At 31.4% G+C, this 50903-nt stretch carries 48 protein-coding genes, 1 tRNA gene and 2 pseudogenes; 26 read left to right on the top strand and 25 right to left on the bottom strand.

The features are described from left to right. Positions 1-59: 59 nt before the first annotated feature. A pseudogene (locus tag B3R94_RS08335) lies at positions 60-968 on the top strand (outer membrane beta-barrel family protein). Between the two features lie 64 nt (positions 969-1032). Here the strand turns inward: B3R94_RS08335 and B3R94_RS08330 are convergent. Beyond that, the gene (locus B3R94_RS08330; RefSeq protein WP_291063355.1) at positions 1033-1914 is read right to left on the bottom strand and encodes a NifU family protein; all 882 of its coding nucleotides are present in this window, start codon (positions 1912-1914) and stop codon (positions 1033-1035) included. A gap of 59 nt (positions 1915-1973) precedes the next feature. Here B3R94_RS08330 and B3R94_RS08325 point away from each other — a divergent pair, with 59 nt between their 5' ends. Continuing rightward, a complete protein-coding gene (locus B3R94_RS08325; RefSeq protein ID WP_291089333.1) occupies positions 1974-2486 on the top strand; it encodes a gamma carbonic anhydrase family protein in 513 nt (170 codons plus the stop codon). A gap of 42 nt (positions 2487-2528) precedes the next feature. Here B3R94_RS08325 and B3R94_RS08320 read toward each other — a convergent pair whose 3' ends face one another. Continuing rightward, positions 2529-2984 (bottom strand): hypothetical protein, encoded by a 456-nt coding sequence (locus tag B3R94_RS08320; protein ID WP_291100054.1) that lies wholly within the window; start codon positions 2982-2984, stop codon positions 2529-2531. 370 nt (positions 2985-3354) lie between these two features. Here B3R94_RS08320 and B3R94_RS08315 point away from each other — a divergent pair, with 370 nt between their 5' ends. Both B3R94_RS08315 and B3R94_RS08310 read left to right on the top strand, forming a co-directional pair. After that, a complete protein-coding gene (locus B3R94_RS08315) occupies positions 3355-3891 on the top strand; it encodes a GNAT family N-acetyltransferase (protein ID WP_313566657.1) in 537 nt (178 codons plus the stop codon). A 123-nt stretch (positions 3892-4014) separates the two neighbouring features. Then, on the top strand, positions 4015-4662 hold the full coding sequence (locus tag B3R94_RS08310) for a 2OG-Fe(II) oxygenase (RefSeq protein ID WP_291100051.1): 648 nt from the start codon (positions 4015-4017) through the stop codon (positions 4660-4662). A 141-nt stretch (positions 4663-4803) separates the two neighbouring features. On the opposite strand, the gene trxB is transcribed toward B3R94_RS08310, so the two are convergent. Together trxB and holA are read right to left on the bottom strand one after the other, a co-directional pair. Next, positions 4804-5748 carry a thioredoxin-disulfide reductase gene (gene trxB / locus B3R94_RS08305; RefSeq protein WP_125350129.1) on the bottom strand — a complete coding sequence of 315 codons (945 nt, stop codon included), beginning with the start codon at positions 5746-5748 and terminating at the stop codon, positions 4804-4806. A 71-nt stretch (positions 5749-5819) separates the two neighbouring features. Further along, a complete protein-coding gene (gene holA, locus B3R94_RS08300) occupies positions 5820-6830 on the bottom strand; it encodes a DNA polymerase III subunit delta (protein WP_291100045.1) in 1011 nt (336 codons plus the stop codon). Between the two features lie 3 nt (positions 6831-6833). Between holA and B3R94_RS08295 the strand changes: the two genes are divergently transcribed. The 3 genes from B3R94_RS08295 (at position 6834) to B3R94_RS08285 (ending at position 8484) form a co-directional block, all read left to right on the top strand. Beyond that, a complete protein-coding gene (locus tag B3R94_RS08295) occupies positions 6834-7286 on the top strand; it encodes a type I restriction enzyme HsdR N-terminal domain-containing protein (RefSeq protein WP_038333621.1) in 453 nt (150 codons plus the stop codon). A gap of 458 nt (positions 7287-7744) precedes the next feature. Beyond that, positions 7745-8005: a DUF3761 domain-containing protein gene (locus B3R94_RS08290; RefSeq protein WP_280051757.1), complete on the top strand. Its 261-nt coding sequence runs from the start codon at positions 7745-7747 to the stop codon at positions 8003-8005. A gap of 17 nt (positions 8006-8022) precedes the next feature. Next, positions 8023-8484: a hypothetical protein gene (locus B3R94_RS08285; RefSeq protein WP_291100042.1), complete on the top strand. Its 462-nt coding sequence runs from the start codon at positions 8023-8025 to the stop codon at positions 8482-8484. Positions 8485-8508: 24 nt separating this feature from the next. Here B3R94_RS08285 and B3R94_RS08280 read toward each other — a convergent pair whose 3' ends face one another. The 3 genes from B3R94_RS08280 to B3R94_RS08270 form a co-directional block, all read right to left on the bottom strand. Further along, positions 8509-9144 (bottom strand): carbonic anhydrase, encoded by a 636-nt coding sequence (locus B3R94_RS08280; protein WP_280037400.1) that lies wholly within the window; start codon positions 9142-9144, stop codon positions 8509-8511. Positions 9145-9194: 50 nt separating this feature from the next. Further along, positions 9195-10739, bottom strand: a complete 1545-nt coding sequence (locus tag B3R94_RS08275; RefSeq protein WP_038333625.1) for a SulP family inorganic anion transporter — start codon at positions 10737-10739, stop codon at positions 9195-9197. 103 nt (positions 10740-10842) lie between these two features. After that, positions 10843-11202 (bottom strand): hypothetical protein, encoded by a 360-nt coding sequence (locus B3R94_RS08270; protein ID WP_291100038.1) that lies wholly within the window; start codon positions 11200-11202, stop codon positions 10843-10845. A gap of 189 nt (positions 11203-11391) precedes the next feature. Between B3R94_RS08270 and B3R94_RS08265 the strand changes: the two genes are divergently transcribed. The 6 genes from B3R94_RS08265 (at position 11392) to B3R94_RS08240 (ending at position 19344) form a co-directional block, all read left to right on the top strand. After that, positions 11392-12231 carry a hypothetical protein gene (locus B3R94_RS08265; protein WP_236688191.1) on the top strand — a complete coding sequence of 280 codons (840 nt, stop codon included), beginning with the start codon at positions 11392-11394 and terminating at the stop codon, positions 12229-12231. A gap of 184 nt (positions 12232-12415) precedes the next feature. After that, positions 12416-14302: a S9 family peptidase gene (locus B3R94_RS08260; RefSeq protein ID WP_038333627.1), complete on the top strand. Its 1887-nt coding sequence runs from the start codon at positions 12416-12418 to the stop codon at positions 14300-14302. A gap of 178 nt (positions 14303-14480) precedes the next feature. Continuing rightward, positions 14481-15182: a hypothetical protein gene (locus tag B3R94_RS08255; RefSeq protein WP_038333628.1), complete on the top strand. Its 702-nt coding sequence runs from the start codon at positions 14481-14483 to the stop codon at positions 15180-15182. 47 nt (positions 15183-15229) lie between these two features. Then, the gene (locus B3R94_RS08250) at positions 15230-17410 is read left to right on the top strand and encodes an ATP-binding protein (RefSeq protein ID WP_125350205.1); all 2181 of its coding nucleotides are present in this window, start codon (positions 15230-15232) and stop codon (positions 17408-17410) included. Positions 17411-17413: 3 nt separating this feature from the next. After that, complete coding sequence (locus tag B3R94_RS08245) at positions 17414-17968, top strand: biliverdin-producing heme oxygenase (RefSeq protein WP_280049762.1); 555 nt, start codon at positions 17414-17416, stop codon at positions 17966-17968. A gap of 107 nt (positions 17969-18075) precedes the next feature. Next, positions 18076-19344, top strand: coding sequence for an ectonucleotide pyrophosphatase/phosphodiesterase (locus tag B3R94_RS08240; RefSeq protein WP_291100033.1), 1269 nt, complete (start codon positions 18076-18078; stop codon positions 19342-19344). A 52-nt stretch (positions 19345-19396) separates the two neighbouring features. Here the strand turns inward: B3R94_RS08240 and B3R94_RS08235 are convergent, their stop codons facing one another. The 14 genes and pseudogenes from B3R94_RS08235 to B3R94_RS08170 form a co-directional block, all read right to left on the bottom strand. Further along, positions 19397-19789 (bottom strand): GIY-YIG nuclease family protein, encoded by a 393-nt coding sequence (locus B3R94_RS08235; protein ID WP_286475512.1) that lies wholly within the window; start codon positions 19787-19789, stop codon positions 19397-19399. Between the two features lie 82 nt (positions 19790-19871). Next, positions 19872-20825, bottom strand: a complete 954-nt coding sequence (locus B3R94_RS08230; protein WP_286475509.1) for an EamA family transporter — start codon at positions 20823-20825, stop codon at positions 19872-19874. Positions 20826-20896: 71 nt separating this feature from the next. After that, positions 20897-21511, bottom strand: a complete 615-nt coding sequence (locus B3R94_RS08225) for a deoxynucleoside kinase (RefSeq protein ID WP_038333632.1) — start codon at positions 21509-21511, stop codon at positions 20897-20899. A 190-nt stretch (positions 21512-21701) separates the two neighbouring features. Then, positions 21702-22493: a hypothetical protein gene (locus B3R94_RS08220; protein WP_291100028.1), complete on the bottom strand. Its 792-nt coding sequence runs from the start codon at positions 22491-22493 to the stop codon at positions 21702-21704. Continuing rightward, the gene (locus tag B3R94_RS08215) at positions 22494-23261 is read right to left on the bottom strand and encodes a sulfite exporter TauE/SafE family protein (RefSeq protein WP_291100025.1); all 768 of its coding nucleotides are present in this window, start codon (positions 23259-23261) and stop codon (positions 22494-22496) included. It abuts the gene before it with no gap. Between the two features lie 83 nt (positions 23262-23344). After that, a complete protein-coding gene (locus B3R94_RS08210) occupies positions 23345-24661 on the bottom strand; it encodes a YCF48-related protein (RefSeq protein ID WP_291100022.1) in 1317 nt (438 codons plus the stop codon). Between the two features lie 71 nt (positions 24662-24732). Beyond that, positions 24733-24804, bottom strand: a tRNA-Arg gene (locus B3R94_RS08205). Positions 24805-24832: 28 nt separating this feature from the next. Next, positions 24833-25858, bottom strand: coding sequence for a hypothetical protein (locus B3R94_RS08200; protein ID WP_291100019.1), 1026 nt, complete (start codon positions 25856-25858; stop codon positions 24833-24835). Next, entirely contained in the window at positions 25842-26429 is a 588-nt protein-coding gene (gene pnuC, locus B3R94_RS08195) for a nicotinamide riboside transporter PnuC (RefSeq protein WP_291091689.1), read from the bottom strand. Before pnuC ends, B3R94_RS08200 begins: the two co-directional genes overlap by 17 nt. Before the next feature lie 182 nt (positions 26430-26611). Continuing rightward, positions 26612-26965 carry an MmcQ/YjbR family DNA-binding protein gene (locus B3R94_RS08190; RefSeq protein WP_291100016.1) on the bottom strand — a complete coding sequence of 118 codons (354 nt, stop codon included), beginning with the start codon at positions 26963-26965 and terminating at the stop codon, positions 26612-26614. Positions 26966-27048: 83 nt separating this feature from the next. After that, positions 27049-28500, bottom strand: a complete 1452-nt coding sequence (locus tag B3R94_RS08185; RefSeq protein WP_291100013.1) for a SusD/RagB family nutrient-binding outer membrane lipoprotein — start codon at positions 28498-28500, stop codon at positions 27049-27051. 23 nt (positions 28501-28523) lie between these two features. Next, a pseudogene (locus B3R94_RS08180) lies at positions 28524-31316 on the bottom strand (SusC/RagA family TonB-linked outer membrane protein); the annotation flags it as partial. Between the two features lie 18 nt (positions 31317-31334). After that, positions 31335-31727, bottom strand: a complete 393-nt coding sequence (locus tag B3R94_RS08175; RefSeq protein WP_280051651.1) for a carboxypeptidase-like regulatory domain-containing protein — start codon at positions 31725-31727, stop codon at positions 31335-31337. Between the two features lie 244 nt (positions 31728-31971). Beyond that, on the bottom strand, positions 31972-33525 hold the full coding sequence (locus tag B3R94_RS08170) for a calcineurin-like phosphoesterase C-terminal domain-containing protein (protein ID WP_291100009.1): 1554 nt from the start codon (positions 33523-33525) through the stop codon (positions 31972-31974). Positions 33526-33727: 202 nt separating this feature from the next. Here B3R94_RS08170 and B3R94_RS08165 point away from each other — a divergent pair, with 202 nt between their 5' ends. Next, positions 33728-34918, top strand: coding sequence for an MFS transporter (locus tag B3R94_RS08165; RefSeq protein ID WP_115002020.1), 1191 nt, complete (start codon positions 33728-33730; stop codon positions 34916-34918). Here the strand turns inward: B3R94_RS08165 and B3R94_RS08160 are convergent. After that, positions 34899-35480 carry a DUF5715 family protein gene (locus tag B3R94_RS08160; RefSeq protein WP_280061989.1) on the bottom strand — a complete coding sequence of 194 codons (582 nt, stop codon included), beginning with the start codon at positions 35478-35480 and terminating at the stop codon, positions 34899-34901. The two genes, B3R94_RS08165 and B3R94_RS08160, sit on opposite strands and share 20 nt — an antisense overlap. Before the next feature lie 43 nt (positions 35481-35523). Further along, positions 35524-36168, bottom strand: a complete 645-nt coding sequence (locus B3R94_RS08155) for a DUF5715 family protein (RefSeq protein WP_125350533.1) — start codon at positions 36166-36168, stop codon at positions 35524-35526. A gap of 260 nt (positions 36169-36428) precedes the next feature. Here B3R94_RS08155 and B3R94_RS08150 point away from each other — a divergent pair, with 260 nt between their 5' ends. From B3R94_RS08150 to B3R94_RS08140, 3 genes are read left to right on the top strand one after another with little or no spacing between them, the layout of a single operon-like run. Further along, positions 36429-37304: a carbon-nitrogen hydrolase gene (locus B3R94_RS08150; RefSeq protein ID WP_038333641.1), complete on the top strand. Its 876-nt coding sequence runs from the start codon at positions 36429-36431 to the stop codon at positions 37302-37304. Continuing rightward, entirely contained in the window at positions 37304-38011 is a 708-nt protein-coding gene (locus B3R94_RS08145; RefSeq protein WP_114999921.1) for a subclass B1 metallo-beta-lactamase EBR-4, read from the top strand. Before B3R94_RS08150 ends, B3R94_RS08145 begins: the two co-directional genes overlap by 1 nt. A 2-nt stretch (positions 38012-38013) precedes the next feature. Further along, a complete protein-coding gene (locus B3R94_RS08140; protein ID WP_291100003.1) occupies positions 38014-39075 on the top strand; it encodes an agmatine deiminase family protein in 1062 nt (353 codons plus the stop codon). A 56-nt stretch (positions 39076-39131) separates the two neighbouring features. Here B3R94_RS08140 and B3R94_RS08135 read toward each other — a convergent pair whose 3' ends face one another. Together B3R94_RS08135 and B3R94_RS08130 are read right to left on the bottom strand one after the other, a co-directional pair. Continuing rightward, positions 39132-40490 (bottom strand): acyl-CoA dehydrogenase family protein, encoded by a 1359-nt coding sequence (locus tag B3R94_RS08135; protein WP_280049777.1) that lies wholly within the window; start codon positions 40488-40490, stop codon positions 39132-39134. Positions 40491-40556: 66 nt separating this feature from the next. Continuing rightward, positions 40557-41513, bottom strand: a complete 957-nt coding sequence (locus B3R94_RS08130; protein ID WP_114999929.1) for an NAD-dependent epimerase/dehydratase family protein — start codon at positions 41511-41513, stop codon at positions 40557-40559. 338 nt (positions 41514-41851) lie between these two features. Between B3R94_RS08130 and B3R94_RS08125 the strand changes: the two genes are divergently transcribed. The 9 genes from B3R94_RS08125 (at position 41852) to B3R94_RS08085 (ending at position 50901) form a co-directional block, all read left to right on the top strand. Next, positions 41852-43873: a M13 family metallopeptidase gene (locus B3R94_RS08125; RefSeq protein WP_114999931.1), complete on the top strand. Its 2022-nt coding sequence runs from the start codon at positions 41852-41854 to the stop codon at positions 43871-43873. A gap of 1 nt (position 43874) precedes the next feature. After that, a complete protein-coding gene (locus B3R94_RS08120; protein WP_291100000.1) occupies positions 43875-44210 on the top strand; it encodes a rhodanese-like domain-containing protein in 336 nt (111 codons plus the stop codon). A 313-nt stretch (positions 44211-44523) separates the two neighbouring features. Then, the gene (locus tag B3R94_RS08115) at positions 44524-44697 is read left to right on the top strand and encodes an RNA polymerase sigma factor (RefSeq protein ID WP_291063405.1); all 174 of its coding nucleotides are present in this window, start codon (positions 44524-44526) and stop codon (positions 44695-44697) included. 1 nt (position 44698) lies between these two features. Next, a complete protein-coding gene (locus B3R94_RS08110; RefSeq protein ID WP_291063407.1) occupies positions 44699-44905 on the top strand; it encodes a hypothetical protein in 207 nt (68 codons plus the stop codon). 111 nt (positions 44906-45016) lie between these two features. Beyond that, positions 45017-45346 carry a hypothetical protein gene (locus B3R94_RS08105; RefSeq protein ID WP_291099997.1) on the top strand — a complete coding sequence of 110 codons (330 nt, stop codon included), beginning with the start codon at positions 45017-45019 and terminating at the stop codon, positions 45344-45346. Positions 45347-45653: 307 nt separating this feature from the next. Beyond that, positions 45654-45923, top strand: a complete 270-nt coding sequence (gene rpsO, locus B3R94_RS08100; RefSeq protein WP_038333654.1) for a 30S ribosomal protein S15 — start codon at positions 45654-45656, stop codon at positions 45921-45923. 140 nt (positions 45924-46063) lie between these two features. Further along, positions 46064-48250 (top strand): polyribonucleotide nucleotidyltransferase, encoded by a 2187-nt coding sequence (locus B3R94_RS08095; RefSeq protein WP_038333655.1) that lies wholly within the window; start codon positions 46064-46066, stop codon positions 48248-48250. Positions 48251-48501: 251 nt separating this feature from the next. Beyond that, a complete protein-coding gene (locus tag B3R94_RS08090; protein ID WP_038333656.1) occupies positions 48502-50664 on the top strand; it encodes a S46 family peptidase in 2163 nt (720 codons plus the stop codon). 96 nt (positions 50665-50760) lie between these two features. After that, complete coding sequence (locus B3R94_RS08085) at positions 50761-50901, top strand: hypothetical protein (RefSeq protein WP_291099995.1); 141 nt, start codon at positions 50761-50763, stop codon at positions 50899-50901. Positions 50902-50903: the final 2 nt, after the last annotated feature.

The following is a 50903-nucleotide window of genomic DNA, read 5'->3' as shown; positions in this document are numbered from 1 at the left end:
TATGAAAAACATAAAAAAAAAGCTGCCTCACTTTTGAGACAGCTTCTTTTTTTCGTTTTATATCGATTGATAATTCTCTAAAAATTGTACAATTTTTTCTGCTAATTGATTTTTATGATAAGCACTTTTCAAAGTTTTATATTCAATATCAGCCAACAGAAGATTATTCGTTCAATTTTAATTTTGGTCGAAGAATTCAACGACCAGCTTTTTGGGAATTAAATCCAGATAAATGGTACAGTAATCCTATTTCTTACACAGAAGGAAATCCTTTTATGCAACCAGCTTTTGTGTATAATTTCGAGTTAAGTTATGGATTCAAAGATTATTTACAAGCAAAATTTTATTATCAAAATATACAAGATGGTTTTGGTCAAAATGTCTTTCATCAAGAATAAGAATTGGATGGAGAATTGATGCAAACACAAATATTTAAGCGATTAAATTATTATAAAATGTCTAATTACTGAATTAGTTTATCATCAACTCTAAAACCTTATAAATGGTGGGAATCTAATCTTGAATTTAATTTTGTATTTAATAAATCAATCAATGAAATTGATGTGTTAGATAAAGAATATACAGGAAATGGAGCTAATTTTTCGGTTTATAATAACCTGAATTTGAATACTAAAAAAACGTTCACGGCCCAAGCTAATTATACGTTTACACCAAAAGGAAAAAACAGAGAATTTAATTATAGTTCAAGTTCTTCGTTAGATATAGGTTTTAAATATTTGGCGATGGATAAGAAATTAACGTTGTCGTTGATGGCTTATGATATTTTCAAAACAGATCTTTCAACATTGTCGACAAATGTGCAAAATATTTCGCAATCGTTTAGACAATATTATGATTCGCAATCGATACGTTTTTCGGTTTCTTATAAATTTGGTAATTCAAAAATCAATGTGAGTAAACGTCAAACTTCTAATGCAGAAGAAGCAAATAGGAGTGGAGGAAAATAGAAAAAAAATAAAAAATCTCAGAGCATTTTGCTCTGAGATTTTTTAAATAAAAATATTTTTAATCTTATCCATTTACAGCTTCAACGTTGTCTACAACATCAGGCATCATTTGTTTTAAAATACCTTCGATACCATTTTTAAGCGTTGCTGTAGAAGACGGACAACCAGAACAAGCACCTTGTAATAACATTTTTGCTGTTCTCGTTTCTTCATCAAATTCAATTAATTCTATGTTTCCACCATCATTTGCAACTGCTGGTTGAACATATTCGTCTAAAATAGCTTTGATTTGTTGCTCAACAGAAGAAAACTCTTCAGCAGGTTTTACCACAACATGTTCAGGAGCTTCTGTTGTGAATTCATAAAATTCATCAAAAACAGGACCTCCAGCTTGTAAATAATTCGTAATAAACGAACGAACATCCATCGCCCAAAGTGACCAATCTTCTGTTTCGTTTTTCGTTAAAGAAACATAATTATCAACAATAAAAACTTCTTCAACAAAAGGATATTCTTTGTAAATCGCAACAGCTAATGGAACTCCAGCAGCTTTTTCTTTCGATTTTATTTCGATGATTTCTGGCGCTAACATAGAATTTGAAACGAATTTCATCGCAGCAGGATTAGGCGTCATTTCTGCATAAATAGAAATAGGAGCCTTTTTCATTGGTGCTAAAATTGCGTTTTCTTCTAAATGTTCATTGATAATTTCTTTCAAATCTTCTGTAACATCAGCCCAATCAACAGCATCTATTTTTTCTATCGCAACAAAATTCGCTGTGATAAATATTTTTTGAATAAATGGTATAGTCAATAAAACTTGCGCTAAAGGAGATTCGGTAGCTGTAGATTCTTTATCGAATTCCACGCCACCTTGTGTTAAAGTCTCGTCACAAACGAACTTCATCACATTATTATTAGGTGTAATTTCTTCGTATACTCTCATAGTTCTACAAAAATACGCTATAAAAATGTATCTTTATCATTAGAATTATAGATTTTGTTATGGCAATAGTTAAAGAATTAAATGGACACACACCAAAGTTCGGTGAAAACTGCTTTTTAGCGGATAATGCTGTGGTTGTAGGAGAGGTAGAAATGGGAGATAATTGCTCAATTTGGTTTTCAGCAGTTGTGCGTGGAGATGTACATTATATCAAAATGGGAAACAAAGTAAATATTCAGGATAACGCAACGATACATGCAACGTATCAAAAATCGCCAACAACAATTGGAAATAATGTTTCGATAGGGCATAATGCAATTGTACATGGTTGTACAATACACAATAATGTATTGGTTGGAATGGGCGCAATTGTGATGGATGACTGCATTATTGAATCTAATTCTTTGATTGCCGCTGGTGCGATTTTAACCAAAGGAACGCATGTAAAAGAAGGAGAATTATGGGCTGGAATTCCAGCGAAAAAAATTAAAGATGTTCCAAAAGAATTGAAAGAAGGTGAAATAGAAAGAATCGCCAATAATTATTTGATGTATAGTAGTTGGTATAAATAAAATAAAAGCTCAGTTTATAACTGAGCTTTTATTTTATCTGAATTACATCAAACCAAACTGTTTGAAATGATGTGTAAAATGTTTTTTATGAAATGTTTTCCAATCTTCGTATCCAATATCATTTAAAACAGGATTGACAATTTTAGCATCAGGATTTTCTGTGAAATATGAATTGAATTTATCAATTTCTTGTTCTAATTTTTCTATTGCAGCTTCTAAAGAATGGTAACGTAAATCTAGTAAACCTTCCATTCCATTTGCTTTTATCCCCTTTTGCATTTCATGATCAGATTCTAATAAAAAGGATTTGTATTGGGGTATTTGCTCTGCAGGAATTCGACAAGGTACTGTTAAACCTCCATTTGAAATTTTAGTGGTTACAATCAAATGTTCAACCATGTGTTGAGGTGTCATAATTCCCCATTCTGGCTGTTGATCTACTTTTAAACTTTTTAGTTTAGAAATAAGACTGGCTTTATCTTCAAAATTTAAAAACATATTTTTTCTGTGAAGTTAGTTAGTCGTATAATAATAATCAATAAAATTCAAGATTTATTTTGTTAATTGTTCAAGCCTTTTTATATAAGCGTCTACAAAATTCTGAATGAAACTTGTTGTGGTTATAGAGTTCTAATTGTCCAATCTTAATAACTTTAAGGGTATATCCTTCGGTTGTCATTTTAATTAAGTTCTTTGAAATCTTTCTAGAATTTGCTTCTTTTCATAGACTTCCCATAAAAGTCCAATTGTTTTTTGAGTTTAGTTATCTGATTTCATTTTAAGAAAGTTTATGTAAAAATTTTCAATGAATTAATTATCATTTTTAATGAATATCGTATAAGAAAAATGTAAATTAGTATTGTATTAAATGAAACAAATGATAAATATTCAGCCCAATTTAGAAAATGATTTGGTAGAACTTCAACCACTCAATGAAAATGATTTTGAAGCGCTTTATTTAGCTGCTTCGGACCCGAAAGTTTGGGAACAGCATCCGAATAAAAATCGTTGGAAAAGAGATGTTTTTATGAATTTTTTCGAAGGAGCAATTCAAAGTAAAGGCGCTTTCAAGATTATTGATAAACAGACAAATCAAGTTGTTGGTAGTTCTCGTTTTTACGATTATAATGAGCAAGATTCGTCTATTTTGGTTGGATATACGTTTTATTCGACGAATTGTTGGGGAAAAGGCTTTAATCCGTCCGTTAAGAAATTGATGTTTGATTATATTTTTCAGTTTGTTGACAAAATTTATTTGCATGTTGGTGCTGATAATGTACGTTCGCAGATTGCTGTAGAGCGCTTGGGTTGCAAAAAAGTGAAAGAAGAGCAAATTGAATATTTTGGAGAAGAGTCAAAATTAAATTTTATTTATCAGTTGAATAAAGTTGACTGGTTTAAGTAATTGATAATTAAAACTATTTTTTGAGGACAGATTTTTTCTGTTCTTTTTTTTGAAAAAAACTCAAAAATATGATTATGTTTTTCGTAATAAAATATATTTTTACTGAAGTTTTCATAATAATGAATGAGTAATATTACATTAAACCCAATTTATGAAAAGATTATTGATGACTTATCAAATCAAAAATACTCTATTTCAGACTTTTTTTTCTCAACAGAGGAAACAAAGCAACTTCGCGAAGCAATAATTCGAAAAGAAAATATAACAGATTTTCATCAAGCAGCCGTCGGAAGTTCGGTTAACGAACAAATTGTTAAATCAATCAGAGGCGATAAAATCAGATGGATTGATGAAGAAAATAAAACAGAAACGGAAGAAATTTTTTTCTCAAAAATCAATGATTTTATTGACTATCTCAATTTAACATGCTACATGGGCATTGAGGAAAGTGAATTTCATTACGCTATTTATCCAGAAGGGACATTTTACCAAAAACATGTTGATGCTTTTAAGAATGATGATAGACGCACACTTTCTATTGTTTTGTATTTGAATGATGAAGAATGGAAAGATGAATTTGGCGGACAATTGACCTTGTATTTGGCAGATGAAAATAAGGTTGAAAAAGAATTAGATATTTTACCTCTTGCTGGTCGTTTGGCTGTTTTTGATAGTAAAACTATTCCGCACGAAGTAAAAACTGTTAATCGACCAAGATATAGTATCACAGGTTGGTTGAAAACCAGAGGAAATATTTTGACATATTTGTAATAAAATCTGTAGTTGCTTCGAGATTTCAATTTCTATTTACATTAGATAAATATTGGCATCAATTTGAACGATTTAGACAATAAGAATCAAAAAAACTCAACCAATTGGTTGAGTTTTTTTGATATGTTATTAAAAATATAATTATGCTTCAAAGAATTCTGCAACATAACGCTCAGCATCCAAAGCAGCAGCACAACCAGAACCAGCAGCAGTAATTGCTTGTCTGTAAACAGAATCTTGTACATCTCCAGCAGCAAAAACACCTGGTACATTTGTTTTATACGAACGATCTTGTGTGATTAAGTATCCTGTTTCGTCCATATCCAATTTCCCTTGGAATAATTCTGTATTTGGTTTATGCCCAATCGCGATAAAAACTCCATCAATGATTAATTCTTTTTCTTCATTTGTAATATTGTTGATGATTTTAGCTTTTTCAACAACATTGTTTCCTTCTAAACCAATTAATTCGTGGTTGTATAAAACCTCTAAATTATGTGTATTTGTAACACGATCTTGCATAGCTTTAGATGCGCGCATTTCTTCTTTACGAACCAATAAATAAACTTTGTTACAAAGTTTTGATAAGTAAGTAGCTTCCTCAGCAGCGGTATCACCACCACCAACTACAGCAACATCTTTACCGCGGTAAAAGAAACCATCGCAAGTTGCACAAGCCGAAACACCGCTACCAGCGTATTTAGTTTCATCGTCTAATCCTAAATATTTCGCTGTTGCACCTGTCGAAATAATGATAGAACGCGCTTGGTAAGTTCCATTGTTTGATTTTACAGTATGTACATCACCTTCTTTTTCTCCAAAAGTTACTTCCGTTACATATTCGTATTTTATTTCAGTTCCAAAGCGCTCAGCTTGTTTTTGTAAATCAGCCATCAATTCTGGTCCTGTAACTGCTTCTGGATAACCTGGGAAATTCTCAACATCCGTTGTTGTTGTTAATTGTCCACCTGGCTCCATACCAGTTAAAATCAAAGGATTCATGTTTGCGCGTGCAGCATAAATTCCCGCTGTATAACCCGCAGGTCCAGATCCTATTATGATAACATCTCTTACGTTATTTTCCATTGTGTTGTTTTATTTTTTTACAAATTTAGTATTTCTTATTTAGTTTTCTCGATTCTATAAATAGATGAAAATTATAGATTCATAATTTTATACACTAATTCAATCAGCAATTGGCTTGGCGTCACATTTCCAGTAGTTCCAACACCTTTTCCTTTCAAATCATATTCGCGAATAAATGAGATAATTCTCGTAGCTTTTTTTAGCGGATAATTACTCGCAGCGGTCATCATTCCTTGTACAAAATACGGATTAATTCCTAATACTTTTGCCAAATTTTGCTTCGATTTATCTGGCGTAACATGTATTTGAATGATGTTTGTAAACAGATTAAAAATTGTTGTGATTGAAACGACGTATGGGTTATCCTTCGGATTTTTTTCGAAATATTTAATGATTTTGAATGCTTTTTCGATGTTCTTCGTTTCGATTGCATTGCGAAGTTCAAAAACATTATAATCTTTACTAATCCCAATATGTTCCTCAATATGATTTGGTGTGATAGTTTTATCTGCACCAACAATTGTAAAGAGTTTTTCTAATTCATTGTTCAAACGAGATAAATCAGCTCCCACATATTCTGTCAACAAAAACTTTGCTTTCTGTTCAATTTTAAATTGATTATTTGCAACTTTTTGTTCTATCCAAGAAGGTAACTCGCTTTCATAAATCTTTTTGAATTCGTGGTAATACCCTTTTTCATTCAGAACTTTATAGATTTTCTTGCGTTTATCAAGTGAATTTCCTTTGTAATTGATGATTAAAACCGTCGAATCTTGTACTTGATTTGCATACATTTCCAACTGATCTATCGAACGGCTAAGATGTTGCGCTTCTTTTACAATCACTACAGATTTTTCTGCACCCATCGGGTATTGACGCGCCATTCCTATTAATTGCCCTATTTCTACATCTTGTCCATAAACTATTGTTTGATTAAAACCTTTTTCTTCTTCTGGTAAAATATTCGCTTCCAACAAATCAGTTACCTGATCGATGAAAAACGGCTCGTCGCCCGCCAAGAAGTAAATCGGTTTATAGTTTTTGTTTTTTATATCTTTGATCAAAGATTCTACAGGACTCATACAATGACTGAATTAGTACAATTAAATTTTTCCGAAAAATACCAAATAAGATTGAAACAAGCCCAAGATAAATTGTATATCTTTTGTTTGATTCGAAAAAAATGGTTGGTCTATACGCCCGAAGAATGGGTTAGGCAACACGTTCTGAATTATTTAATCAACGATTTGGGTTATTCAACTTCGGCGATTGCATTGGAAGTTGCAATTGATATTACAGGAATGCGAAAACGTGCAGATATTGTCGTTTATCAGCAAGAAAAACCATTTATTATGGTTGAATGTAAAGCGCCACATATTGCAATTTCGCAAGCAACTTTTGATCAAATTGCGCGTTACAATATTGTGTTAGGTTCTCAATTGTTGATGGTAACAAATGGTTTGAATCATTTTTATTGTATGATGGATTTTGTCCAAAAACGATATAACTTCTTGAAAGAGTTGCCGAAGAAGGGGTAATTTGAAAATGAGTTAATGTGTTGATGTGAAAATTTGTCAATTCGAGCGATTTTAATGGATCTTGAGTACGTTTCAAACGTAGCTGACTGTGTCCCGAAGTAAGCTAGCTTTGTATTTTAGTAAGCTGATGAGGTTTTATACCTAGTTGATTACGTCCAGAACTTAGCTGACCATGTCAGGAACGTCAAATTTGGGGTTAGATAACCTCGTTTTCTTGGTTCACAACCAAGCCAGCTTGGTAAAAGACACTGTCAGCTTAGTTAATTTGGAGGCTAACGGGGTTTAGAAAGTCGTCAGCTTGGTTGTGGACGTTGTTGAGTAGGTTGTATATTTTAATTTGTTAGATAAATAAATTACTTACTTAAAAAGTTTATTGAATTTGTTTATATTTGAAAAATATGAAAGGTTGTTTTAATTTTTTAATTACTTGTATAATTTTATTGGCCTTTTGCGGCTTGATGTCAGGAATTACATCAATCTTTTTTAAATCAGATGTTAAGAAAGATAAAATAATCAAAAATGATTATTATGATTTACAAAAAAATAATTATAATAATGTAAGTGTTTGTGATACAGTAATTAATTATAAAAATTATAACCAAAATTATAATTATACACCTTCAAGATCTGGAGCGATTTGTAACGATGGTTCTTTTTCACAAGCAACAGGAAGTGGTGCATGTTCACATCATGGAGGGGTGAGTTATTGGGTGAATTAAATTTTAAAAAACTATATATGTCTATACTTGCTTATCAAATAATAATATTCTTCATTATTCAGCTATCATCATTTTTTGGAAAAAAAATAAGAAATATTGTTATTTTTTTGTCAATCATATATACAATTATTGAGGTGTTTACAACTTGGTTAACTTTATTACAATTTGTTACAATTTTTGTGTCGTATCAAGTCTCAAAAATATGGTTTAATGATAAAGTACATATTAAAAAAGAAGAAGATTTAGTAAGATTTGATGATTATGATGAAAAAGGAAGAAGATTTTATAGAGAAGTTGACTTGAATGACAGTAATATAGATGATGAATTAAGAGAGAAAGCTGTAAAAAGCAAAAGAATTGAAGAATTAGCTAGAGAAGGTTTAAAAAATAATCCGAAGCTAAATAAAATGATGAAAAATCATATGGATAATATGATTAATAGAAATAAGCCACTCTGCGAGTGGCTTTTACATTACTAAAAAATATCTAAAGAATTAATTGTTTTATAACCAAGTTACAACGCCTGAATCTACACAGTAGTTTGCACCTATTATCTTGATTTTCCCTTCTTTTTCTAAGGTGTTCAAGGTTGTACTTTGGTTACGAATATCTTCTATGGTTTGTATAACGTTTTGGTGATTTAATCTTTCTAATAAATCTGCATTTTTAGAAGAGCGTTCTTCACCTTCTTGAATGATTTCGTCGATAATTGGATTGAAATGATCAACCAAATGACACAAATTATTCATTCCAGTTTTGTGAATTGCTTCAGCGTCTAATCCGCCTTTCAAAGCGCCACATTTAGAGTGTCCTAAGACAACAATCAATTTAGAGCCAGCCACATTTGTTCCAAATTCCATCGAACCTAAAATATCTTGATTAACGAAATTACCAGCAATTCGTACACTGAAAATATCTCCTAAACCTTGATCGAAAATTAGTTCCGCAGAAGTACGGCTATCAATACAGCTCAAAACAACCGCAAACGGCCATTGTCCCTCTCTTGTATCATTCACTTGCGAAAGTAAATCTCTGTTTGCTTTTAAGTTTTGAACAAATCTTGCATTTCCTTCTTTTAAAAATTCTAACGCTTTCTCTGGAGTTGTTGTCGCTTGAGTTTCTGATGTATGTGCTTTCATTATATTTAATTTTATTGTGTGTGTTTTAATTTTTATATGTTTTTTACAGATTAATGAGCCCCGGCAACCAACACGTAACCAAAAAACTCTCTGAATGATGGGGGATTATCGACTGTTCCACGTTCGGAAATTAGTCGAATATTAATGTTATTATTTTTTGCTTTGACTTTAAATTCATCTAAATATTCAATAATATCATAATCTAAAATTCGTGTTTTACGAACATCTAATTCAAGATTAGAACCAGGTTTCAAACCATCTAATTCTTTTACAATTGCACCGCGGTTTACAAACGTTACCTCCTCAGCAAAATTCATATGGAAAACATTTCCTTCTTTCACCAACATTACGTGCGAGTTGTTGTACGATTTGATTAACGAAACCACTACACCAACAATAAGACCAATGATGATACCTTTTAATAAATCTGTTGCCAAAATTGCAATAACTGTTACTGCGAACGGAATTAACTGATCTTTTCCTAATTTTTTCATATCTAAGAATTGTTTGGGATTACCTAATTTGTATCCAATAACCAATAGGATAGAGGCTAAAACCGCATTTGGAATTAAATTTAAAAACATTGGAATAGAGATTACACTCACTAATAATAAAACACCGTGCGTAATTGTAGAAAGTTTTGTAAGTCCGCCACTCATTGCATTTGCAGATGAACGTACAATAACTTGCGTAACAGGTAAACCTCCAATTAAACCAGCTAAAGAGTTTCCGACACCTTGTGCAATCAATTCTCGATTTGTAGGTGTTTGACGCTTTAAAGGATCTAATTTATCAGTTGCTTCTACAGATAATAAAGTCTCTAATGATGCTACAATTGCGATTGTAAATGCCACTTGCCAAACCATAGGATTTGTTAATCCAGAGGCGAAATCGGGCATAGTAAATTGTCCTAAGAAATCTGAAACACTTTCAGGAACAGGAACTTTTACTAATAAATTGTGATCGATAGAAAATACTTCGTGGTTGGTATCACCAATTGTAACTTGGTACAAAATACCCACTAATACAGCTACTAATGATCCTGGTAATAATTTGAAAAAGTTTGATTTTTTTCCTAAAATATTATCCCAAACAATCAAGATAAATAAAGAGATTGCTGTAATAATAATGGCTCCTGGCGTGATAAAATCTAAACTAAAATTACTAAAACTAAATGTTTCTGTATAGCCTAACGCTAATGGAATTTGTTTCAAGAAAATTGAAATACCAATCGCACATAACATTCCTTTAATCACCGAAGATGGAAAGTAATAACCAATAACTCCGGCTTTTAGAATACCTAGTAATATTTGAAAAATTCCGGCGATAACAACCGCGACTAAAAATAGTTCGTAAGCACCCAAATCTGTAATAGCAGTTAATACAATAACGACCAAACCAGCCGCAGGACCAGAAACACCAATTTGAGATTTAGAAATAAGACCAACAACAATTCCTCCTACAATTCCCGCAATAATTCCGGCAAATAAAGGCGCACCACTGGCCAACGCAACACCTAAACATAAAGGCAATGCAACGAAAAAGACAACAATACTCGCAGGTATGTCCTTTTTCCAATTTTGAAAAAGATTCATAATAGTTTTAAAATGAATTATTTAATAATTTGAAATGATAAAAATAAATTTGCTATCCATTCAATAGATTTGAATAGGATGATGCAAAAAATCAATTAAAAAATTAAACTAATTCTGGAGGTGGAGTTGTCACACCATTATCTAAAGATGCATATGCATTAGAATGATGAAAATCCGAATGTGTAGTTTGTTTCACATTAAAAAATGTAAACAATTTTATTTCGTGGAAATAATGTATTTTTTCTGTAATTTCGCTCGAAGAATTTTTCTGATTATTTTCTTCTTCAGTTGAAGTTTGAGAAAACAAAGCTTTTTGATCATTGTCAGAAGAATCTTTTTCGTCTTGCTGCTCCAATCTCATCTGATAATCCATATAGCCCGCCAACCCTTGCATGTTCGTACTGAACACCAAAAGAAGCGTGAAAAAAATTCCGATGCTATGTTTTATCAGGTAGTCTTTCATTATGTCACAAAAATATATTTTAATTTTTAATTACAAAATAGAGAACATCATTTTTAATAAATATTTATCATTTTATTTTATGACGCTTAACAATGTTTATTGATTTTAAATATTGTCTAGATATAAAATTGATATCATAAATCATTTTTACTCAATTTTTTTAAGAATAAATTTGCAAAAAGTTAAATTTTGAGAAAGTATATAAGTGTAATGTTTTTAGTTGCTTTGGTTGCAACTACTTTCGGGCAAGGAAAAAATAATAAAGGTAAATTTTATGTTTATTGGGGTTGGAATCACGCGCAGTATACAAAATCAGATATTCAGTTCAAAGGAGATGGATACGATTTTACGTTAGATAATGTAGCAGCTCATGACCGTCAAACTTCTTTTGGAATCAAGTATTTCAATCCAAGTTCTATGACGATTCCGCAATATAACTTCCGTTTAGGTTACTTTGTTTCGGATAATTGGAATATCTCTTTCGGGATTGACCACATGAAATATGTGATGGATCAAGACCAAGTTGTAAAAATGAATGGTCACATCAATACAGGTTCAGATTACGATGGAACATATAATAATGTCGATCAAAAATTAACAGAAGATTTCTTAACGTTTGAACATACAGATGGTTTGAACTATGCTAATTTAGAGGTTCGTCGTTTTGATAATATTCAACATTTTCCAATTACAAAAAACGGAAAAGGAATCGATGTTAACGTAACAGCTGGTTTGGGAGCAGGGATTTTATATCCACGTTCTAACGTAAAATTGATGGGTAACGAACGTTATGATGAGTTTCACTTAGCAGGTTTTGCTACAGCTGCAATGGTTGGGATCAACTTTACTTTTTGGGATTATTTCTTTGTACAAGCCGAATTAAAAGGTGGATATGCTAATTTGAGTGATATTCGTACAACTGCAAACAAAGCGGATAAAGCAAAACAGGATATTGTATTCTCTCAACAAAATTTAGTTTTTGGAGCAATTATTCCAGTTTTTACTCATAAAAATAAGTTAAACTTTTAATTAAGTGGTTTAATATAAAATATATAGCCTAAATTTAAGAATCGATTAGACGATTTGAAAAAATTATTAGCGGAGACATCATTTAAGTACAATTTGTACTGGATGATGTCTTTTTTTATTTATAAATTTTACCTTTCTCCATAAAGAATTGTTACTTTTACAATTATTTAGATTTGAAATTAACATGAATAGATTTTCTGTATTAGTCGCAAGTATCTTGATATCGACAACAGCAATGGGACAAAAAGTAATGACGCCAGAACTTCTTTGGCAAGTAAAAAAAGTAGCTCCAGTTGGAGTAACAAAAGATCAAAAAAATCTGATTTATAAAGTAACTTCTACTAACGTAAAAACACAAGAAGACACATCGAAAACATATATGATTTCGTTGGCAGGAGGAAAAGCTTCGGAAATCGAAGATTATAAAACGCTTTTGGCTGATGAATCGTTGAATAAATCTCAACAATATAAAGCAGAAACTGATAAAGTTAAATTACAAAAGGTTTTTGGTTCTGATTATTATCCAGAAATGGACAAATCGAATGTGCAGATTTATAACGAATTAAATTACAGACATTGGGATACTTGGAATGATGGTAATTACGATCATTTATTTGTATCAGAAAATAAAGAAGGTTCGACTAAAATTGATGTTTTAAAAGACGAACCATATTCTGTATCAGAATTTGTTTGGACGCCAGATGGAACAAAAGTTTTGTATGTTTCTAAGAAGAAATTCGGAACAGATTACGCATTAAGCACAAATACAGATATTTATCAATACGATTTAGCAACGAAAACGACGAAAAATATCACAGAAGGAAAAATGGGTTATGACAATACACCAAGTTTTTCTTCTCAAGGAGATTTTGCATTTTTGAGCATGGAGCGCGATGGTTACGAGGCAGATAAAAATGACTTAATCGTTCGTCGTGGTGATATCGAAATGAATATTACAAAACATTGGGACGGAACCGTACAAGGTTATAAATGGAGCAATGATGGTAACAAAATTTATTTCAATGCGCCAGTAGGAGGAACAATTCAATTATTTGAGGTTGATGTAAACTTCAAAATGAGAAAAATGCCTTTCATCAAACAAATTACAAAAGGTGATTTTGACATTGCAGACATCAAAGAAATTGTTGGTAATAAAGCAATTGTTACAAAAACAGATATCAATCACGCAGCAGAAATTTATGTAGTTGATTTAAAATCTGGAGCATTAACACAATTAACAAACGAAAACAAAGACATCTTTGATAATATTGCGTTGAGTGATGTAAAAGCACGTAAAATTAAAACAACAGACGGAAAAGAAATGTTCGCATGGGTAATTTATCCGCCAAATTTCGATCCGAATAAAAAATATCCAACTTTATTATATTGTCAAGGTGGACCACAATCAGCTTTAACTCAATTTTATTCTCCTCGTTGGAATTTCCAATTAATGGCAGCACAAGGGTATATTGTAATTGCGCCAAACCGTCGTGGAATGCCAGGTCATGGAGTAGAGTGGAATGAGCAAATCTCTAAAGATTGGGGAGGACAAGTAATGCAAGATTATTTGGCTGCGATTGATGATATCTCGAAAGAATCTTATGTAGATAAAGATCGTCTTGGTGCTGTTGGTGCATCTTACGGAGGATATTCTGTTTATTATTTAGCAGGTATTCACGAAGGTCGTTTCAAGTCTTTTATTGCACATAATGGTGTTTTCGATTTGAAATCGATGTACGGAACTACAGAAGAAATTTTCTTTACAAACTGGGATGCTGGTGGTGCTTGGTGGGAAACAAATAACAAAGCTGCGCAAAAAACGTACTCTAAATTTGATCCAAGTAGTACAGAATTAGTAAATAAATGGAATACGCCAATGTTAATTTATGTTGGAGGTCATGATTATCGCGTGCCAATGGGACAAGGACAAGAGGCTTATCAAATTTTACAATTGAAAGGAATCAAATCTCGTTTTATTTATTTCCCTGAAGAAAATCACTGGGTGTTAAAACCACAAAATTCTGTGATTTGGCATACAGAATTTTTCAAGTGGTTAAAAGAAACATTGTAATTCATTTGATTTATAAATCATAACTATAATTTAAAAGTGCAATTTCTATAGAAATTGCACTTTTTTTATTTCTTTGAAAATCAATGACAATATCTAATAAACGAACCAATTATTTTTTTAAATTTTGTAGAGTAGAATAATCGTTGTAAATTCAAAAACATAAGTCAAAACCCAATTTATGAGTAAGGATAATAACAAAATATATTTTTCGAATAGCCCATTTACAAACGGACACAAAGTAATAGATTTTGTTTGGAGTGCTCGCCTTGATGAAAATTTTGACCTTTGGATGGATCTTCATTTAGAGTCAGATAATTATGACGAAGAAGAAGAATATAAAGATGATTTGGATGAAATAGATGACATTTCTGAAGAGAATGCCGAAAAGCAACTTTGGATTAATTATGATCACGCAATCATCTCGAGTACATATTGGAACAACAAAGGGATAAAGATAGACAATGATGCGCAATTAGATTTTAATCAACTCAATAAAAAAACATTCGAAATTGATCCTCTTCCAGTAAATCTTGACGAGTCAGAAAATCTTGCTTTTGGTATTTCAATGTTAGGTAATGACACGGTTGCTCAGCACGAAATTACGTTTTTAGATACAGAAGAATTTGGTGTTTTTGACATCAAATGGAAAGGAAAAATAGCCAATACTTATTTAGGAGAAACCGATTTTGATTATGATTTTTATGTCTATATGAAGAACATAAAATTTAACGGAATTAAAGTTCATCCATCGTTAGAAAAAGAAAAAGTTACAGCATTTTTTGAGAAAAGTTTAACTCATTTTAATGATTTCGAATTAGTAGATACCGATGAATTAGAGTTAGAAAACTATATTCTGAAAATTAAAAGACAAGAAGATTAAAAAATAAATTTACCTTAGATTCATAATTACACTCCTAAACCATTTATATGATCAACCAAATCATCAAAAATTGTGAAGACGAAGAAATTCAGTTTCTCAACGAAATTCAACCTTTTGGATATTTGATAGGAATTCATAAAAATTCGCATCAAATTGAATTTTTTTCTCAAAATATTGATGAATTATTTAAAATTTCTACTGAAAAGATATTAAGCCAACATATTAATCAACTTCATGATTTTGAGCTTGATTTTGATGAGGTTTTGAATTTAGAACAAGGTGAATTTTACCGAACTAATACAAAAGTTAATTCAAAAACCTACCATTTAACAGTTTATCATTTTGATGAATTGATTTATTTGGAGTTAGAAGAATTAATTATTTTAGAAAACAGATTAGCTTATTATAATTTTTCTGAACAAATCCTGTACTCTAAGTCTATAAGCTCAACTTGGGATAGGTTGATTTCATCTATCAAGAGTTTGATTCATTACGAGAGAGTAATGTTGTATAAATTTTTGGAAGATGGTAGTGGCGTTGTTATAGCGGAAGAAAGTGATAAGGGATTAGATTCTTATATGGGGTTGCGTTTTCCAGAATTTGATATTCCTAAACAAGCACGTCAACTGTATTTAAAGAAAAAAAGCCGTTTGGTTGCAGATGTTGATAGTAAAAGAATCATTTTAATTAGTAATGAGAATTATCAAAAAATAAACTTGATGTACTCTTCTGTTAGAGCACTTTCTCCGATACATCTACAGTATTTACGCAATGCTAATTGTGAAGCAAGTTTCTCTATTTCTATTGTAATTAACGAAAAATTGTGGGGAATTGTAGCATGTCAGAATTCCAAGCCAAAATTTATTCCAAATCAAGTTCGTTTGCAAACTGAATTATTGACGCGTCAAGCAAGGTTGACTTATGTGAATTTTAAATCAACTGAACGATTAAAGTTCCAAAATCATTTTAACGAAACAGCGATTAAACTGAAAGAAAATCTTTTAACGGAAGAAAATCTTCAGCAATCAATGAACAATAATCTAAAAGAGGTTCTTAACCTTACAAAGGCAGATGGGATTGCGTTGGTTAATTTTGACGATGTTTTTGTAGAAGGCGAAACGCCAGATAAAGAAGAAATTTTGAGAATAAAAGAATGGGCATTTAAAAGAAACTCAGCACGTTTATTTACCTCGAATACTTTTTATCTAGATTATGGACAAGAGATTAGGCTTAGTCCAAGTTCGGCTGGTGTAATGTTTTGTTTTCTAAATCAAACTTACGAACATTTTATTATTTGGTTCAAAAAAGAACAAGTTCAAACCTTAGATTGGGCTGGAGAACCAAGTAAAATTAAAAATGTAGATGTTATAAATGGCGATGAAATACATAGTTTTTCTCCTCGAACTTCTTTCAAAATTTGGCAAGAGAATATTAAGAATAAATCGTTTATTTGGTTAGATAAGGAGAAATATGTTGCCAAAGAAGTAATAAAGTTAATTATAGAAACACTTCATTTACAATCATTCAAAATTCATAGTTTATATGAGCAATTAAAGGAAATAAATGACGAATTAGACTCGTTTACCTATACAGTTTCTCACGATTTACGTACACCTTTATCGGTGATGAAATTGAATTGTCAGATGCTTCAAAGAAGTTTGATAGATGATGAAATTAAAAATGATCGATTAAAAAGTGTTATTGAAGAAATTGATCGAATGACACAAATGATGCAGGATCTTTTGGCGTTGAGTAAAGCTAAAAAATCAGAAATTGTATTGTCTACAATCGAAACAAAACCAATCATAGAAAAGATTATACACGATGTTTTATTGTATTATAAAACTAATGATACACAAGTTGTTGTAGAAGAAATACATAATGTTTTGGGGGATAAAACGATGTTTTATGAGGTTTTTCTGAATATTATTGGTAATGCAATAAAATATTCTTCCCAAGCACAACATCCAATCATAAAAATATGGTCCGAATTGAATGAAGAGGAGGTTATTTTTAAAGTAAAAGATAACGGAATCGGAATAAAACAGGAAGATTACAACAAGATGTTTAAGCTATTTAGCAGAATGTCTAACACAGGAAATATCTCTGGAAATGGTGTAGGGCTTTCTATTGCGCACAGAATGATGGATAGAATGAATGGTGGTATATCTTTTGAAAGTAAAGTGGGAGAAGAAACAACTTTTATATTAACATTTAAAAAAATCTAACAAATGCTATCTGATTATTTAAAAGAAAAAACAGCGGTTTATCACAAAGAAATTGAAGATAAATTAGAATCGAATAAATTGTTTAACAGCACATTTACAGATAAAAATTATTATAAAATGTTGCAGGTTAATCATATTTTTCTAAAATCGTATGAAGATTCTATTAAAGAATTTTTGAATGAAAAAGACTTAGAAAATTTAGCCTTAACAAAACTCAATAAATTGTCTTTGATTCAACAAGATATTAACGAGTTGGGCTTAGAAGAATTGAATATACCAAAACAATTCGAATTACAAAATAGAGCCGAAGCAATTGGAGCTTTGTATGTGATAGAAGGTTCCATGCTTGGCGGAAATGTTATTGCAAAAACACTGAAAAAGTATCCATTTTTAGAGAATAAAAGTTTCAATTATTTTGGACATTATGGTGAAAACCTTGGTCAAATCTGGAAAACTTTTATTGGTTATATCAATCAAGAATTTACAACAGAAGAAGAGCAACAACAAGTTTTTGAAGGAGCTAAAAAAGCCTACGAAGATTTGATAAGTTTTGCTTAACATATTATGAAACTGGTTTATTTATAAATCAGTTTTTTTATTGTTTTTCATGAAGATTTGACATTTTTTTAATTCATTCTAAGTATAAAACTTTCTAAATTAGAGGCATGAAAAAATCAATACTTAGTATATTTTCTGCAATTGTTTTAACGTTCTCTGTTACAGCAAATGCGCAAGAAATCGAAGAACAAATCGTAATCGAAAATCGTGTGAATGATGCTAAACAACAAGATAAACCTTATGTTATCTTGATTTCAGCAGATGGTTTTCGTTATGATTATGCTCAAAAACATGAAGCTAAAAATCTATTAGCTTTGGCTAAAAATGGAGTGAAAGCAGATGCTATGTATCCGTCTTTTCCTTCGGTTACGTTTCCAAATCATTACACAATTGTAACTGGTTTGACGCCTATTCATCACGGTTTGGTGGGGAATAATATGTTAGATAGAGAAGTTGGTGATCGTTATTCATTGGGAAATAGAAATGCGGTTATCAATCCGAAATGGTACGGAGGAACGCCAATTTGGAATCTTGCAGAGCAGAACAAAATGTTAGCTGCTTGTTACTATTGGCCAGGTTCGGAAGCGCCTATTAATGGTATGTTTCCAACGTATTCGTACAAGTATTCGGAGAAATCACCAATTGATTACCGTATTCAGCAAGTGGTTAATTGGTTAGAATTACCAGCTGAAAAACGTCCACATTTGATTACGTTTTATTTTCCGGAAGTAGATCACGCAGGACATTCTTTTGGACCTGATGCGCCTGAAACAAAGGAAGCTGTACAGTTTGTAGATCAATCAATCAAGAAATTGAATGATGAGGTTGCAAAAACAGGTTTGAAAGTGAATTTTGTGTTTGTTTCTGATCACGGAATGACAAGAATTGATGACGAAAATCCATTGAAATTGCCAATTAAAATTGATGAATCAAAAGTACAAGTTGCTTCGAATGGTTCTTATGTAAGTCTTTTTGTAAAAGATAAAAATGATATCGAATCAATTTACAAAGAAATAAAAGCGGTTCAGAATAATACGTTCGAAGTGTATAAAACAACAAATGTTCCATCTAAATATCATTTTGATAAAAAGAATGATCGATATAATCGCATTGGAGATATTATTTTGATTGCACATTCGCCAAACTATTTTTCAAACAAGAATGCGCCGAAAGGTTCGCATGGTTTTTATGTAAAAGAAACGCTAGAAATGAAAGCGACTTTTATGGCTTGGGGACCAAATATTAAGTCTGGTAAAGAGATTAAAGTTTTTCCAAATACAGAAATCTATCCAATGCTTGCGAAGATATTAGGTTTACCAATTCAAGAAAAAATTGATGGAACAAATCAATTAGCGAATAAAATTTTGGTGAAATAATTTAGATTTACGCAAAATATAAAGCCAACTTATTACGAGTTGGCTTTTTTTGTTATGATTTATAATTCCATAAGTTTTGAGATTGATATTTCTCGATAAGAAGTTCTTCTATTAAATTTCTTAAAGAGTTAGGAGTTGTTTCTATATATTTGAAGTAAACATCATCTTCTAATTTTATTCGTTCAAATTTAGATTGAGTTCCTTTTCCAATACCAAAAAAATGAGCTTTAAGTCTTGATTTAAAATATTTTCCGTTACTTTTCCCTATATATTTTAAAATATATTCATTATTCTTTTTTATGTAAATAAAATAGATAATTCCATTTGTACGATTAATTTTTAGAGAATTTATATCTATTTTATTATAAAATATAGATTTTTTTAAATCTTCTAATGAATCTTTTAATAATTGATCTATGATATTTTGAGAAAGAGTTACTCCCATTTTTATGTAAATTAGTTATTGTATTTTACAAATTAAGGATATTTAATAAAAAAATCCCCAACAAATGTTGAGGATTTTGAATTTATTTTTTCTTGAAATTCAGATTTGATATAATAATCGCAAAAATAATAACAGCTATTCCTGTCCATTGTATCGCGAGAACTTGCTCGTGTAAAAGGACAAAAGCCATAGTTACGGAAACGGGTAATTCTAACGAAGAAACAATACTTCCCAAACCTAATCCTGTGTGCGGAAAACCTTTGTTTAAAAGAATAGGAGGTAACACAGTTCCGAAAATTGCCAACGGTAATCCCCAAGTGTAAAAAATGCTAAAATTGAATGCATGAATTCCATTTACATCACTCGAAAAATTGTTGTAAAAGCTCATTAAACCATCAAAGTAATAAGGTCCGATTTGGCTAAAAAACAAAAATAAAGACACAATAATAGAACCACCAAAAAGCATCCACAAACTTTTTTTGTAAGCTGGCAAGTAATTGGCTAAACTATTAGATGTAAACATAGTAGCTGTAAAAGAACAAGCTGCTAAAAATCCCCAAAACAATCCTTTAGGATTTAATTCGACTTCTTGATTGATTAAATTTGTCGCCAAAACAGTTCCAAATAATACCAAAACCATTGCAATTAATTTTTTGGCAGAAGGAAATTGTTTACCCAAAATACTCTCAACCAAAATACTAATCCAAACCGTTTGCATCAACAATACAATTGCGATTGATACATTGATATATTGTACCGCTAGATAGTAAAATAAACTTGTGAAACCTAACGAAGTTCCAGCAAGAACCAACCTTTTTTTATCTTTTTGTTCAATCTTTGGTAAATCTTTTTTACTCATCATAAATAAGTTGATGATTCCCAAAATCAAAATTCCTAAAACAAACTGCGAGGTCGTTACCTCGGCAGTCGTATAGCCTTGATCGTATGCAATTTTTACAAATGTTGCTAACATTCCGTAGAAACTAGCGCCCATTGCAACGAACAAAACTCCCTTCAAAATACTTTTATTTTCCATAATTTTTTACGCAAAAAAACGGCCTGATTAAATTTAAAATCAAGCCGTGCAAGTTACTTTATTTTTTCTAACTAAAAAAGTCCGTTAATTTCTCCTTCTATTTTATTGAAAATGAATCCTAAATCTTCTTTATTTTCAACAAAATCTAAATTATCCACGTCGATTACCAACACTTTTCCTTCTTTATAATTCGATATCCACTTGTCGTATTTCTCGTTTAGACGATTCAAATAATCAATACTAATCGAGTTTTCGTAATCGCGACCACGTTTCTGAATTTGCGAAACCAATGTAGGAATAGAAGCTTTAAGATAAATCAATAAATCTGGTGCTTCTACAAAACTTGTCATCAAATTAAAAACACGCAAATAGTTGTTGTAATCTCTTGTAGACAATAATCCCATATCGTTTAAGTTACTCGCAAAAATATGCGCATCTTCGTAAATTGTACGATCCTGAATAATGTCTTTTCCGCTTTCTCTAATCTCTTTTACTTGATTAAAACGGCTTCCTAAGAAATAAATCTGAAGATTGAACGCCCATTTTTCCATGTCGTTGTAAAAATCATCCAAATACGGATTCATTTCTACATCTTCAAACTGAGCTGTCCAGTTGTATTGTTTTGCTAAAAGGTTTGTTAGAGTAGTTTTACCTGCTCCAATATTTCCGGCTATGGCGATATGCATTTTCCAATTATTTTAACGTTTGCAAATATACTAAAGCTTAATTTTCAAAACAAAATCTAAGCAAGCGACTCATAGAAAAATCTTTTTTTAGAAAAAAATTATTCCGATTGATTTATGATTTTTTATTCAATTATAAATTAAAAATAAATAAAAATTAGTAATTAATTTTAATTGATTAAATAGTTTGTTCTTAATTATTTGTATTTAAAATTGTATAAGAATAAATTTTATTTTCGACTAAAGTATAAAGATTTTTTTCGTTAAGCGCAAAACTTTTTACATTTTCTAAATCAATAAAAGTTGTCAAATTTTGATTGATAATATTTTTTGATATTAGTTTATTGTCATTTATATAGAAAATAACATCTTTATAAAAATAATAAGGTTGCTGATTGGTGTCAAATTCAAAATTAGATTTGAAATTTCCATAATCATCGTAAACATAAATTGTTTTTTGACCTTTTAAATACACTAAATTTTTGTATACATGTATTTTATCGATTGATTGATCATTATGCTTCAAATAGATTTGTTTTGACGTCAGAATTGGTTTTTGCAATTGATAATTATAGTAAACAATTTTATTCCCGATTAAATCATAAAACCAACAAAATTGTGTGTCAACAACTTTTAATGCAGCTGGCATGAAATCGTTTGATTTAATATTTACAATATCCTGAATAGGGTTCAAATCTTCATCTAAAATAGTGAGTTGATTAAAATTTGAATACACATAAGCTCGAAGCGGATTATTGACATCAACCGAAGTAATGATATTTTTAAGATTACTAATTTTGTTCTTTTTCGACTGAAATATTTTTTCAATTTTTGTGTCCGAAATCAAATAAATCGAATTATTTAGATCAGTATCAATTGATCTGATTGTCTTATTTTCAATCAAAACAGAATCTTTTAACTCAAACTTTTGAGCAAAAACAGTGATAAATATCGAAACAAAAATGATTGAAAGAATGGTTTTCATTTATTTGAAAATTACTTCATAACCAAATCTACAAATTGAGAGTAGGATTACCAAAATAAATATGTATCGAATAAATTTATTCCCTTTGTTGATGGCTAATTTTGCTCCAATAAAACCTCCTAAAGCGTTGCAAACAGCCATTGGTAAAGCTATTTTCCAAATAATTTGCCCTTTGATTAAAAATAAACAAATCGAACCAAAATTAGTCGCTAAATTAATCAGTTTTGCATTGGTATTAGCTTTCAAAAAATCCATGCCAAGAAGTGTTACGAATCCCAAAATAAAGAAAGTTCCAGTTGCAGGGCCAATAAAACCATCGTAAAAACCAACTGCAATACTCACAATACAACCATTGATAATCGCAATGTGGTAAGGAATTTTACGCTCGGTTGCTTGTCCAAAATCTTTCTTGAAAATAGTGTAAATGGCTAAAACAATCAAAATGATTAACAAAACAGGCTTCATAAAATCATTATTGATAACCGTTAACAATTGTGATCCTAAAAAAGCAGAAACAAATGCGCATATAGCCATAATCGTGAAAAGTTTCCAATCTATTTTTACCTTTTTTAGATATTGTGAAGTTGCTAAAGCTGTTCCACTAAATGCTGGAATTTTTAGCGTTCCGATTACTGTTGAAACAGGTAAATTAGGTAAAAAAGCAAGTGATAATGGCGTTTGTATTAATCCACCACCACCAACAATAGAGTCGATGAAGCCAGCGCAAAAAGCTGCCATGCATAAATAGAATAGAATCTCGATTTCCAAAACTGAAAAAATTTTGGCAAATGTAGAAATAGAAAAGGACAAAACCTTGGTTTTGTCCTTTCTAATTTTTTATAAGATGTATATTATTTTACAATAAACTTCACTGTTCCATAAGCACCATCAGCATAAGCTACGCGAGCATAGTATACACCAGCTTTTAATGCAGAAATATTAACATCTTTAGATTGTACTTCTGAAAGTTTTCTTCCTGTTAAGTCTCCAACCAATACGCTTTTTATTTCTTTGTTTGAAATAACATTAAGTGTACCACCGTTTACAACAGCTTTTAATTCAACTTTTGTTGCTGTTTGTTCTGTCGTCGCTAATGTACAGCCTGGAATATCATTTAATTTCAAAACTCCACCTGTTCCTTTTGTATCTGAAGTGTAATGACCAACCCAAACAGATTTACAATCGTAAGCTCCGATAAATAATCTTTGTTGACCATCATCAATCTTAGTCCAAGTTTTACCATTATCTTTAGAGTAAGCAGATCCTACACCTAATTCTGAAGCTGAGCTAAATCCTGTTGAAAGGAAGATTCCATTAGATCCAGGGATATATGAAATATCTCCATCATAATAACTATTTGATGACATAACATCCCAGTTAGCTCCACTATCTTCAGTGAACCATAATACAGCTGTATTATCTACTAATAATCCATATTTAGATGAAGAAAAGGACATGCTAGCACTTGAGTCTTCACCTGAAAAATCATCGACTGGAGAGAAGTAAGATTTCCATGTAGCTCCTCTATCATTTGTATGTAAAATTCTACCAGTATTTGAAGTTAACCATAAATCTTCTCCTAAAAATACTCTACCAGCTACGTATCCATATTCAGTACTAACTAAAGTTGAAGGAGCTGTGCCTAATGTACTCCAAGTATTACCTCCATCTGTCGTTTTGTACATTTCGTATTTACCGTTAATAGGATCTCCAATAACCAAACCATTATTTGCATCAAAGAAATGAATGATATTTCCGAAAGAACTAGTTCCAAATACTCCTGAAACTTTAGCCCATGATGTTCCGCTATTTGTTGTTTTCCATAAACCATTTGCAGCTCCAGAACCTGAAGCAGGTGCTGTTACAATAAATGCTGTTGTACCATTTACAGCTCCAACATCTGATATTAAAGCATTTGAAGGTAAATTAGATACTAAATTAGCTTTCCAAGTTGATCCTCCATTAGTAGTTACCCCTACATATTTAGGATATGTTTGAGTACCAGCCCCATCAAAATAAGTAATCCATGCTGTATTAGGATCTACAATAGAGTATTCTCTTGCTCCAAAGGATTGTAATGGAATACCACTATTTTGTGTTGTATAAGTTTGACCAAAAGATACAGCTACTGCTGCTATCGATAAAAGAGATAGTAATTTTTTTCTCATAATAACGTGTTAATTAATAATTAGTGATATGCTAAACTATGAAAAAAAAATTGCAAAAAAAAATAAAATAGTGACCACGAAGGGATTCGAACCCTTACTGTCAGAACCGGAATCTGATATTCTATCCATTAAATTACGCAGCCAAAAGTTTTGCAAATATAGATAAATAGACTATTTGAGCTGAATATTTTGTCTAAAATTTCGGTGTTGAGTTGCGGTAAAATAATCTCTGAAAATTTGATTGATTTCTTCATTGATTTTTGAACCTTTAATTCCAAGTTGTGGATAAATTTCAATGATAAATTGAGTGATTTTTTCAACAGTTTTTATTCCAAATGAATGAATTTTAGTTTCGATTTCTTCTGAAATAGGAGAGTTATTTGCTAATAAGTTTTCTATTGTTTTAGCAAACTCAATAGTTTTCGAAGTTGATTTAGTAACGAAATGTTCGAAATCTGTTTGTTTTTGGTAATGAATAATTTCTAAACTTTTTTCGATAAAATGTTCTGCCATTCCAAGATAATTTACCAATAAAGTTAAATCAGCAAAAATTCGGAAAGGTATTTTTTCAACCAAATCATCACTATAAAATTCATTATAAATAAAACTATAATCTTGATGAACGATTTCATTTTCTACTTCAAAACTATGAGAAGATGTTGCAACCATTCCCATTGATTTCCAGGTAGAAATTAATTTAACTTGAGATTGATTTAAAATAAATGACAAAAACTTTGGTTCACCATTTTCATCCAAAATCTCTTTTCCATCTTCGATTATTTTCGCATTTAATGTAAAATGAGTGAGATAAGGAGCGCCAGTTGCATAATGCCACAAACCGTTTATGATATATTTATCTCCAACTTTTTCAGCAGTTCCACCAAGCATTCCGCTTCCTCCAAAACACGTTTTTTGTGAAGAGAATAAATTAGAAGCAACATCAGGTTTTAGATTTCGAGAAAAATAATTTGCACCACTACAAAGCGTTATAAACCAACCTAAACTTCCGTCAATTTTAGCAACAGATTGTAAAACTTTTAATCCTTCGGAAAAATGTAAACCAAGTCCATTGTATTGTTTAGGAACCCAAATATTCAACCAATTTTGAGTGTAAATATGATCGAGAACTACTTGATTAAACGATTCTTTATTTAATAATTGTTGTCGAAGTTTGGGAATATCAAGCATTTTTTTCATTCAAAATTTTTCTCCAATTAAAATATCCAGAAATCGCTACGCAGAATAAAATCAACGATAAAATAGCGTATAAATACAAATCTTTGTGAATCATTAATGGAATTGAAATAATGTTGCTAATATTCAACAAAATCCAATTTTCGAGTTTACGTTTTGCCATTAACCACATACCTGCCCAAGCAAATGCGCTTACGATTGAATCCCAAATTGGTACATCAGAATCGGTAAAATGTGTAAGTGCTAAATAAAAAATGGTAAAACTACTCAAAACAATTCCTGTTACAATTCCCCATTCTTTTTTGTTGGCTGTTGAAATTTCAATTTCGTGTTTTTGTTGTCCAAATTTCCAATACAACCAGCCATAAATGCTCATTACTAAATAATAAATATTAAGTGTGAATTCGGCATATAGCTTAGAATTGAACATGACGAAAAGCGATAATGTAATTCCTGCAATTCCAAATAAATAATTTTTTGGATTGTTGAATCTCGCCAATACGACTTGAAAAATAGAAAAAGTGACACCCAGCCATTCGAGCCAAGTTGTTTGTAAAATAATTTCCTTCATCATAATTTGTTTTGATGAGGAGATAGAAGTTATTGCTAACATCAATTCCTCCGCCAGCATTATCTGGATCAGGTATAGAACAAAATTGTTCTTGGGTATATTCTCAGCTTTTTAGCACCCCATTGAATGACAAAGATGATAATATCTATATAAATAACCTAAAAATATTAAGAATTAAGTTTAAATTATTCTTTAAGTAACTCAGGACGTTTAGATTTTGGTAAAGTTAAGATGACTAAATTGTAAGAATCTTTTATCCATTCTTTGATTTGAGAATCTTTTACATCTTGATGAATTTTAACGGTATTCCAATGCTTTTTGTTCATGTGATAACCAGGAATTACAGCTTCGAAAGTTGCGCGTAATTCGATTGCGTTATCTGGATCACATTTGATATTTACAGAATCAAAATCGTCAATATCGCAAAGGCAAAACATTTTTCCAGTGATATAAAAAACCAAAGTAGTTTGATCAAAAGGAAATTTTTCTTCGACTAATGGAAGTCCTAAACAAAACTCTCTTAACTCTTCGATATGCATAAATATTTTTAGTGAAGATACAAATAAAACGAAAACGACCTTAATTACAAGGTCGTTTTCTATTAAATGTGGAATGTATGCAATTAATTTACATCCCACCAAACACGCGTGTTGATGTTATCTGGTCCCATTTGTTGAAGTGCATTTTGATAGCCTTCTGGATTATAATTTCTAACACTTGTTGGATAAAGCATACGACGAGGCATTTTTTTATCATTCAACATGGTAGAAGTTGTCGGTAATTTTGGAAAACCAGTTCTTTTATATTCAAACCATTGTTGGTAATCTGTAAAGAATAAAGCAAAATATTTTTGATCGATGATACGTTCTAACGTATTGTTGTATTTAATTTTTTCTTGCTCCATAAATTCAGCAGTTGGCTCGATATTCGTCCATAATTGTATTGCGGCTTTTACAGCTTTATCATAATGAGTTTTTGCATCACCAACTAAACCTTTTTGAGCCATTTCAGCTTTTATAAACTCAACTTCAGCATAAGTCATTAATGGAATTTTCATTGGAGCGACAACAATTGCATTGTTAGGAGATGACGGATTGAATTTGTAATCAGAACTATTTCCTTCGTAAGCTGCAGGAACTCCTTTGTAACCTAATGAAGAACCATCCAAATTAGAAGCTTTATTGACTAAAATTGGTAAACGAGGATCATTCGTTTCATTCATTTTATCTATAAAAAATGTTGTGAATGTTCTACTATCTCTATAATCTTGCGCTCTTGGCCAAGGAGATAAACTTGGTGCTAAACCAGAAATTTGTAAAATAGCAGATTCTGATTCACTTTCGAAAATAGGATAAGTTGTCGGATTATCAATTATTTTTTTAAGTTCTGTTAAGGCAGATGCATCACGATTCGAAATTCTTAATAATAATCTCATTTTAAGAGAATTTGTGAATTTTTTCCAACGTGTTATATTGATGTTTTTTTTACTACTTGGGAATAAAATATCGGTACCATATTTTAGACCTAGATTAGTTACATATAATTGATTTGCTTTCTCTAAATCATTTAATAATTGCTTATAAATATCTTGTTGTGTATCAAATTTTGGTTTTGTAATTCCTTCTTCGGCTTTGGCTGCTTGAGAAAAAGGAACATCGCCAAACATATCGGTTAAATTAGAAATAACTAAAGAACGAAGCGTTAATGCAATTGCTTGATAATTGACATCTCCAGCTTTTTGCGAAACTTTTAGCATTTCCTCCAAATTAACAAGATTTGTGTAGGCATTATTCCAAGTCGAATTTCCCGTTCCTGTTGTTACATCATATCTATGAAGCCCCATAGCATTGCTTGGAAAAGGGATGTGTACTTGCATTAATTGTGCTGTGATATCATAGTTTTTTAGAACATTATTTTCAGCCAAATCATAAAGAACAGGATTTAAAACAGAACCTGAATTAATTTCTGTGATTAAGTTTGGATCTTCATTTGCTTTCTCAAAATCGTTTGTACAAGAGAAAACAGTTGAAATTATAGTGAAGGCAAAAAATAGTTGAATTGAAATCTTTTTCATTTTAATAAATTGAATGTTGTAAATTATAATGAAGCTTTTAAGGTTACTCCATACGTTGCTGTTGACGGCATTTGTCCCATTTCAACTCCAGGTACATAAGTATTTCCATTTAATGATGCTGTTTCTGGATCGTATAAAGGAAAATCACTAATCGTGAATAAATCGCGTCCGTAAACTGTTAATGACAATGCTTGTAAACCTGTTTTTGATAATAATCTTTTAGGAAAATCAAATGTTAAACTCACATCTCTTAATTTTAAATATGAAGCTTCGAATGAATTAGATTCTACATTTGCACGACGATTATATTCAGCATAATAAGTTGCCACATCAGCTTTTGTTGTATTTGGAGAATAAGTTCCGTCAGAGTTTAAAACAACACCGTCACCAATAATAAAACCATCTTCGCGACCTGGTAAAGAATCTGCTAGTTTTCCTTGCTCCATCATTTTATGGTAACTTTGTGAATAGACAATTCCACCATATTGTCCGTCTAAAGTAAAACTGAAACGCAATGTTTTGTATTTGAATTCGTTTGTAAACCCTGCTCGCCATTTTGGAGTTGCATCGCCAACGTATTCTAACGATCCATTTTTAATAGGAACACCAGTTTTTTTGTCATAAATGATTTGTCCTGCTTCGTTTCTAACAAATTTTTCTCCATATAAAGCAGTTGAAGATCCACCGATTTTTGCAATTTGATAAACAGTTCCAGATTGACCAAGAATCATTTGATCATCTTCAATTCCATCGACCAAAGATTTTACTTTATTTTCATTTTTTGTCCAAGTTCCAGACATTTTCCAACTAAAATTATTATTTTTTATAGCTGTATATGAAGCGGCTATTTCGATTCCTCGGTTTTCTATTTCACCACCATTAACAACTCTCTTCGAGTATCCAGTTGTTATATCATTTGGCAATTCTATAATTTGATTTTCTGTACTTTGTTGATAAATAGTGAAATCTAAGCTTAGTCTTTTCTTGAATAATAAAGCTTCAAAACCAGTTTCCCAAGCTGTGGTTAATTCTGGTTTTATATCTGGGTTAAATAATCTATTTTGTACAATTGAAGATCCTGCAAAATCGCTTTGATCATAATATTTATTTGTCCAGCCAGGAGTTCCTCCATTACCTACTTTTGCAAATGATAAACGATATTTCAAGTAATTAATAGGTCCTTTTATTTTAAATAAATCTGATAAGATAAAACTTGAAGAAACTGAAGGATAAAAGAACGAACTGTATTTAAGTGCTACAGAAGAATTCCAGTCGTTACGTCCTGTTATATCAACGAAAATCATATCTTTCCAACCAAATGAAGCCATTCCATATAATGAATTTTCTTTTAAATTCGAATCATACGTTCTTGCAAAAGAAGAAGTTAATTTATTCGAAAGTTTATAAACTCCAGGAGATGCTAATCCATCTATCCAAGCGGTTAAATTTCTGTATTCGTAATTTTTTCTATTTCCTCCAACATTTGCATTGAAACCAAAATCTCCCCATTTATCAGTATAAGTTAATAAGAAATCGATATTTGTTTCAGTTTTAGAAACATCTTGTCTTTTATAATAACCTTTTGGTGTACGATTCATATCAAATGGACGTTTCTGTTCGCGCAATTGTGTATACGTATTAATTGCAGGACGTAACATTAAGCTTAATTTATTGCTTAACTTAAAATCTGCTCTAATATTTCCAACAATCTGATTACTACTCATTGGATTAACAGCTTCGTAAGCAATTGCATAAGGATTGTCCATGTATGAACTAAATGGGCGAATCATTTTTACTCCATTGAAATCCTTTTTCCAAATTGGTTTGTACCAATTTAAATTTACGTTTGGATTTTGGAAGATCATAAAATAAGCAATAGATCCGTTATTGTAACCAGTTCCTGGTAAATTATCACTTGTTTTGCGAGTATAGTTTAAGGCAGTCGAAACTTTGATGCGATCACTCACTTGATAATTTCCATTAATAGCTGCAGTATAATTTTCGTAGCCTGTATTTGGCATAATCCAGCTATTTTTCTGATGTCCAATAGAAGCTCTCATACTTCCTTTGTCATTTCCACCAGAAAGTGTAACTGCATTACTGAAAGTGAAACCAGTTTGCCAAAACCCTTTTCTATTATCTTTATACGCACGCCATAAAGTTCTTTCAGCCCCTTGTTTTTCTAAAGTTGGATCATATTGAAAAAATGATTGTCCGTCAAATTTTGGACCGAATGCAGAAGAAGTACTTCCTGTATTTGGTCCATCTGCTGAGGTTTGATATGAGTAATAAGGATTGCCGTTTTTATCGAAACTTTTTCCAGTTCCTTGACCATATTCATATTGAAAATCTGGCCAATTGTTAATAACGTCAATAGCTACAGTTGATTTATATTCTAAACCTAATTGTTTACCTTTTTTACCTGATTTTGTTGTTATAATTAAAGCTCCATTTGCAGCTTTGTTTCCATAAAGAGCCGCTGCAGAAGGACCTTTTAAAACGGTTACACTTTCGATATCTGCTTGATTGATGTCAGAAATACCGTTACCAAAATCGATAGGTGAATCATCGCCCATGTAAGCAGTATTGTTTCCAGAAGAAGTCATTTCTGTACTCATTGGAACACCATCGATGACAATTAAAGCATAATTTTTTGATTGATCTATTGAATTTGCTCCGCGTAAAATAATTTGTTGAGAATTGATTGGTCCATTTCCTCCAGAAATAATATTAAGACCTGCTACTTTTCCTTTTAATCCTGAAGACCAGTTATTCGCTTCTGCTGTAGCAAGTTCTTCTGAACCTATATTTTGTTGTGCAAATCCTAATTTTTTCTACTCTCGCTTTATCCCTAAAGCAGTGACAATTACCTCATTCAGTTGGTTAGATTCTTCTTGTAAAGTAATTCTTATCTGAGAAATATCTTTCGGTGTGTATTCAATAAATTTGTGTTGAGATGAATTTACCAATAATGTAGGATGAGCAACATTTACTGAAACAAATTCGAAAAAACCATCTCCATCTGTAAATGTTTTAAAAGATGTTCCCTTGATGATAATTTCAACATCTGCAACTCCGAATCCATTTTGATCAACGATTTGACCTTTGATTGGATTCTGATCTTGAGAAATTGAATGATAATAATTTGTATGAATGTAAGTTTTAGCATTGGCGTGTAAACTTAAAAATCCACCAAGTAGAAGTAGTGGTAATTTTAATTGTTTCATAGCTGTAAATGTGAAATGTTTATGTGTTAAAAATTTTAACAAAACTAAATCTTCCGTTTGTGAAGTTGTTTAACTTAGGATTAAGAGATTTTTAAGTAAACATTACTGAAATAAAGGTCTTGATATTAATTTTACATTTGAGTAAAGGTTTATTGACTTTTATTTAACATGGATAAATTGTAAAATATTTTATTAAAAAAAGCCACTTCTTTTGAAGTGGCTCATTGACGTGAATAAAATGCTTTTATTTGATAACTTCGAAAGAAGATTTTTCTGTAAAAGTGTTTCCGTACAAATCGGTTGCGCGAACTTCAATTGGATAAGTTCCAACTTTTAGTTTATTCGGTAAACGAACTGACCAAATATGTTTCGAAATTTCTGGAGCAGAAGGTCTGTTACCAATATTTGTAATTTCTGCATTATCAATTTTCATGATGGTTTCCATATAATTGTAATCAACTGTTGGATCCCAATTCATCTCTTTCCATTCACCATTATTTACACGATATTCAACTTTATTTGATTCATGTCCCATAAAGAAATTAGCATATAAAAAAGCACGATTGCGTTTACCTTCTTTTACTTTTTTTGTGTGGTACAGGTCGATTTGTTTTTCTTTTGGTGAATTTGCAACTTTATAATCAAATTTATATTGATTACCATCTACATGTAAAAAAGCATAACCTTTTGGTGTACCATCACGCATCGTAGAGGCCGGAACTCCTTTTGCATCTTTCGGTCCCGAATACCAATCACCAGAAGTTGTTCCAACATTGTACTCGTGATGAGGTTTTTGTTGTTGCCAACCATCTTGATTTGCATAAAAAATCTGTTCTTGGAAATGTGTATGAGCAGACATCGAAACTGTATTTGGATAATCTTTTAACAATTCGAATAATTGATTTCTATCTTCTGGACGTGTGTCACGCAACGGAATATGAAATGCTAAAACAATTAAATGATCTTTTGGAACAAATTTTAAATCATTTTTGATAAACTCTAATTGATCAGGACGGAAACCTCCCCAATATCCTTTTCCATCACGAGGATCTGGATATAAAATATCATCTAAAACAATAAAATGTGCTTTACCGATATTATATGAATAATTATTTGGACCGAAATTTTTCTCGAACGTTTCATCCGAATATTGATCTTCTTTTGCATCATAATTCATATCGTGATTTCCCATAACATTGTACCAAGGTAAACCAACTTTCGAAACAGCTTTTATATAAGATGGATGCAAATTCAAATCATCACCAACCAAATCTCCTAAAGAAAGTCCGAATTCCATTCCTTTAATTCCTTTAACATCATCAATTACACCTTTAGAGAAATACTCGATTTCTTCTTCTGTATAAGCTTGAGGATCACCAAAAATTAAAGCCGAAAATTTTTCGTTTTCTTTTGTAGAAATTAAAGCAAAATCAATACTCTTTGGAGTATTTCCAGTAGGAGCAGAACCTGCATATTCTAATTTTGGAGAGCCATTAGGTTTGTTGATGTAGTAGAATTGTGGCTGATTGAATTCGTTTGTAGGAACTTTGTAATTTGTTGGTTTAATGACAAACAAAATAGTTTCGTTATCAATCTCGATTTGATATTCTCCTTTATCATTTGTCGAAACAACTTGTTTTCCGTTACTAATTTGCACGTTTGCCAAACGTTTTTCTGATTTATCGAATTTATTGTTTTGATTTTTATCTTCAAAAACAATTCCTTTAGCAAGTTGTTGAGCGTTGACAGAAGTATAAAAACTTCCAAATAATATCAGCGATAATACGATTTTTTTCATTGTGTGAATCTCTTGTTTTGTAGATGTTAAAATTCTATATTTTATGCGGTACTCGGATTAACACAACAATAAGTAAAGATTAAATTTAAGTAAATAAGAATAACATATTTTCAAATTTAATAATGGATGAATAATTGTCTTTGATTATTAAATATTCTAAATTTGTAACCGATTGCATTATGTTATGGAAGAGAAATTAAGCATGAGTTCACGACAAATTTTCATGCAAATTATAGGTTATGTAAGTTTTTCATTTATAGGTTATTTACTGATAGGTTTACCTTTGGCTATTCTACCTATTTTTATTACAAAAACATTAGGTTTTACTGAGCTTGTAGCGGGTATTGTAATTAGTTTGCAATATGTGACAACTTTTATATTGAGAGGTTATGCCGGAAAAATTGTAGATACAAAAGGTCCTAAACCAGCCGTTTTATTGAGTATGAGTTTGTTTATTTTAGCTGGAGTTTTATTATACTTTTGTTACTTCACAAGAAACAATCATTTTTTGTCATTAGCTATTCTTGTACTTGCGAGATTGGTTACTGGTGCAGCAGAAGGAATGGTAGGTGGAAGTCCGATAAACTGGGCAATTTTAAAAATTGGACAACAACATACAGCGAAAGCAATTTCTTATAATGGTGTTGCTAGTTATGGTGCATTGGCAATTGGAGCACCATTGGGAGTTATCTTAAATCAATATTTTGGACTTGGTTTTATTGGTTTGTTTAGTATTGTTTGTGCGATTATAGGTTATTTTTTAGCTAGAAATAAAGAGAATATATTAACTGCAGTTTCAAAAGTTCCGCAACCATTTATAAGTGTATTGAAAACAGTTGCTCCTTTTGGAATTTGTTTAGCACTTGCAGGTCTTGGATTTGGAGGAATTTCCAATTTTATAACACTTTACTACGACTTTTATAGTTGGTCGAATGCAGCTTTATGTTTAAGTGTTTTCAGTTTATTGTTTATTGCAGGACGATTATTTTTTAATAGTTCAATTAATACATTAGGAGGATTAAAAGTTGGAATTATTTGCATGATAGTCGAAACGATAGGTTTATTAATTCTTTTTAGTGCTCCGAATTCTTTTATCGCTCTTATTGGTGCAGGTATTACAGGAATTGGTTTTTCATTGGTTTTTCCTGCGATGGGAGTAGAGGCTGTTGCTTTGGTTTCAGATAATAGTAAAGGAGCTGCTTTAGCTGCGTATGGCTTGTTTATTGATATCTCATTGGGAATTACAGGTCCTCTAATTGGTGGTGTTATCAGTTTGTTTGGAATGTCAAACTTATTTGGTTTTTGTAGTTTGTTTGTGTTTATAGGATTATTGTATAGTTATTATTTACAAACAAAAAAAAATCGTTCAGAATTTAATAATTCCGAACGATAATATGAAAACATCTAATTTTAGATTCTTTTACGTAGTAAATTTTGCCTGTTCTGACATAATTTTTTAGTACTTGTTCTAACTCTTTTTCTAGTTTAGAATCAGGTGTAATTTTATGATTAAATCTAACATAAGAAATATCAAAAGCAGCACCAAAATTATGCGAACTATCGTTAGAAGAAGCATTTTTATTAATTCCTCTCAAACGATTTTGATCATGTAGCGTTCGTGTCATTGATGTAACAACGAAAAAATTTTGACCTGTTGCTTTTACAAAATCACTTGCAATACTTGTCAAAATATCTCGACCTTTTGGAATAAGATATGAATGACTATGCGTTAAATCTCCAACTCGCCAACCATAACCACGCTGTTTTATTTTAACCAATTTACCTTGATTAATGTACTTGTTCAACTTTTTATCACCATCAATTAGCTCAAGTTTATGAGATTTTGCGGCATTCAAATGCTGAACATATTCTTTAGAAGGTTCTATAACAACTCGTGATTGTGCGTAACCGAATAAAGAAGAGCAAATAAAAAAAGTTGTTAAAAATTGTTTCATGATTCAATTCTCTTCTGCAAAAATAGAAAAGAACTTTTATATATTACATTGTTGTTGATTTAAATTGATCAGGATTACGAACCGTTACATGAAAACAGTGTTGTCTATATTCTTTGATATAGTAAATTTTGCCATCATCTTGCAATTGTTTTAAAATTGCTTCTAAATTATCACGATGAGTTTTGCTATACGAATATTTATTATTGAATTTTGTATAAGACAAATCAAAAGAAGCTCCATAGTTGTGAGAACTTTCACCTTTTGCAGCATTGCTATTTACTCGTCTCAAACTTGCTTGACTTTCCTCTGAACGAGTAAGTGAAGTTACAGTAATTGTAGCATTATTTTCGTCCAAAAATTTTGAAGCAATTCGTTCTAAAACAGTTTTAGCTCTGTTATTTAAGAAAGCTTTACTGTGCGTTAATTTTTCAATTGTGTACCCATTTCCTTCCTCAGGAATAGCAACTAATTTTTTTGTAGCAACTAAACCTTCAATATCATCAAAACTCTTCACGATTGGAACGTTGAATGATTCTGCTGCCATTAAATGATCGTCATAAGTTACTTTTTTTGTAGAGATAGAAGTGGATGAAGAGGCAGAATTTTCTGCTAAAATGTAACTTTCTTGACTTTGAGCTGAAATAAATATTCCGCTAAAAAGACAAGAAAGGGCAATTAATTTTTTCATGTTTTAAATTATTACGCGACAAAATTAGAAGTTACAATTTAATAAAGACTTGTTAAAAATTATAATATTTAGGTAAACTTTTTTTAAAATTTTCTTAAATCTGTTCTCAAAATAGCATTGTTAGATAGATTGATAGAAATTTAAATTTCATCTCATTTGAACATAAAATATTCTTAAATATAAATTCTAATAGATTAAATCCTACTAAATTCGCTATTTTTGTACTTATTATTCATTTTTATTTTTAGACTATTTATAGAATGGCAAAAGTTAAAGTTGGAATGGTACAAATGACTTGTACTAATAACAAACAAGAAAATTTAAACAAAGCAATCGAACAAGTAAAAGTAGCAGCTGCAAAAGGCGCTCAAATTGTGTGTTTGCAAGAATTGTTTACCTCATTATATTTCTGTGATGTCGAAGATTACGACAATTTCGATTTAGCAGAATCAATTCCTGGACCATCAACAGATGCGTTATCAGTTGTAGCAAAAGAATTAGGAGTTGTAATTATTGCTTCTTTATTCGAGAAACGTGCGCAAGGTTTATACCACAATACAACAGCTATTTTAGATGCTGATGGACAATATTTAGGGAAATATCGTAAAATGCATATCCCAGATGATCCTGCGTTTTATGAAAAATTCTATTTTACTCCAGGTGATTTAGGTTACAAAGTTTTTGATACTAAATTTGGAAAAATTGGAGTGTTAATTTGTTGGGATCAGTGGTATCCAGAAGCTTCTCGTATAACAGCATTGATGGGAGCAGAAATTTTATTTTATCCTACTGCGATTGGTTGGGATACGACGCAAGACGAAGAAACAAATCAAGATCAATACAATGCTTGGCAAACAATTCAGCGTTCACATGCGGTTGCGAATGGAGTTCCGGTTATTTCTGTAAATCGTGTTGGTTTTGAGCAAGATGGAGCAATGAAGTTCTGGGGAGGCTCTTTTGCGACAAATGCGCAGGGAAAATTGTTGTACTTAGCAACGCATGATAAAGAGGAAACAGAAGTGGTTGAATTGGATTTGAACGAATCTGATTTCTTCCGTAAACACTGGCCTTTCTTAAGAGATCGCCGCATCGATTCTTATCAACCAATTACAAAACGTTTTATAGACGAGGATTAATGAAGAAATTATTTTCACTTATAGCATTGATAGGAAGTTTTGCATTTGGTCAAATAAAACCAATTCAGATTGATCCGATTAATAACAATTTATTTGTTTATCAAACATTCAATTCGTTTAATGGAGTTGAGTATAATGCAAATGGAATGTATTTGGTAACGAATAAAGGAATCGTTTTGTTTGATGTTCCTTGGCAGAAATCGCAATATCAAGAATTAAATGATATGTTGCAAGAAAAGTATAATTTGCCAGTTATCGCTGTGTTTGCAACACATTCGCATGATGATAGAGCAGGAGATTTAAGTTTTTATAATGATTTGAATATTCCTACTTATGCAACTTCTTTAACCAATTCTAAATTAAAAAAAGAAGGAAAAGCGACTTCGAAATTTGAGATTGAATTAGGAAAAACATACAAATTTGGTAATGAAAAATTTGTTGTTGAATATTTTGGTGAAGGACATACTTCTGATAATGTTGTGGTTTGGTTTCCAAAATATAAAGTGCTGAATGGAGGTTGTTTGATAAAAGGTGCTGACGCTGTAAATTTAGGTTACACAGGTGAAGCAAATGTTACTGAATGGCCAAAAACAGTACAGAAATTAGTTACAAAACATCCAAAAATTAAACAAGTTATTCCAGGTCATGATAATTGGAAAGTTACTGGACATATCGAAAATACGTTTAAACTTTTAGAAAAGAAATAAAATTGAACACTATAGATACATCAAAATTCCCAAAAGATTTAGGATATAGATTTCCTGCCGAATGGGAAGAACACGAAGCAACATGGTTGTCTTGGCCGCACAAAGAAGAATCTTGGCCAGATCGTATTCAGTTAATTTATCCAGCTTATGCTGAATTTATTGCTGAATTATCGAAAGGTGAAAAAGTTCGCATTAATGTAAAAGATGAAGAAATGAAAATTTTTGCTTTGTCTTTTATCGAAAAAACGGATGCAAATTTGTCACAAGTTGAGTTCTATTTTAACGAAACAAACGATGCTTGGTGTCGAGATCATGGTCCTGCATTTTTGTTGAATAAAAATAATCTTGATAACCCAAAAGTTATTGTAGATTGGGGATTCAATGCGTGGGGAGGAAAATATCCACCTTTCGAAAATGATGATGTTGTGCCAACAAGAATTGGTGCAGAATTTAATCTTCCTGTTTTTCATCCTGGAATTATTATGGAAGGAGGTTCAGTCGAATTCAATGGAAAAGATACGTTGATGACATCAAAATCTTGTTTACTGAATGAAAATCGTAATCCAGATTATTCACAAGAACAAATAGAAGAATTTTTAAGAAATTATTACGGCGTTTCGCAAATTCTTTGGGTAGAAGACGGAATTGTTGGTGATGATACGGATGGACACATTGATGATACAATTCGTTTTGTAAATGAAGATACAGTTTTGACGGTTGTTGAAACAGATGAATCGGATGATAACTACGAATTGTTGCAAGTGAATCTTCGCCAATTGCAAGAAATGAAATTGGAAGATGGACGTCCATTAAATATTATCGAATTGCCAATGCCAGATGCGGTTTATTGCGAAGGTGAGCGTTTGCCAGCTTCTTATGCTAATTTTTATATTGCGAATAAATCAGTAATCGTTCCAACTTATCGTTGTGCAAAAGATGCGATTGCTTTGGATATTATTCAGAAATGTTTCCCAGATCGTAAAGTTATAGGAATAGATTCTACAGATATTATTTGGGGATTAGGATCTTTCCATTGTTTGAGTCAACAAGAACCTAAGATTTAGTTTTTTTTAATATAAAACAACAAAAAAGCTGAGCAACCTGCTCAGCTTTTTTAATTTTAAACAAACGCACTAAATCCTGTAATAGATCGACCTACAATAAGTGAATTAATTTCTTTTGTGCCTTCGTAGCTATAAATTGCTTCAGAGTCAGCAACAAAGCGAGCGACGTCATGCTCTAATAATATTCCATTTCCGCCCATTACTTCTCGTGCTCGTGAAACGACATCTCGTGTTCTCATTGTACAAAAAACTTTTGCTAAAGATGCGTGTTCGTCTAGTAAAATTCCCTCGTCTTGCATTTCAGATAAGCGAAAAACTAAAGTTTGCATTGCTGTTAAATTAGATAACATTTCTACTAAATGTCCTTGTATCATTTGAAAAGAAGCAATTGGTTTTCCAAATTGTTTTCGATTTCGAGTGTAATCTAAAGCGCTTTCATATGCTCCGCGCGCGCAGCCAGTTGCCATCCAAGCAACTCCAGCTCTTGTCATTCGCAATACTTTTGCTGTATCTTTAAATGAATTAGCATTTTGTAAACGATTTTCTTCTGTAATTAAACAATCTTTCAGAGTAATCAAGCCATTCTGAACAATTCGTAAAGCCATTTTTCCTTTGATTTTTTCTACAGAAAAACCAGGATTATCTTTCTCTACAATAAAACCTTTTACTTCTCCATCATCCAAATCTCTTGCCCAAATAATCACTAAATCTGCAAAAGTTGCATTTCCAATCCATTTCTTTTGACCATTTAAAATCCAACCTTCTTCTGTTTTTTTACATGTTGTGGTCAAACCTCCTGCCGCACCAGAACCAACTTCGGGTTCAGTTAATCCAAAAGCGCCAATTTTATCAAATTTTTGCATTTGCGGTAACCATTTTGCTTTTTGTTCTTCCGATCCGCACATATAAATTGATCCCATTGATAGACCTGATTGAACACCAAAAAAAGTGGCGATCGAAGCATCAACACGAGCCATTTCCATAGCTAAAACGCCTTCCATAATAAAAGGTAAATTTGGACAACCATAACCATCATAAGTGACGCCACAAATGTTGAGTTCTTTAAATTTTGGAATTAATTCAAAAGGAAATTGATCGCGAAGCCAATAATCATTAACAATTGGTTTAACTTCTTTTTCCATAAAAGCTCTTACTTTTAATTGTAATTCGCGTTGTTCTGGAGTTAAAGTGTGAAAAACATCGTAGAAATCACCATCAATTGGAGGAAGTTCTTTGTTTTTTTTATTTGGATTTAACATTTTCATCATTCCTTGAAGTTGTTTATCATCAAGTTTAGAAAAGTTTTCCATTAAAAGAGGTAAATCTACTTTTTGAGAAATTTTATTTAATTGCTCTAAATTAACAGATTTTAGTAGATGGACGATATTTTTTAAATTAGAAAATGCTCCTGACATATTTTGTGGTTTTTTAACCAAAAATTATCAAAGAGCATTCCTAAAATATTGTATTGTAAGAAAAAATTAAGCTTTACCTAATTTTATTTTCAAATTGTCTAACATTGTAGTCGTCATTTTATCGATATCGAATTTTGGTTCGAATCCCCAATCTGCTTTTGCAACAGAATCATCGATAGAAGAAGGCCAAGAATTAGCAATGGCTTGACGGAAATCTGGTGCATAATCAATTGTAAAATTTGGAATATGTTTTTTGATTTCTGCTGCTAAATCTTCTGGAGCAAAACTTAAACCTCCTAAATTATAAGATTTGAATTCACCTAATTGTTTTGGATCAGCAGACATTAATTCAACAATTGCATTAATCGCATCATCCATATACAACATAGGCAAATAAGTTCCCTCTTTCAAGAAAGAAGTATATTTTCCATCCTCGATTGCTTTGTAATAAATATCAACAGCATAATCTGTAGTTCCACCTCCAGCAGGAGTTTTCCAAGAAATAAGACCAGGAAAACGAACAGAACGAACGTCTACATTATGATTTTGTTGGTACCATTTGCACCAATATTCTCCCGATAATTTAGAAATACCATAAACCGTAGAAGGAGTTTGAATTGTATTTTGAGGTGTATTGTCTTTTGGTGTATCTGGTCCAAAAACGCCAATAGAAGAAGGCCAAAAGATTTTATCGATTACTTTATCTTTCGCTAATTCTAGGAAAGTAAGCAAAGTGTCCATGTTTAATTTCCAACCAAACATTGGATTTTTTTCAGCTGTACCAGAAAGTAGAGCAGCTAAATGATAAACAGTTTTAATATTGTGTTTTGCAATGACTTCTTTTATTCGATCAACATCCATTACGTCAATTACTTCGTAAATACCATCGTAATCAACATCTTTAGGATCACGTATATCAGAAATAATTACATTATTTTTTCCATGAATGGTTTTTAATTTCTCGGCCAATTCAGAACCAATTTGTCCCAATGCACCGGTGATCAAAATCGTATCAGTTTCCATTTTAAAAAGTTACTTTTGTTTGACTCCAAATTTAAAGATTTTCTATTGAATATGGATATAACAAAATAATATTTAGATATTAATAAAGAAATCGATTGTTTTTTGTTAAATATATAAATATGGAATGATATATATAGAAAATTTTTCTGTTTAATAAGCTTTTTACAATATAAAATATCTTAAATGATAAAGAATTTTGTTTTGAAAGTTTTAAAAATGTTAATTTTTCCCCTCAAAAGTGTTGAAAATTGAATGAATAATTAATACTTTATTTAGTAAATTTGTAACAAACGTCGTATTAATTTCGACATATCATATCAAAAATACTTAGTAGAAATATGAAAAAACAACTATTTGTTGCTGCATTTGCATGTACTTCTATGTTAGCAATGGCACAAGAATCATATCAGGCTTTTAATCCAAATTATATGGATAAGTCGGTTCGTCCACAAGATGATTTATATAATTATGTGAACGGAAATTGGATGAAAATTACAGAAATTCCTTCTGATAGAGCAAGATGGGGAAGTTTTGATGAGTTAAGAGAAAATACGGATAAGGTCACTTTGCAATTAGTGAAAGATCTTATTAAAACGAAACACGCTAAAGGAACAAGTGAGCAAAAAATTGCGGATTTGTATGATGCGTATATGAATGTTGATGCGCGTAACAAAACGGCTTTAGCACCATTACAAAAATATTTTAAGCAGATTGATGCAATCAAAGATATGAAAGGTTTACAAGATTATTTAATCGATGTAGCTGCTATCGGAGAGAATCCTTTTTATGGTGCTTATGTTTATACTGACCTTAAAAATAGTAAACAAAATGCTGTTTATTTAGGAGATATTGACTTGACTTTAGGTAAAACATATTACCAAAAAGAAGATGCTAAAAACACTGAAACTTTAGCTAATTTGAACAAGTTTATCGATCAATTGATGCCTTATACAGGTTCTAAAACACGTGATTTGAAAGGTCCAAAAATTGTGGCTTTCGAAAAAATGATGGCGAAATACATCAAAACTGTTGAAGAAGATCGTGATCCAAATAAATCGTACAATCCTGTAAAATTATCAGAAGTTAAAAATTTAACGAAAAATGTTGATATTGAGCGTTATGTAAAAGCGTTAGGAATTAATCCAGAAACGGTAATTATTGGTGAATTAGATTATTATAAAAATTTAGATAAAATCTTAAATCAAGAGAATTTACCTTTGATTAAGGATTATTTACGTTTTAAATTAATCAATTCTTATGCAAGTTATTCAACATCTGATTTAGATAAAATTAATTTCGAATTTTACGGAAAAACTTTATCTGGTCAAAAAGAGCAACGTCCATTAGAAAAAAGAGGTTTAGCGTTTGTAAATGGCGCAACAGGAGAATTATTAGGACAAATTTATGTGAAAGATAATTTTCCACCAGAGGCAAAAGCAAAAGCTGAAGAATTAATCAGTTATTTATTCAAATCTTTTGACAAACACATCAAAGAATTAGATTGGATGTCTGACGCAACTAAAACGAAAGCGTTAGAAAAATTAAACAAGTTTACTGTAAAAATTGGTTACCCTGATAAATGGAAAGATTATTCTGGATTACAAGTAAAATCTTTGGCAGATGGAGGAAACTTAATTGAAGATGTAATGGCAATTAGCAAATGGCGTCAAGCAGAAAACTTGAAAGATTTTGGAAAACCAGTTGACAAAACTCGTTGGGGAATGTCGCCACAAACTGTAAATGCATATTTTAATCCAACTAATAACGAAATTGTTTTCCCAGCAGCAATTTTACAACCACCTTTCTATGATTATAGAGCGGATGCAGCTGTAAACTTTGGTGGAATTGGAGCAGTTATCGGTCACGAAATTTCTCATGGATTCGATGATTCGGGAGCTAAATTTGACGGTGATGGTAACTTAGTAAACTGGTGGACACCACAAGACGAAGAGAAATTTGCAAAAGCTACTAAAGCTTTGGCTACGCAATATGATGGTTATGAACCAGTAGCAGGAACACACGTTAATGGTACATTTACATCAGGAGAAAATATTGGAGATTTAGGAGGAGCTTCTGTTGCTTTTGATGCATTACAAATGTATTTGAAAGATAAAGGAACTTACGGAAATATAGATGGATATACTCCGCAACAACGTTTCTTCTTATCTTGGGCAACTATTTGGAGAACAAAAGCGACTGATGAAGCTTTAGTAAATCAAGTGAAAACAGATCCACATTCGCCTGGATATTACCGTTCTTTTGGACCAATCGTTAATATTGATGCGTTCCATGATGCGTTTAAAACAAAACCAGGAGATAAATTGTACAAAGCACCAAAAGACCGTATTAGAATTTGGTAAGATGCTTGGCAAAATTATTGATTGGATAAAAAATAGAAATAGAATTATTAAAATGACAACAGTTGAAGCAATAAACAATGCTAATATAACATTAGTAGATGTTCGTGAGCCTTTTGAATTGGATACAGATGGATTTGTTCCAAATGCGATTAATATTCCATTAGGAGAAGTTCCTACAAGAGTAGAGGAGTTTAAAGAAATGTCAAGACCTATTGTAGTTTTTTGTAGAAGTGGTAACCGTTCTGGTCAAGCTGCACAATATTTACAAGCACAAGGTGTAGACGAAATTTTTAATGGAGGAGGTTTTCAGGATGTCTTAGATGTTTTGGAGAAATAATTCGTAATTAATTATTATTCATAAAAAACCGATAAATTTTTATTTGTCGGTTTTTTTATATATTATTGTATTTTAAATAGATATTCGTTTAAGTTAAGATTATTTTAAAAATTTTTTTAAAAAAAATAAAAAAATGAGTGACCAAATAGCTCTACTTGGTTATATTCTTTTACATATAATTTTTGTGTCAATATGTGCAACGAAAGATAAAAGAAGAAAGAAAAAATTATTCGGTGATGGATGATTTGGTTGATAACTATAATGACGAAATTATTGATGACAAAGAAATTTTTGAATTAAAATCGAAAAACTAATGCGTTCCCTAAAGGAGTTGGATGTCGAAGAGAAATCTATATTACTGATGAAATATCAAGATGAATTTTCAATCAAAGAAATTTCAGAAACTTTAGAGATTGGTGAAAGTGCAACTAAGATGAGATTGAATCGAGCAAAAAATCGTTTATTAAAAATTTATAAGGCATTGTAAAATGGAAAACCCTTTTAAGACTATGCTAGCCAATGAGAAGCTTCCAGAAACAATAAAGCAAAAAGTTATGGATGATGTTGCTTTAATAAAATTATCGTTGGAAGTAGCCGATTTGTTTTCAGTAAAATATCCAAGCACAACTGGAAATTTCTTCGGAATCGGAAAAAAATCAACTAACAAACCGAACAAAAAAGATAAAGAAGGTTAACTATAAATAGATAATATAAACCGGTAGTGCATTTGTATTAGGTTGTACAACTTTTATATACAATCTAATACAAATGCACTACCGGTTAGTAATATCATTTTTTATATCATTTTGATATTTACAATTATTACTTCATTAAATCAAGCTGGAGTTAATACAGATTTAATTACGAATAATTTATCCTTAATCTTAGGATCGGTGTTCTTGACATTAGCCATCGCGTTTGGATTAGGATCAAAAGACGTTATTTACAGATTATTATTGTCCTTTTATACCAATAGAAATTTTGAAATTGGACAAAGAATTATCATCGAAGATGATGTACAAGGCGTGATAATTGCTATTAACAATATATGTATGACAATACAAACTGCGGACGAAAAAGTAGTTTATCCGATTAAAATAATAACAAATAAAAAAATACGAATTATAGAAGATTAATCTTACCTACCTAAACCTATTTTAATAATTATTAACTAACCTATGATTAATTATTGAAACAAGCCGACTTTTAACCTACCAACCAAAAATCGTGAAAGCAAGTCTTTTACAACTAACAAACTTATCCGATTTAGTAGAAAATTAAAATATCACTTTCTATTATCTATCTAAATCAAACTAAACCAAATTTTTAAAAAGTGACCGAATTAACCAATCGGTCACTTTTATTTTTGTACAAAGTTTATTATTTCATATAATAGTTGTACATTTGCACCTCATTACATAATAATTATTAAATAATATTGGCATGTACTTAACATCAGAAGTAAAAAGCGAATTATTCGCAAAGCATGGTAAATCTGCAACAGATACAGGATCTGCAGAAGGGCAAATCGCATTATTCACTTACAGAATTAACCACTTAACTGGTCACTTGAAAAAAAATCACAAAGATTTTAATACAGAAAGATCATTAGTTATGTTAGTTGGTAAGCGTAAAGCGTTATTAAACTACTTAAAGAAAAAAGATATCACAAGATACCGTGCGATTATCGCTGAATTAGGATTACGTAAGTAATTTTAAACACAATGTAAAAGGGCAATTACGTAGAAATTGCCTTTTTTTTTGTTATAAATTAAAATAAGATATTTATCTTTATATAATGCAGTTAAAGCAAACGGCTTTAACTTTAGACGAATTAAATACTAAGAAGACGAATGATTCCACAGGCGATCACAGAAAAAATTACTCTTTCAGACGGAAGAGAAATTACAATCGAAACAGGGAAATTAGCAAAACAAGCTGACGGATCTGTGGTTGTACGCATGGGCGACACCATGTTATTAGCTACAGTTGTAGCAAACAAAGAAGCAAATCCAGGTGTAGATTTTTTACCTTTAACAGTAGATTATAGAGAAAAATTTTACGCTGCAGGACGCATCCCAGGGAATTTCTTCAGAAGAGAAGCAAAACCATCAGATGATGAAGTATTAACAATGCGTCTTGTAGACCGTGTTTTACGCCCAATGTTTCCAGAAGACTTTCATGCTGAGGTTCAGGTCATGATCTCACTTATTTCTTACGACAAAAATGTAATGCCAGAAGCTTTAGCTGGTTTAGCTGCATCAGCAGCCATTGCAATTACAGATATTCCTTTCACATTAATTTCAGAAGCTCGCGTTATTCGTTTGAATGGTGAGTTAATGATTAATCCTTCAAAAGAACAATTAGACCAAGCAGATATCGACATTATGGTTGGTGCTTCTAAAGATTCTGTTGTAATGGTAGAAGGGGAGATGAGCGAAATTTCTGAACGTGAAATGTTAGACGCAATTGAATTTGCTCATGCTGAGATTAAAAAACAAATTGAAGCACAAGAAAGTTTAGCAGCGAAAGTAGGTAAATCTTTACCAAAACGTGAATATAGCCACGAAACACACGACGAAGAAATTCGCGAAAAAGTATGGGCTTATGGATATGATAAATTTTATGATATCGCTAAACACCCATCTGATAAACACGAAAGAGGTGATAAATTTGCTCAAGTTGAAGCAGATTTCTTAGCTCAATACGAAGGAGATGAAGAAGAGTTAGCTCGTGTAACTCCTTTTGCTCACATTTACTTCCACGATGTACAAAAAGAAGCTGTACGTCAATTAATCTTAAACGAAGGAATTCGTTTAGATGGACGTGATCCAAAAACGATTCGTCCAATTTGGACAGAAGTTGATTATTTACCATCAACTCATGGTTCTGCAATCTTCACACGTGGGGAAACTCAAGCATTAGCTACAGTAACTTTAGGTTCTTCTAAAGATGCTAATATGGTTGATGGAGTTGTAACAAACTTCGACGAAAAATTCTTTTTACACTATAATTTCCCTCCATTCTCAACAGGTGAAGCTCGTCCATTAAGAGGAACTTCTCGTCGTGAAGTTGGTCACGGAAACTTAGCACAACGTGCTTTAGCGCAAATGTTACCTGACGATTGTCCTTATACAGTTCGTATTGTTTCTGAAGTATTAGAATCTAACGGTTCTTCTTCTATGGCAACAGTTTGTGCAGGAACATTAGCAATTATGGACTCTGGTTTACAAATGAAGAAACCAGTTTCAGGTATTGCAATGGGGTTAATCACAGATACTAAATCAGGGAAATTTACAGTATTGTCTGATATCTTAGGAGATGAAGATCACTTAGGAGATATGGACTTTAAAGTAACAGGAACTGCAGACGGTATCACAGCTTGTCAAATGGATATTAAAGTACAAGGTTTATCTATGGAAATCATGGAAACAGCTTTGTTACAAGCAAAAGAAGGTCGTGAGCACATTTTAGGTAAATTATTAGAAACTTTACCAGCACCTCGTCCACAATTGAAACCAAATGCACCAAAAGTTGTTGTAATTGAAATTCCTAAAGAATTCATTGGAGCAGTAATCGGACCTGGAGGAAAAGTAATTCAAGAAATGCAAAAAGAAACTGAAACAGTTATTGCAATTACTGAGTTAGATACAACAGGACGTGTAGAAATCAATGGTGTGATTCAAGAAAACATCGATCGTGTTGTAGAAAGAATCAAACAAATTGCTTTCGTTCCAGAAGTTGGTGAAACATATCATTCAGTTGTAAAATCTATCAAACCATTTGGAGCGTTTGTAGAGATTGCAAAAGGAGTTGAAGGTTTAGTTCACATTTCTGAATTAGAGCACAGACGTCTTGAAAAAGTTGAAGATTCTGTAAACATCGGTGATAAAATTGATGTTAAATTCTTAGGTTACGATGATAAAAAGAAAATGAAATTATCTCGTAAAGCTTTGTTGCCAAAACCAGAGAGAACAGAAAAACCTGCTAAATCAGCAGAGAAAAAAGAGGATAAACCTCAAGATAATAAAGAAGCTTAATTAAGTTTTGATATAAAGTAAAAAGTCCGAGATTTTCTCGGATTTTTTTGTTCTATAAAACCAATCATAACCTAAAGTAGATTAATGATTTTAATTTTTACTTTCACGATTCAAATTTTGTGTTAATTAAATAAAAATAATCTTTTTTTAACAATAAAACCTCAGTAAAACTTTATTAAATACTTAAAGATTAGGAGAACTTCAGATAATCAATTATTTTAGCAAATCGTAAAATTGAAGACAAACAACTAATGAAAAAATTTTTATTATCCACGCTTTTAGTGGTTATGCTTTTTCCTTTTAAAGTGAAAGCTGACGAAGGAATGTGGTTTTTGATGTTCATCGAACGTCTGAATCACCGTGATATGCAAAAACAAGGTTTACAATTAACTTCAGAAGAAATTTATAGTATCAACAATAACTCTTTAAAAGATGCTATTGTACAATTTGGTGGTGGATGTACTGCTGAAATGGTTTCTGGACAAGGTTTAGTTTTGACAAATCACCACTGTGGTTATGGTGCTATTGCTGAATTATCTGCTCCAGAACATGATTACTTAAAAGATGGTTTTTGGGCAAAAGACAAAGCTGCTGAGTTAAAACCAAAAAGCTTGAAAGTACGTTTCTTCGTTCGCATGGATGATGTTTCTAAACGTATTTTAGGTGTTGTAAATGATAAAATGTCTGAGTTAGATCGTGAAAAAGCGATTAACCAAGAGATTGCAAAAATCGAAAAAGAAAACAGCGAAAACGGAAAATATGTTGTTTCTGTTCGTTCATTCTTCCAAGGAAATGAATATTACTATTTTGTTTACCAAGACTATGAAGATGTACGTTTAGTAGGAACACCTCCAAGTTCTATTGGAAAATATGGTGGAGATACAGATAACTGGGAATGGCCACGTCACACAGGAGATTTCTCTATGTTCCGTGTATATGGTGACAAAGATGGAAATCCTGCAGCTTATTCTACAAGCAATGTTCCGTTACAACCAAAACATCATTTACCAGTTTCTCTAAAAGGATATCAACCAAATGATTTCGCTATGATTTTAGGTTACCCAGGTCGTACAAATCGTTGGATGCCAGCGCAAGGTGTTGCTCAAAATGTAGAGTACGCTTATCCTGCTTGGGTTGAAGCTTCTAAAGTGACAATGGATCAAATGAAAAAATATATGGAGCAAAATCAAAAAGTAAATATTGATTATGCTTCTAAATATGCTGGAGTTGCGAACTATTGGAAAAATCGTGATGGAATGATCGAAGCTTTAAAACTTCACGGAACTGTTGCGAAGAAAACAAAAGAAGAAGAAAAATTCAATAAATGGGCTCAAAAAGGAGCAAACAAAGCCGAATATGGTGATGTTGTTTCGAATTTGAATAATTATTATGCGAAAACAAATTTAGATGCTCGTCATAACAATTACATCAACATTTTATTGCGTTACTCAACTTTAGCAAGTGCGCCATATTCTATTGGAAAAGCATTAGAAAACTATGCAGCAGCGAATGATGCAAAACGTGATGAAATGCGTCCGAAAATTCAGAATGCAATCAATGCATATTACGAAAAAATGTATTTACCTTTAGAAAAAGATTTATTGGCTGCTCAATTAAATCTTTATGCTTCTAAAGCGAGCGAAGCTGGTTTAGCGCCTTATGTTGCTGATTTAGCGAAGCAAAATAACAAGAACTTTACAGCTTATGTAAATGATGCTGTTGAAAGAAGTTTCTTCGCTGATCAAAAACAAGTTGAGAATTTCTTAATTTCTCCAGATGTAGAAGTCTTGAAAAAAGATCCTTTATATGTTTTGTCAAATGCGTTGGTAGAAAGAGCTTCTAAGCAAACAGATGAACAAGCAAAATTGAATGATGTTTATTCTAAAAACTTCCGTTTATTGGTAAAAGGTTTACGTGAGTCTAAAATTGGAAATATCTTATATCCAGACGCAAATTCTACGTTACGTTTAACTTACGGTTCTATTCAAAATTTACCAAAAAGTACAAATCCAAAACGTCAACCAGATGTTGCTTCTAACTATTTCACAACATTAGAAGGTACAGTTGCAAAACACATTGCAGGTGACGAAGAATTCGAAAATCCACAACGTTTATTAGATTTAGCGAAAGCAAAAGATTATGGACAATATGGAGATAAAGATGGATATTTACATGTAAACTTCTTATCAAATAACGACATTACAGGAGGTAACTCTGGTTCTCCGGTAATGAATGGTAAAGGTGAATTAATCGGTATTGCATTTGACGGAAACATTGAAGCAATGGCTGGTGATGTAATCTTTGATCCTAAATTACAACGTACGATTTCTGTAGATATTCGTTATGTTTTATGGGTTGTTGATAAATTTGCTGGAGCAAAACACATCGTTGATGAAATGACAATTGTAAAATAAGATTTGAATCATAATAATTTTTAAGGCTTCCTATTTTGGAAGCCTTTTTTTGTAGAGAGAATCTAAACGAATTACCTTTGTAAAAAATAAAAGTAAATGAAAGTTATTCCTCTTTTAGAAGGTGTTTTTCATGTTGATGCAAAAAAAGAGTTTCATTATTTAGGTGATAATATTGATGTTAAAAATCCCGCTGACGGATATAATCTTATTGTTCGTCCGGCGGTTTCAAGTTGCTAATG

Source organism: Empedobacter sp. UBA7611 (assembly GCF_002484365.1).
GTDB lineage: Bacteria > Bacteroidota > Bacteroidia > Flavobacteriales > Weeksellaceae > Empedobacter > Empedobacter falsenii_B.
Note: the sequence above shows the minus strand (reverse complement) of the source record. Positions and strands in the feature narration are given on the sequence as shown.

Excerpts from the sequence above, each read along its gene's own strand:
- B3R94_RS08330 (WP_291063355.1), bottom strand. The coding sequence starts at position 1,914 with ATGAGAGTATACGAAGAAATTACACCTAATAATAATGTGATGAAGTTC.
- B3R94_RS08325 (WP_291089333.1), top strand. The coding sequence starts at position 1,974 with ATGGCAATAGTTAAAGAATTAAATGGACACACACCAAAGTTCGGTGAA.
- B3R94_RS08320 (WP_291100054.1), bottom strand. The coding sequence starts at position 2,984 with ATGTTTTTAAATTTTGAAGATAAAGCCAGTCTTATTTCTAAACTAAAA.
- B3R94_RS08315 (WP_313566657.1), top strand. The coding sequence starts at position 3,355 with ATGAAACAAATGATAAATATTCAGCCCAATTTAGAAAATGATTTGGTA.
- B3R94_RS08310 (WP_291100051.1), top strand. The coding sequence starts at position 4,015 with ATGAGTAATATTACATTAAACCCAATTTATGAAAAGATTATTGATGAC.
- trxB (WP_125350129.1), bottom strand. The coding sequence starts at position 5,748 with ATGGAAAATAACGTAAGAGATGTTATCATAATAGGATCTGGACCTGCG.
- holA (WP_291100045.1), bottom strand. The coding sequence starts at position 6,830 with ATGAGTCCTGTAGAATCTTTGATCAAAGATATAAAAAACAAAAACTAT.
- B3R94_RS08295 (WP_038333621.1), top strand. The coding sequence starts at position 6,834 with ATGACTGAATTAGTACAATTAAATTTTTCCGAAAAATACCAAATAAGA.
- B3R94_RS08290 (WP_280051757.1), top strand. The coding sequence starts at position 7,745 with ATGTCAGGAATTACATCAATCTTTTTTAAATCAGATGTTAAGAAAGAT.
- B3R94_RS08285 (WP_291100042.1), top strand. The coding sequence starts at position 8,023 with ATGTCTATACTTGCTTATCAAATAATAATATTCTTCATTATTCAGCTA.
- B3R94_RS08280 (WP_280037400.1), bottom strand. The coding sequence starts at position 9,144 with ATGAAAGCACATACATCAGAAACTCAAGCGACAACAACTCCAGAGAAA.
- B3R94_RS08275 (WP_038333625.1), bottom strand. The coding sequence starts at position 10,739 with ATGAATCTTTTTCAAAATTGGAAAAAGGACATACCTGCGAGTATTGTT.
- B3R94_RS08270 (WP_291100038.1), bottom strand. The coding sequence starts at position 11,202 with ATGAAAGACTACCTGATAAAACATAGCATCGGAATTTTTTTCACGCTT.
- B3R94_RS08260 (WP_038333627.1), top strand. The coding sequence starts at position 12,416 with ATGAATAGATTTTCTGTATTAGTCGCAAGTATCTTGATATCGACAACA.
- B3R94_RS08255 (WP_038333628.1), top strand. The coding sequence starts at position 14,481 with ATGAGTAAGGATAATAACAAAATATATTTTTCGAATAGCCCATTTACA.
- B3R94_RS08250 (WP_125350205.1), top strand. The coding sequence starts at position 15,230 with ATGATCAACCAAATCATCAAAAATTGTGAAGACGAAGAAATTCAGTTT.
- B3R94_RS08245 (WP_280049762.1), top strand. The coding sequence starts at position 17,414 with ATGCTATCTGATTATTTAAAAGAAAAAACAGCGGTTTATCACAAAGAA.
- B3R94_RS08240 (WP_291100033.1), top strand. The coding sequence starts at position 18,076 with ATGAAAAAATCAATACTTAGTATATTTTCTGCAATTGTTTTAACGTTC.
- B3R94_RS08235 (WP_286475512.1), bottom strand. The coding sequence starts at position 19,789 with ATGGGAGTAACTCTTTCTCAAAATATCATAGATCAATTATTAAAAGAT.
- B3R94_RS08230 (WP_286475509.1), bottom strand. The coding sequence starts at position 20,825 with ATGGAAAATAAAAGTATTTTGAAGGGAGTTTTGTTCGTTGCAATGGGC.
- B3R94_RS08225 (WP_038333632.1), bottom strand. The coding sequence starts at position 21,511 with ATGCATATCGCCATAGCCGGAAATATTGGAGCAGGTAAAACTACTCTA.
- B3R94_RS08220 (WP_291100028.1), bottom strand. The coding sequence starts at position 22,493 with ATGAAAACCATTCTTTCAATCATTTTTGTTTCGATATTTATCACTGTT.
- B3R94_RS08210 (WP_291100022.1), bottom strand. The coding sequence starts at position 24,661 with ATGAGAAAAAAATTACTATCTCTTTTATCGATAGCAGCAGTAGCTGTA.
- B3R94_RS08200 (WP_291100019.1), bottom strand. The coding sequence starts at position 25,858 with ATGAAAAAAATGCTTGATATTCCCAAACTTCGACAACAATTATTAAAT.
- pnuC (WP_291091689.1), bottom strand. The coding sequence starts at position 26,429 with ATGATGAAGGAAATTATTTTACAAACAACTTGGCTCGAATGGCTGGGT.
- B3R94_RS08190 (WP_291100016.1), bottom strand. The coding sequence starts at position 26,965 with ATGCATATCGAAGAGTTAAGAGAGTTTTGTTTAGGACTTCCATTAGTC.
- B3R94_RS08185 (WP_291100013.1), bottom strand. The coding sequence starts at position 28,500 with ATGAAAAAGATTTCAATTCAACTATTTTTTGCCTTCACTATAATTTCA.
- B3R94_RS08175 (WP_280051651.1), bottom strand. The coding sequence starts at position 31,727 with ATGAAACAATTAAAATTACCACTACTTCTACTTGGTGGATTTTTAAGT.
- B3R94_RS08170 (WP_291100009.1), bottom strand. The coding sequence starts at position 33,525 with ATGAAAAAAATCGTATTATCGCTGATATTATTTGGAAGTTTTTATACT.
- B3R94_RS08165 (WP_115002020.1), top strand. The coding sequence starts at position 33,728 with ATGAGTTCACGACAAATTTTCATGCAAATTATAGGTTATGTAAGTTTT.
- B3R94_RS08160 (WP_280061989.1), bottom strand. The coding sequence starts at position 35,480 with ATGAAACAATTTTTAACAACTTTTTTTATTTGCTCTTCTTTATTCGGT.
- B3R94_RS08155 (WP_125350533.1), bottom strand. The coding sequence starts at position 36,168 with ATGAAAAAATTAATTGCCCTTTCTTGTCTTTTTAGCGGAATATTTATT.
- B3R94_RS08150 (WP_038333641.1), top strand. The coding sequence starts at position 36,429 with ATGGCAAAAGTTAAAGTTGGAATGGTACAAATGACTTGTACTAATAAC.
- B3R94_RS08145 (WP_114999921.1), top strand. The coding sequence starts at position 37,304 with ATGAAGAAATTATTTTCACTTATAGCATTGATAGGAAGTTTTGCATTT.
- B3R94_RS08135 (WP_280049777.1), bottom strand. The coding sequence starts at position 40,490 with ATGTCAGGAGCATTTTCTAATTTAAAAAATATCGTCCATCTACTAAAA.
- B3R94_RS08130 (WP_114999929.1), bottom strand. The coding sequence starts at position 41,513 with ATGGAAACTGATACGATTTTGATCACCGGTGCATTGGGACAAATTGGT.
- B3R94_RS08125 (WP_114999931.1), top strand. The coding sequence starts at position 41,852 with ATGAAAAAACAACTATTTGTTGCTGCATTTGCATGTACTTCTATGTTA.
- B3R94_RS08120 (WP_291100000.1), top strand. The coding sequence starts at position 43,875 with ATGCTTGGCAAAATTATTGATTGGATAAAAAATAGAAATAGAATTATT.
- B3R94_RS08115 (WP_291063405.1), top strand. The coding sequence starts at position 44,524 with ATGCGTTCCCTAAAGGAGTTGGATGTCGAAGAGAAATCTATATTACTG.
- B3R94_RS08110 (WP_291063407.1), top strand. The coding sequence starts at position 44,699 with ATGGAAAACCCTTTTAAGACTATGCTAGCCAATGAGAAGCTTCCAGAA.
- rpsO (WP_038333654.1), top strand. The coding sequence starts at position 45,654 with ATGTACTTAACATCAGAAGTAAAAAGCGAATTATTCGCAAAGCATGGT.
- B3R94_RS08095 (WP_038333655.1), top strand. The coding sequence starts at position 46,064 with ATGATTCCACAGGCGATCACAGAAAAAATTACTCTTTCAGACGGAAGA.
- B3R94_RS08090 (WP_038333656.1), top strand. The coding sequence starts at position 48,502 with ATGAAAAAATTTTTATTATCCACGCTTTTAGTGGTTATGCTTTTTCCT.
- B3R94_RS08085 (WP_291099995.1), top strand. The coding sequence starts at position 50,761 with ATGAAAGTTATTCCTCTTTTAGAAGGTGTTTTTCATGTTGATGCAAAA.